The sequence below is a fragment of the Providencia sp. PROV_01 genome, assembly GCF_053098325.1.
Genome location: NZ_JBRFKD010000002.1, coordinates 4,112,439 through 4,170,109, shown reverse-complemented (window position 1 = coordinate 4,170,109; position 57,671 = coordinate 4,112,439). Strand labels below are relative to the sequence as shown.

The following is a 57,671-nucleotide window of genomic DNA, read 5'->3' as shown; positions in this document are numbered from 1 at the left end:
ATCTATTTTTTAGCGTAGTAATTGAGTGAGGGTAATAACCTAATTGTTATTAAGGTTAATAATCTTGATAAATTAACAAAGTGCATTTGTAGATTACGAAAAACCAGTCGCTGTGATTACTTTGAGTATTATAGCTAAATAATTAGAGACTTTGGTTTCCACTACTGTGCAGCAAATGATTAAGATGCTGCAAGATAGAAATCAATTATTAAGAATATATTATAAAATAGTTTTTTTGGATGAATGAAAGAATTAAGAATAATAAAAAAATACATAATTATTCATTGAGTTAATAATAAAATGATTTATTAACCATTTTGTTTCAGGGTGTATATCATTAAATTATTTTACATTATTAGTCGATACACACCTAAATAGCATCAATTACGAGTGATATATTCATTTCCTGTAGGAATTTGTGCAAAAAAATCAGCATAATCTTCGGAACGAACCTGTTGAAGAATGATGGAAAGCGCTGATAGCGGTGCTTCTGACCAGTCACTGCGAATATCGATATCTGGATATTGTCGGTTATTCCATACTTTTAATGCAGCGGAACGGATCCCTCTGTAGTCACCACCTTTATCTGCACCTGCTTGCATGGCGATGAGTAATCGATCAGCCAGAGCTTGATGTGAGTTGTTATGGTAGCTCTGATAAATGGCATTCAGGACTTGCTCTCCAACTAACATATTTCCAGCAATGGCTAAGTTAGGCTCCGATAAACTTCCGCACCAAGGTAAGCAATTTTGGCCGGTCCAATCAGCTGTACCTCCATGATTATCAAGAACAATCAGCTGTCGTTGCTTCCGCTCAATATCTTGCGTTACAAGGTAGTCTAAGCTGTTATTTGCATTATGGCCTTGCTGCAAATATTCAATACCGGTTAAGCCTGCAATTGGGTTTGTCATTGCTTGAGTGGCGATGGCTCCCGTTTGGCTTTTACCGTGTAAGACTAATGCTCCAACCGCAGGACCACCTGTTGCCGTCGCTGCACCTATTTTTCCTGTCAATGGGCAGCGCGCCACAATTGAAAATGTCATTTTGCACCTCATAAATTAGACCTTGATCAAATTTATCATTATAAATTCTTGCTTGAAATATAATTTATCATCATAAATAAAGAAAAAGATAAAATTATTAACAAAATTGACACAAATCACACTTCACAATCATATGGCAATGTCAGTACTCGGGGAGGAGCGAATGAATATGCGTTTATGTAGGTGGATAGCCAGTTTTTGGCTTTTATGCTTTATTTCGCTACCGACATTGGCGGTGAACCACCCGAATGTTTTGTTATTAGGGCAAGTTGCAGAGCCGCAGTCATTAGACCCGCAAGTTGCAACCGCTGCGAATGATTCCCGAATTTTGGTTAACTTGTACGAAGGGTTAGTTCGTAATGCTGATGGCACATTAACGCTTGAACCTGCTTTAGCCCAATCATGGTCTATTAGTGATGATGGCCTCACATACACTTTCCACTTGCGTGAGAATATAAAGTTCCATGATGGCAGCCCCTTCAACGCGGATGCAGTCAAATTCACGTTTGAACGAATGTTGGATAACCAGCACCCGTATTACCATACTGGGCCATTCCCATTATCGTTTTTTTTCTCTGCGATAGACAAGATTACAACCCCGAATGACAAGACTGTGGTTTTTACCTTAAAAGAACCGTTTGCCCCGTTTTTATCAAACTTAGCCACACCCGCAGGGCTGATTGTTTCACCCGCAGCAGTAAAGCAATATGACAAAGACTTTAGTCGCCATCCCAGCGGAACAGGCCCCTTTAAATTTGATGAATGGACGGCAAACCAAAGTGTTGTCATATCCGCTAATGAAGACTATTGGGATGGTAAACCCAGCTTACAACATGTTGTTTTTCGGCCTATTACTGACGCCAATACCCGGGTAGCCGAAATGTTATCAGGGGGGATTGATGCCATGGTTGAAGTCCCTGCTGATAATGTCCCGTTATTTGTTAATGACAACCGCTTCCATGTTTATGAAGCTGTAGGACCTCATGTTTGGTATGCCATGCTTAATGCGTCTCAGCCACCGTTTGATGATGTGCGTGTAAGGCAAGCAGTTAACTACGCGGTAAATAAAGAAAATATTGTGAAATATATTCTTCAGGACTCCGCAGGCGTCGCACAAGGTCCGATTTCATCAGCTTTCGATTGGGCATTTGATGAAGAAACCAACGCTTACCCTTATGACCCTGAAAAAGCTCGCCAATTGATAGCAGAAGCGGGGGCACAAGGGCAAAAAATTATTTTTTATGTCACCGAAGGGGGCTCAGGAATGTTAGACCCGATTCCTATGGCTACTGCTATTCAAGCTGACCTAAAAGCGGTTGGTTTAGCTGTCGAAATTCAAACCTTTGAGTGGAATACCTACTTATCCAAGGTCAATGCAGGTCTCAAACAAGCGCATATGGCCGAAATGGCGTGGATGACGAATGACCCAGATACCTTACCTTTTTTAACCTTGCATAGCGCTTCTTGGCCGGATAAAGGCGGATTTAACTCCGGTTATTACAGTAACAAGCAACTGGATGAATTGTTAGATAAAGCGCGGGTCACAAATAACCTTGAGGAGCGCGCTCAGTTATATCGACAAGTTCAAAAAATTGTTCATCAAGATGCACCTTGGTTGTTTGTGGCGAACTGGAAGCAAAATGCGGTCGCTAATGAGCATGTTAAGCATTTCAAATTGCAGCCTAATTTTAACTTATTACTTAAAGACGTTCGTAAAGATTGATTAATTAATGTGAGTTAGCTATTCAATTAATTATTTGATTTTATGGGGAAAAACTATGTGGTTATACTGTTTGAAACGCATTTTAGCGACCATACCCATACTGATTGGTTTGACGTTAATTGTCTTTTTTATCATGGCAATGATCCCTGGAGAGCCAGCTCAAGCACTGCTTGGCCCTTGGGCGACTCCTGAAAATGTGGCTAGAGTAAAAACAGAGCTTGGGTTGGATAAGCCGTTATATCAGCAATATTTTATTTGGATGAATAATTTGATTTCGGGAGATTTTGGCCGCTCATTTGTCCTTAACCGACCTGTTGTTGATGAGGTTTTAGAGCGATTTTCTGCCACATTAATTTTGGGCGGAAGTGCGCTGTTACTCAGCTCAATTTTAGGGCTATTGGCCGGGGTTCTTTCTGCCATTCGTCAATTTAGTTGGAGTGACCGATTTATTACACTCGCCGTTTTATTGGGTATCTCAATGCCATCTTTTTGGATTGGTTTATTGATGATTATGCTTTTTTCTGTTCAATTACAATGGTTTCCGGCATCTGGAATGTACGATATTTGGCAAGGCGGTGGCCTGAGCGATTTATTGCATCACCTTGTTTTACCTGCTGTGACGCTTTCATTGGTTGCGACAGGGGTGATAGCACGTTTGACGCGCACAGCAATGTTAGAAGTACTGCGACTTGATTTTATTCGCACCGCAAGGGCAAAAGGCTTAAGTGAGCGCAAAGTGATTTTCCGCCATGCATTTCGTATGGCATTAGTTTCCGTCATTCCCGTCATTGGTATCCAAGCGGGCTTTGTTTTTGGTGGGGCGGTATATATTGAAACCGTTTTTCAATGGCCGGGGCTAGGCGCCATGTTGGTGAAGGCTGTGGCAACTCGTGATTTGTTTTTAGTCCAAGGGGGCGTATTGATTGCCGCGGCGTCCTATGTCTTTATCAATTTACTTGCGGATGTTGCGCAAGCCATATTAGACCCGAGGTTGAAATCATGAGCCAATCTGTGACCCCTGTTATTCAGCATCGTCATCGCCAATCGGTCGGCTCGTTACTGCTAGCGAACCGCCTAGCAACTTTGGGGCTATTTACTTTATCTATCATTATGCTCTTGGCATTCTTAGCGCCTTGGCTCCCCCTTGCTAATCCTGATGAAACTGATTTAGTTAATCGGCTACTTCCCGCTTTTTCGTCTGGTCATTTATTAGGTACTGACCATTTAGGGCGAGATATTTTATCTCGATTGCTGTGGGGAACGCGAGTGTCTCTATTAGTCGGTATTTCAGCAACACTAATCGCTGCAATATTCGGCACCCTGATTGGTTTAGTGGCTGGGTATGTCGGCCATCGCACCGATACATTATTGATGCGTTGTATTGATATGCTAATGGCATTTCCATACATTCTATTGGCATTAGCCATTGTCGCGGTACTTGGGCCAGGGTTACTCAATGCGTTATATGCGATCGCATTAGTGAATATTCCCTTTTTTGCTAGGAATATTCGTGGGTTAACAGTGGGTTTACGCGATAGGGATTTTATTCAAGCAGCTAGGTTGTCAGGTAAAAACCATTTACAAGTCCTATTAACGGAAGTGTTACCGAATGTCTTGCCAATCATTGTGGTTACTATGTCAACGACCATCGGTTGGATGATTTTAGAGACGGCAGGTTTGTCATTTTTAGGGCTAGGTACTCAGCCACCTAATGCAGACTTAGGTTCAATGCTAGGACAAGGGCGCGCACAGATGTTTGTCGCTCCTCATGTGGCATTGGTACCAGGTATTATGATCTTTCTTATTGTGATTAGTTTTAACCTGCTAGGGGATGGCGTGCGTGACATTCTTGATCCCCGGTTAAAATCGGGAGCCTTACAGCGATCACAACCAATGACACAAACCGATAGAGTTAATATTCCTGCGAAAACGGGAGGTGAACAAGCGGTATTAGAAGTCAAAGATTTGTCGGTTGCTTTTCGCCAAGGAAATCAATTACGTTCAACTGTAAAAGGGATCAGTTTTACTGTTGGGGCGGGGGAGTGTCTAGGGTTAATTGGGGAAAGCGGCTCGGGTAAGAGTGTCACCGCTTTATCTGTGATGGGGCTGCTCGCATCACCTCCGGCATTGATTACGGCGGGGGGAATTTATGTGGAACACGAAGAAATGCTGTCATTGCCGCTATCTGTTATGCAGCGCCGTCGCGGTGCGAAGGTTTCATATATTTTCCAAGACCCACTGACGACGCTCCATCCCCAGTTTACCATCGGTGTGCAATTACGTGAGGCCATCACCGCTCACCAATCTTTGTCACTCTATGAGGCGAAAAACAAAGCCATTGAATTGTTGGACAGCGTCGGGATCCCAGATGCGCGAGAACGTTTCGATGCCTATCCCCATGAGCTTTCGGGCGGACAGCGCCAGCGGGTAGGGATCGCAATGGCTCTGGCTAATGACCCCGTGTTGATTATTGCTGATGAGCCGACCACCGCATTAGATGTCACAGTACAAGCGCGAATTCTAGAATTACTTGACCAGCTACGCCGTGATCGCGGTGTTGCGCTCTTATTTATTACCCATGATTTTGCGGTCATTAACCAAATTTGCGACCGTGTTGCGGTGATGCAGCAAGGTGAGATAGTCGAAACCGGTGATACGCAAACGGTATTACGGCAGCCTCAGCATCCTTATACACAACGTCTGATCGCCAGTGTACCTAAGTTAGGGGAAGGACGTGGGTTTTTAAAACAAGTCCAACAACTCTATGGTCATCAGCCCGATAGTAATGATTTGACATCGGCACAGGAGGTTTAATGAAAAAAGTGATTGAGGTTAATCAGTTAGTGAAAACCTTCGGGCAGCCAAGAAGCCTATTTCACCCTCGAGGGCGCCAAGTTCATGCATTAAAAAATATTTCTTTATCACTTTATGAAGGTGAAACTCTGGCGGTGGTTGGGGAGAGTGGCTCAGGAAAAAGTACGTTAGCACGTATTTTAGTTGGCTTGGACCGCGAGACCTCAGGAGATATTACTGTCTTAGGACAAACTCGTGCAGAGTGGCAGCAGCAAGGTGCGCGAGCTTTTGGGCAAGCCATTCAGTATGTTTTTCAAGACCCTGTCGCATCTTTGAACCCGCGAAAAACCGTTGGAGAAACTTTGTCTGTTCCGTTGAAATATTTAAAACACATGAACTCATCACAAAGAGCGGCTCGGCTGGCGGAATTACTTGAGGCCGTCAATATGCCAATCGATGCTTTAGCTTGTTATCCCCATGAGTTTTCGGGAGGGCAAGCACAGCGGTTAGCCATTGCGAGAGCTTTAGCCGCAGATGCACGAATATTAGTACTAGATGAGCCGGTTAGTGCGTTGGATGTTTCGGTACAAGCGCAAGTTTTGTTGTTACTAGAACAACTTAAACAACAGTTTTCGTTATCCTATTTATTTATTAGTCACGATTTAGCGGTAGTGGAATCAATAGCAGATCGAGTCGCCGTACTCTATTTAGGGGATTTGCTAGAATGTCGAGATACCCGCAGCTTATTTGCCGCACCGGAGCATGAATATACGCGAAATTTATTGGCTAGTGCCCCTCGTATTCGTGTTGATTCAGTCGCTTAGAAACTTATTTAAACCAGTTGAGAACCTAATATGAGCACCAATAAGCCGACAACGATAGAACCAGTACGTATTAAGCGGACTGATGAAATCGTCAATGCAATAAAAGAAACTATCATGGCCGATAACCTCATACCCGGTGACCGTTTGCCACAAGAAAAAGAACTTATTGAACATTACAACGCCAGCAAAAGTACTGTGCGAGAAGCACTGAAATCACTGGAAGTTCAAGGGTTAATTAAAACGAAAACCGGGCCGGGTGGTGGTGCGTTTATTGATTCCATGACTGAATCGCGAGCAATGAGTTTGTTATCGAACTATTTGTTTACGCGGGATATATCAATCAAAGATATTTATACGTTACGTAAATTACTAGAACCGGTGGTTGCGGTTAGTGCGATTGACAACATCGATAATGACGGTATCCAGAAGCTATACGATACCATCGCCATTTATGACCATGAACCCGCAGATGAAAACGAACGCTGGCAGCAACGGATGGCAGAACTGGATTTTCATGCGGTGGTTGCCAGCTATTCCGATAACGTTTTATTAGTGTTTATTTGCCACTTTTTACAGCGTTTACTCAAAGATTTAGCTGTTTGTAAGGACATTTATTTAAAACCTGAGCCCGTCGACAGGCGCCAAGGTATTGAATACCAATATCAATTAATCGAGGCTTTACGCCGTAAAGACGCCGAGAAGGTTCAATCGGTGATGGAAGCACACATGGCCTACGCAGAAAAAGCTATGTTAGCGCTACAAGCCACATTGCAAGAACGTTTTTTAAGTGAAGATAGGTAACGTAATGATAGATAAAGCATATCTGACCTCTGTATTAACAACATTGTTATGTACGCCTAGCCCGGTTGGGATGACTGAACAAGCCGTTGCGCGGACACATCAATGGTTGACTGAGTTGGGATTCACGCCGAAATATACACGCCGTGGAGTGCTATATATTACGCTTGGCTCTGAAGAACCTAAACGTGCATTAGCCGCACACCTTGATACGCTTGGGGCGATGGTGACACAACTCAAACCAAATGGGCGCTTGGCACTGCGTAATACAGGCACATGGGCAGCACGCTTTGCGGAAGGTGCAAGAGTGACGGTATTTAGTGACAATCACCAATATCGCGGCACTATTTTGCCATTAAAAGCGTCTGGGCATCGCTTTAATACTGAAGTTGATACTCAAATTGCGGATTGGGATAATTTAGAAATTCGCCTTGATGCCCCTTGTTATAATTTCGCTGATTTACAATCCCATGGCTTAAATGTCGGTGATATTGTTGCGGTTGATGCACAACCCGAATTTATTGATAACGGCTTTATTGTATCGCGTCATTTGGATGATAAGGCTGGATGTGCGGTGATGTTAGCCGCATTAAAATCACTGGTGGATGATGGCGTTGTGCCCGCGGTACCTTGCCAAATGATATTCACAATTTCAGAAGAGGTCGGAATTGGCGGAACACACGGTTTTGGTCCGCAAGTTCAAGAATTGCTAGCGATTGATAACTCAGTTTCTGCCCCAGATCAAACCACACGAGATGACGCATTGACTTTAGCCTTTCGTGACAGAACCGGCCCGTTTGATTTGGCAATTACACGACATTTGCTGCAATTATGCCAGCAGTATGATATTCCTCACGTCCGCGATACGTTTAAACATTATCGTTCTGATAGTGCTGCGGCCATTGATGCCGGATGGGATATTCGTGCGGCTTTAGCGTGTTTCGCACTAGACAGCTCCCACGGCTGGGAAAGGACACATTTGGACTCGTTAGTGGCGCTCGCGACCTTAGTGAGACGTTATATTGAAAGTGATTTAGTGCCATTACCGGGGCAATTATTACAAAGCTAATAAGGTGTGGTTGATACTAAAAAGCCCTCTTCTCATTGAACGCGAAGAGGGCGTTGAATACATTAATTGTTAACTTAGGTTGGCTTGTGATAAATATTTTTGCATCTCATTCACAGGCACCATACCGCCCCCCGTTGCCCATACAAGATGTGTTGCGTTGGCCAGTTTCGTCGGCGTGAGGGATTTGGATTGCAAATAACCCGTGTTTTGCGTGACATGTACGCAGCCAGTCATACCTGCCAAGGCTGACGGTTCTAATTTAATCGACTCAGTTTGGTTGAGTAAACCTAACAGGTTATACATTTCGCTATCGTCAATGGTGTAATAACCATCAATAAGCCGCTCCATTGCACGCCCCACAAAACCGGATGCACGGCCAACTGCCAGCCCGTCTGCGGCGGTGATATTATCAATACCAATTTCTTGGACTGACACACCATCATGTAGGCCAGTATGCACTCCTAGCAGCATACAAGGCGAGTGCGTTGGTTCGGCAAATAAGCAATGGACGGCATCACCAAAGGCCAGTTTTAACCCGAAAGCGACACCACCGGGGCCACCGCCGACACCACAAGGTAAATAGACAAATAGCGGGTGGTCGTTATCCACAGTAATCCCTTGCTCTAAAAATTGTCTTTTTAGACGAAGGCCTGCGACAGCATAGCCGAGAAACAGGGTGGTTGAGTTTTCATCATCAATAAAAAAGCAGTTAGGATCTTTTTCGGCTTCTTTACGGCCTTGCTCAACTGCGATGCTGTAATCTTGCTCATATTCCACCACATTCACACCATGTGAACGCAATTTGTCTTTTTTCCACTGTCTGGCATCAGCGGACATATGCACGCTGACGCTAAAGCCGAGTTTAGCGCTCATAATGCCGATGGACATACCAAGGTTACCGGTTGAACCGACTGCAATACGGTATTGGCTAAAAAACTGGCGAAATTGTTCAGAGAATAAAATTTCGTAATTATCATCTGTCGATAATATACCGGCGGCTAAGGCAAGTTTTTCCGCATGAGTGAGTACTTCATAGATCCCCCCTCGGGCTTTAATTGACCCCGAAATTGGCAGGTGACTATCTTTTTTCAGTAACATTTTTCCCGTGATTGGCGTTTGATAACGTTTTTCCAGCGCGGCTTGCATGTTTGGAATATCGATAACTTCAGATTCGATAATTCCTTGTGTTGCTTGAGTTTCTGGAAACGCTTTCATCAAATAAGGCGCAAAGCGATTTAAGCGCGCTTCTGCATCTTGCACATCTTCAATGGTTAGCCCGACATAAGGCAAACCCGCTTGTGTCGTCGTGACATTTGGGTTGAACCACGCAATTTGCTTTAAATCGATTAAGTCCTGAACTAAAGGGTAGTCAGCAATTAACTTATCAACATTTATCTGAGTCATAATTACTCTCTTTTAAATCACAAATGAAAGTGCAAAAGTCCCTGCCAGCGCGACGAAAGATGCAATCAACGTGGCGACACTGTAAAAACGGAATGTTTCGGCTAAAGTGGCATTACAGTACTGTTTGACTAACCAGAACAGCGAGTCAGTGACGATAGTGCAACCAATTGCGCCTGAACCAATGGCTAATGTCATGATTTCTGGGCTAATATGCGGGTACATTGGCATTAGCGGAGCCACAATCGCAGTTGCGCCCATCATCGCAACAGTGGCAGAACCGACTGCGGCATGCAGGATGATTGCCACTAGCCAGGCCAGTAAGATTGGGTGCATATCAATACCCGATAGCACCATCGCTAAGGAGTCACTCAGCCCACTGCCTTTTAAGATACCGTTAAATGCCCCTCCCGCACCGATAATCAATAAAATATTAGCGATTGAGCTAAAACTCTCTTCGGTTTTGCTGAGTAATACGCTCATTCCCATATTACGTCGGATCCCTAACATGTAATAAGCGACAAAAGCGGCAATAAACATAGCGGTTATTGGGTTACCAATAAACTGTAAAAAGGTAAATAACTGGTTATCTTTGCTCATGTTTAAATCAGCGGCTGTTTTGATCAACATGAGGATAATTGGCAGTAAAACGGTAAACAGTGTGGCACCGAGAGACGGTAAATCTTTCTCTTCTCGTACTTCGAGGTCAGAGAAGGCTTCTGGCACCGTTTTAAATGGTAAGCGGTCACCTAAGAACTTAAGGAACAGCGGCCCACCCACTAATGACGCGACTAAGCCTACTGCGAGCCCTGCCACAATCACTGTACCAATGTCAGCACCTAATTCATTTGTGACAAAGAGAGCCGCAGGGTGTGGTGGTACAATACAGTGTACCGCCATCAGTGCGGTACATAATGGGATAGCCAGTTTTAATAACGAGGTATTGGTTTTTTTCGCAATAGAAAAAGCTAATGGGATTAGCAGGACAACGCCCACCTCAACAAACAGCGTAATACCGCAGATTAAGCCAATCAGCACCATGGTAACGTCAGGCGTTAACCAACGGCTCTTTTGTAATGTCACCCCAATGCGCTCTGCTGCACCGGAGATTTCCATCATTTTACCGAGTATAGTCCCCAAACCGATAATAGCGGCTAAAAACCCAAGTGTACCCCCAATGCCATTTTCGATGGCGCTGACCATCTCTAATGGGTTCATTTGCATGGAGATACCGACAAAGAAGCTGGCGAGTAAAAGTGCTAAAAAAGGGTGAAACTTAAACTTAATAATTGAAACGATGATTAGTAAAATACTGATAACTAAAGTACCAATCATCCACATTGTAGAGTCCATATCCTACCTCTGATCATCTTGTTGTTGTTCTTCTATTGGATAATAAATATTCAGAGGTGACAAACGATGAAACATGCAGTTTAGATGAACTAAATTAACCCAAGGCTGTGATATTAGTCATGTAAATTGGATTTTAGAGTCTTTGGGACACCTAAATTCATCTTAAAATGGGTATTGTAGGGATTATTAGGCATCATGGTTTTTATTGGGGGCATTGTGTCGGAAAATTTCAATCAATTTGAGCAATCTGGATTTATTCAATGGAATAAACGGCTATCAAGTTATCAACTATCGCGCTTGCATACCTTTGAAGCAGCAGCACGGCATCTTTCTTTTGCCTTAGCGGCGCAGGAACTTTCGTTAACACCAAGTGCAGTTAGTCACCGAATTAACATGTTAGAAGGGGAATTGGGGTTTAAATTATTTGAGCGTTTTCATCGGCGTATTGAGCTAACCTCTGACGGGGAACGAATTTACTGGGCTCTACGTAAAAATTTGGATGATATTAACCAAGAAATCATTGATATCAAAAACCAAGAAATCTCGGGTGAACTGACGGTGTATTCACGGCCATCTATCGCTCAGTGCTGGTTAATCCCCAAAATTGCAGATTTTGCTAATCAATACCCCTCAATTCAGTTGAATCTCTTAACGGGAAACGATGATGTTAATTTTCGTGGGTATGGTATTGATATTGCTATTTATTATGATGATATGACAAGATCTAATCTGTATTGTGAGGATTTGATGACTGAATCTATTGTGCCTGTTTGTAGCCCGCAATACGCGCAGCAATATGATTTACTTAATAATATTCATCAACTAAAAAATTGCACTTTATTACATGACCGTCAGGCATGGAGTAGCAACTCCGATTATGATGAATGGAAAGCGTGGAGTGAGCATTACCAGTTGGCACTGTTTCCACATCGTCGCAACCTGTGCTTTGATCGTTCCGATTTAGCGATTGTTGCCGCAATGAACCATGCCGGTGTGGCAATGGGGCGTAAACAATTGGTTGAAAAACGGCTGAAGCGACAAGAACTGGTGATGCCATTTGGCGATATTTCGCTGAAGTGCCAACAACGCTATTATTTTGCCATGTTGAATGAAAAACGAAACCCAAAGGCAGATATATTTATTCAATGGCTAAAACAGCAAGTTAACGCAATACCGCAAGTAAAATGACACTTATTCGAGTAAGATAACCACTTGGTGATGTTTTTAGAGAATGGAAAAACCGAAAGCTATGGCCCCGAAAACGCAAAAAGTTGCCACGATCAAAGATGTCGCTGCCAAAGCTCAGGCAGGGAAAACCAGTATCTCACGTTATTTGAATGGTGAATTTCATTTGCTTTCAGATAATTTGCGTCAACGTATTGAAAGCGCTATTCGTGAATTAAACTATCGGCCAAACCAAATGGCGCGTAGCTTGAAACATGGGCGGACAGGCTTGATCGGTTTGATTATTGCCGATATCGGTAATCCATTCTCTGTTGAAGTGCTAAAAGGGGTGGAAGCCGAGTCAATCAAACAAGGTTTTATGACCGTCGTTTGCAATGCGGATAACAGCATTGAACGTGAATGCCAATTTATTCAACTGTTAAAAGGTTACCGCGTGGATGGGCTTATCATAAATTCAGCGGGTGTTAACGAACAATTTATTGACGTACTGAAAGAAACCACCCTGCCTTTTGTCTTATTAGATAGAAAAATCGACAATTTTCCCAGCGATATGGTTGGATTAGATAACCCCGCATCCGCACAAATGGCCTTTAATCATCTGGTTGAACAAGGGTTCGAAGCGATTTGCTTCGTTACTGAGCCTATTGTGTATAACAGTGCACGCCAAGAGCGCTTACAGACATTCCAAGCGTTATCGCAGAATCATCAACATATTCAAAGCGAATTTCATGAAGTCACCTTGCCTGATCCGGCAAAATTAGAAGCCATCGTTGCTGATTTTTGTACTGCACATCGTGGTATGCGTAAAGTGATTGTCGCCGCCAATGGCGTACTGACCTTGCAGCTGGCGTATGTCATGAATAAACAAGGGTTACGCTGGGGGACAGATATTGGCTTTTTAAGTTTCGATAACCTCGAATGGGCTGCATTAGCTGGGCAAGGGGTGACCTCGGTGTCTCAACCGACAGCGGAAATGGGGCACAAGGCGGTGGAGTGCTTATTAGAAAAACTGGAAAACCCGGATAAACCTCCAATGCAATACTTATTTAATGGGGAATTGCTGATCCGTAAATCGACGACATTGTAGCTTTTGAACGCTAAATTGTTCGGCTCTTAAGATTTGGTTACCATTTTTCAATTTAGCTTAAGGTGTATTGCAGGTATATTGGCATGTAGATTACGTTATAACCATTTTGAGAGTGTAGGGAACATATGAAAAAGATAGGGATATTATTGCTAGCTAGCCTTATTTTAGCGGGGTGTAGCACCAGAAGTCAGGTTAAAGAATATACCTGCCAAGTTGACCAAAGTTATAATCACATCACGATAGAGCGTAATGGTAAGTTTTTCTTCCCCACCGGTGCCAGTAAAGTTCAAATCTTTTTCAATAATAATCAAATTAATGTTGTTGATTTTGTTGGCTATGAGTATATGAGTTATCCGCTAGTGAAAAGCACAGAGCAGCAACGTGTTGAGAAAATAAAAGATTTTAATGTTGTGATCAACAAAGGTGATTTTTATTCTGATGTCAATGGCATGTTGGAGATTTACTCACCCAGCCAAAAAACCATCGGATTATATTATTTAGCGCCGTCAACCAGTAAACTTAATTCTATCCAGTTTCTGACGGAGTGCGAGCGAACAAATTTTGCTCGTCAGGGCAGTACCCATAGCCACTAACTCTTTATTTAAAAGCCCTAATTTATATGATTAGGGCTCGATAGTATTTCTGCTATTTCCTAATTTCAGGATTTACACAGTTCTTGCTCAGATCGCCATTTAAGGCTGCAATCAAGTTATCGACGGCACATTTTACCATCGCATAGCGGGTCTCATGGGTCGCAGAACCGATATGCGGCAGTGCGACCACATTAGGTAGCGTGAGTAGTTTAGAGTTGCAGGGAAGGGGTTCAACTTCAAACACATCTAAACCTGCACCTTGAATTGTGCCTCTTTCTAATGCGTCGATCAGCGCGGCTTCATCAACGATCTGGCCTCTTGAACCGTTGATCAAAAATGCACTGGGTTTCATTTTTGCCAACTCATTTTTACCGATCAACTTTTCGGTTGATGCTGATAATGGCAGCACGACACAGACAAAATCAGATTCTGCCAGCAACGTATCGAGGTCACAACGGCGTGCGTTAAGTTGGTTTTCTGCATCAGGATGGGTATGGTTATTGTAATAGAGAACCGGCATTCCGAAGCCTAAATGAGCGCGTTTGGCAACGGCATAGCCAATGCGTCCCATACCTAAAATGCCGATAGTTTTACCATTCACATTACTGCCGTATGCATCTTCACCAATGCTTTTTGTCCATTGGCCATTTTTTACCATTTCAGCCATTTCGATAATGCGGCGTGCACTGCAAAGCACTAACGTAAAAATGGTATCCGCAGTTGTTTCGGTTAATACATTAGGCGTATGCATCAAGGCGATCTTTCTGGTATTCATTGCATCAATATCAAATTGGTCGATACCAACGGAAATGGTCGATGCCGCTTTCAAATTTGGGGCATTGGCAATGTCACCCGCGGTAATAGGATAACTGGCCCCGATAATGCCGTCAGCGCTGGATAACGCTTGTTTAAAGTTAGCGAGATTCTCAGGTGTAATGCTGTCAAATGCAGTGACATTAAAGTGCTGTTGTAGCCGCTCAAGTTGATCCGCGGGAATGGATTTATATAAAATAATGTTCTGTTTCATAGTATCCCTTTTAAGCATGTTTCGTGATGACCGCATCACTATTTTGTTCTTGGCTTGGTTTGACAATTAAGGTAAAGAAGACCGAGGCTAATAGTGCGAGCCCCATAAACATATACGAAGCACTTGGGCTACCGGTCGCCCCATTTAAATAGCCAACAAACCATGAACCAAAGAATGAACCTAATGCGCCCATACTATTGATTAATGCCATTGCACCACCTGCAACGTTCTTTGGCAACATTTCAGGAATGATAGCGAAGAAGGGCCCATACGGAGCGTACATTGCAGCGCCTGCAATCACCAATAAGGTATAAGAGAACCAGAAATTCGTGCTACCGAGCAGATATGAGCCGAGGAAACAAACCGCCCCAAGCAAAAGCATTGGCCAAACGAATAGTTTACGGTTATGCATACGGTCAGATGCCCATGACACGAGGATCATGGCTAAGGTTGCAGCAAGGTAAGGCACGGCAGAAAGCCAGCCTGTTTCTACCATTCCAAGGTTGGATGCCCCACGAATAATAGATGGCAACCACAGTACAAAACCATACACCCCAATGCTCCAACAAAAATATTGAGCGCATAGTAAAATCACATTACGAGACTTAAAAGCTTCGCGGTAATTGCGAACAGGCTTGATATTTTTTTGTTCGTCACTAAGAATTTTATCTAATGTCTCTTTTTCAGTCTGGCTGAGCCAGCTCACTTGGCTGGGTTTATCACGTGCAGTTCTCCACCAGAAAAAAGCCCACAAAATCGCAGGAACCCCTTCAATGATAAACATTTCCCGCCAACCGAATGCCTGAATGAGGTAACCGGATAGCACAGACATCCACAGCACTGTAACTGGGTTGCCTAAAATTAAAAAGGTGTTGGCGCGTGACCGTTCTGACTGAGTAAACCAGTTACTGATATAGATAAGCATCGCAGGCATGACTGCGGCCTCAACGACTCCAAGGCTAAAGCGAATAATTACCAACATCGGAATATTGCTGACCATCCCTGTTAGGCTAGCAAAAATTCCCCAGAGAAAAATACAGGCAAAAATCAGTTTGCGGACACTGCGCTTTTCCGCGTAAATAGCGCCAGGTATTTGGAAAAAGAAATAGCCAAGGAAAAATAATGAGCCGAGTAGCGACGACATCCCTTTGGTAATACCTAAGTCGGCATTGATACCTGCGGCGGCGGCAAAGCTGTAGTTTGCTCTATCTAAATAGGCAAGGCTATAGGTGATAAACACGATTGGCATGATGCGCCACCAACGTGACATTGCTGGAGTATTCATTGTCATAATCGATTTCCTTTTAACATACCGCTTTAGTGGTGGCTGCGTAGAGTAATGCCATTTCATGCTGCAGTTGCGCTTGGGTTGGTAAACCTTCACTATCACCTATAACTTGAATGGCTCTTGCTCCAACAAAATTACCTCTTGCAACAGCTTGCGGTAATGTTAAGCCTTCAAGTAAGGCGCTAATGACGCCAACGGCAAAGCCATCGCCAGCTCCAACGGTATCAATGACGTGTTTAACATGAACGGCAGGAGATATGCCCTGCTGGTTATCCGCTGTTTTATAATATGCGCCGTGTTCTCCGGTTTTAATCACAACGGCTTCAACACCGTGAGCGAGATAAAAATCAGCAATAGACTCGGGTTGGTCGAAGCCTGTCAGAATTTTGCCTTCTTTTAAGCCAGGTAAAACCCAATTAGCTTGAAACGCGAGTTGGTTGAGCTGTTTCACCATTTCTGTTTCACTCTTCCATAGAGAAGGGCGCAAGTTTGGGTCAAATGATAGTGTTTTACCTGCATTTCGCATCCATTTCGCGGCATACAGTGACAGTTGGTAGCTGGTGGGTGAAAGCGCGGCTGCCACACCACTTAAATGCAAATGGCGTGCGGATAAGAAATAATTTTCATTAAAATCGGTTAAATCTAAATGGCTTGCCGCAGAGCCTTGACGGAAATACTCCACGATGGGATCGGTTCCATTTTCAGCTTTAGATTTAAGTTGAAAGCCTGTTGGGTAATGAGAGTCTACCGTAACACATTGAGTATCCACATGTTCATTATCTAATGTGGCTTGGATAAAACGCCCGAAAGAGTCATTACCTAAGCGGCTTATCCATCCTGTTCTTAACCCAAGGCGTGAAAGGCCAACAGCAACGTTGAGCTCTGCTCCTGCAGCACGGCGAACAAAGTTTTCGACCTCATGCAATTTTCCTGTTTGCGTGGCGACGAACATCATCATGGCTTCGCCAAGAGTAACTACATCTAATTGATTTTTCATTAAATTAATTTCCCCTTTCACTGAGAGAGCTTTTAACAGAGAAGTTCTTTAATAGAGAAACATAGTATTCAGTGACTGCGCGTAAATCATGCCCTTCGAGCGGAAACTCGATACCACAAGGAGCGTCATTTGGTAGAAGGTTGAGTACTTCTTTCCATGTGCCGTCGCTGTCATCAAGTGCTACAGCAACGCGTTTATTGCTACGCAATTGGCAGGCTTTAACGTGAATGTAAGCGACTTGGGAAGCAAAAATATGTGCAGCTTTTAACGGATCTTCCCGATGCCAGTACCAGTTCGCCATATCAAACGCCATTTTTATAGGCATATTTTGGTGTTTTACATCAGCAAAAAAACGTTCAAGAGGCGCAATATGGCCACCGACTTCGGTTTGGTCATTCTCGATCACTAACTGCGTGTTGTATTGATTGAGAAGATTAATGACTTCCGATAAATCATAATTTTCTGGTAATTCACCGAGTGATAGTTTTAAAAAGCGAGCATTAAGTTGTTTGGCATCTTCAAAATAGCCTTGTAGTTTAGTGATAGCGATAGGGCTACGTTGCTGAAATAGCGTGTCAGGCACGGAATAAACGGCGGTGAGCTGCCTTGATTGTAACCCTTTGGCAATATCCGAAAGATTATCGCTTGGTAGTAAGAGTTCTTGGCGAATTTCTGCGCCATCCGCATGGCTGTTTTGAATAATATCTAATACAGCCTGTTGGCCACCTAATTGTTTTACGGTTTGTGCCCCATAGGCGGCGGTGATAACAATAATGTGTTTGCTCATGACTTTCCTCTCTCTGAATAGGGCATTAGCCTATTTGTCATTGCGAATAACTCATTATGGAACCGGTTCCATTGTGCTTTCTAGTGACAAAAGAGCAAAATCAGAGCTATATCACTAACCCAATAGCGACAAATGTTTAATTGCCGATCTTTATCACAACTCTAGATGTAATGGGTGTAACGCCTATTATTCTTTCTGATCAATACATTTATATTCCATAACTAATTGATTATTATTTTTTTATATACAGGCAATATGAAAATGTACCTAATAAATGCGTGATTCTTCATAATTAATTATTGTTATCGGTATCTCAATTTCGTCTTCTTCGCCTTTCAATGAAATAATATTTCAATATATTAATCAAGGTGTGAAATTTTAGTGCAATTACTGCATTAATTTCACAAACTCTACCCTGACTACACCACAGCAACTCATAAAAAATAATAAGTTACGAAGATGAGGTTCTGAATATGAAAGTAATGAAATTAACCGCACTTTGTAGTGCGCTTCTGTTAGCTAGCGTTACATGGGCTCAAGCAAATACTAATGAAAGTGCGGGAGTCTATAAAAAAGCCTGTACACCAGAGTTAATCCAAGCAGCAAAAAGCAATGCAGATCTTTGCTATGGGGTGAATACGGCTAGTGATATTCAAATTACTAAAAAAAATGATGATAAATATAAGATAAAAGTCGTCATTATTGGTGAAAGTACCAATAAAAATTATATGAATACTTATGGTTATCCATTAGAAAATACACCATTTCTTTCATCGGTAAATGGACGTTTTTTCAATAATTTTATTAGTGCAGCATCCAATACGGTACCGACCTTAACGCGTGCATTAGCGAAAAATGATTTAAATACAATCACACAGCACCATGAAAAGCCGTATTACAATAATAATTCGGTTGTTGATTTAGCCAATAAAGCGGGTTATGAGACCTATTACATCGGTAATAATGGCAGCTTTGGTGATGATGAAATTGGCTTTACAAATTATTTTCTAAAGGCGAATTATTTTTTACCGGTTAGAGACAGCAAGCCTGGTTTTGACAACCTTTTCGTGCAAGAAAAGGTTGTCGTTGATGACAGTGTGAATAAACTCACCAATGATTTTAAAATGTTACCTGCCTTTAAAGCCGCGTTAAATAACCCATCCGATAAAGAAAAAGTCATTTTTGTTCATATGTGGGGGCCTCACCATGATGGTTGGCCGAAAGGAGCTTGTGAACTCGTTAAAAATAATTACAACATTAACCCTGAGCAATTTGATACGGGCTGGGGAAGTATAGCGAACTGTTATGTTTCAGCGATTAAACTGAGTGATGATTTTATTAGCGATATTTATAGTATCTTGCAAGAAAATAATAAAAATGGGGATAACCCATTCTCCATTTTATATTTTTCTGACCATGGGCAAGGGCTAGTCAAAGCTAATAAACAGCACGTAAAAGCACTGGAAGCAGAGTATAAAGGGTATATCAAAGAAGGAAATCTATACTTACGTCATGGTCAACTCGTGAAAGGGGCATATCAAGTTCCATTAGTGGTCATCAATTCGGATGATACTAAACGTGAATTTCGCGATGAAACGTTAAGTGAGTGGAATTTATTTGATTATTTCGCGTCGTGGTTAGGCGTAGAAACTAACCTAACATCCCCAGCGAAAAGTATCGTAGCGGAGACTATCACACCTGAAAAAGATATTGATGTCTTTGTTTTCCCACGGGATGAGTTTGTGAAGTACGATAGCTTGCCGCAGGATACCGTATTATCACCAGCCACAGTTAATACCCAAGCCGTCGCTGACAATTAATTTGTCAAAAAATAAGGCAGAACCGAATTATCTGTTCTGCCTTTATTATCTTTATTCAATAGGTTATTGACTCAATGCATCGGCAACCGCTTTAAAACGGGCAAATTTATCACGTAACTGTTGATACCCAACGGTGTTTGGTTGGTAAGTGGTGATTTTAGGGGTACTTGCTGCAATGGCGACATCAAAACCTGAGTAGTAACCTGTTCCGACAGCGGCACAAAGTGCTGCAGCTTGGCAACCTGATTGCTGTACGTTGACGACATCTAACGGCAAGTTACTGGCATCACAGAACATTTGCATCCACAATGGTGACTGTGTTGGGCCACCCGTGAAGCGAATAGATTCAGTTGTATTATCAAGTCCAACGATACGGTCTTGGTGCAATAAATGTGAAAATACAATCCCTTGATAGATAGCATAAACAATATCGGCATCCGTATGGTGTGAACTTAATCCGAGTAGACCACCGTGCAAATTACTGTGGTAGTTAGAACCGTACAGCCAAGGGAAAAATAGAATATCGTTTGGCCGCGTTGCCCCTTCAGCCACACAGTGATTTAGTACATCATAATCTTGCAAACGTTGATTGAAGAAGTGACGAGTGAACCACGCGAGGTTACTGGCGGAAGTCGGGCTGCCTTCGTGGACAAAATAGGTACCTGGAATACAGTATTTACTCCATACGTATGGGTAATCTGAAGGCACGATTTCATCGAAGACACGTGTTGAAATGGTCCAAGTTCCGGCTACGGCGCTGAGTTTATCTTTTTGACTCACCCCTGACGCCAACGCTGCACCCACGACATCAAAGAAGCCACCAAATACAGGGGTTCCTTCCACAAGCCCAGATTCTACAGCAGCTTTGTGGGTTACCGTTCCTGCTAATTGCGCTGAGTTAATTACTGGGGCCAGCTTGTCATTTGCTTCATCAATACCAAATAGTTGGCATAATTTAGGATCATAGCTCGACAGGGTTTGGTTAAATAATTGGCTACCAGAAATATTGGTTTCTTCGCAGGCAATTTGGTCGGTTAGACGGTAGCGGATGTAATCGTGGACCATCAAAACATGCTGAGTATCACGATAATTATCAGGCTCGTATTGTTTTAACCAGCGTAGTAGGGCCACAGGATGAGAAGCCCATAATTGCTGTAAACTCAATGGATAAGCTTTATCCGCAGTGCCGTCTTGGTGCCATTCATCAACAATAGATTGAGCGCGTGAATCAGATGACACAATCCCATTTCTAACCGGTTTTCCTTGGCTATTGAGTAAATACAGCCCTTTGCCGTGAGAAGAAAAGCTGACACCGGAAATTTGGGCGGGACTGAGTTGGCTATTTTGAATCGCTTGGCGGATCACGCTGCAAGCCGCTTCCCACAGCATCTCCATATTACGTTCACTAAAACCTGCTTGTGGACTCTCAGTGGGAAAAGAATGTTCAGCAACGGTAATTTCTTGGCCTTCTGCGGTGTAGATACCCGCTTTAATGACGGTACCACCAAGGTCAACACCCATAAAAAATGCATTCATTATCGGCTCCTTTAGGCGTTGTACCAGCCTGCTTGTTGCATTTTGTCTTCCATCCAATGACGGGCTTTGATAATTTCAATCAGCGGCTCATCGGCTTTTTCTGTCCACATTTCAATCAGGAAGGAACCGCGGTAATTTAAACGTTTTAATAATTTGAATAAATTAACAAAATCTACGCAGCCTTCGCCGAAAGGCACATCACGAAATTGGCCTTTGCAGGTTTCGGTCACTGCATACGTATCTTTTAAGTGAATCGCTGCGACGTGTTCAATTCCTTGGGTGAATTCTTTTTCGACATCATTACCCCACGCGGTTAAGTTACCGACATCAGGATACACACTGAACCAAGGTGAGCGAATCTTATCGGAAAGCGTTTGCCATTTGCTAATGGAATTCATAAAAGGCGTATCCATGATTTCCACTGCACACATCACTTGAGAAGCGGCTGCAATTTCACTGACCCATTGCATGCCTTTTTCGAAATTAGCAATCGTTTCGGCATCTTGCTCTTCATAGTAAACGTCATAACCCGCAAGCTGTATAGTACGAATACCTAAGTCTTGAGCGAGCTTAATGGCTTTTTCCATTAAGGTATAGGCCATCATACGGGTGGCTTCATCATGGCTACCGAAAGGAAAGCGGCGATGGCCGGATAAACACATACTTGGAATGCGAATGCCTGTTTCTTGAATGGCGCTAACAACTTCCAGGCGTTCTGCGGTGCTCCAGTCTAACCGAGCTAAACGCTCGTCAGTTTCATCTACTGACATTTCCACAAAATCGTAACCCGCAGATTTTGCGATAACTAATTTTTCTAACCAACTGCTGTTTTTCGGTAATGCTTTTTCATAAATACCAATTGGATGCTTGCGCATGGTTTTCCCCTTGAAAAATTAACTTTGTGTCGATGCTTTATTAAGGCGTTGGTTGCGGTTCATCGCACGTTTAGCACTCCATTTTTCTTTGAAGAACTTGAATGCTAATGCCAAGATGAGCGTGATCCCCCAAACAGCGAGGTTAAAGTGTAGGCTCACGCCTAGCAGGCTTAAACCTGTCGCAATGACCTGTAAAACCAATAAGGCACAGAACACTCGGCTAACCTTACCAACCCCCCCAAATGGGTTAGTTCCACCTAATACGATGGCAAGAATGGTGAGCAGTAAATAGGAATCTCCGTAGCCCATACGTGCAGAGTTAAAGCGAGCCATCATGATTAGCCCAGCTAACACACATAACAGACTAGAAATGGTGTATATCGCAATCATGACACGGTCGGTACGAATACCGCTGAACCACGTTGCATTGATATTACTGCCACTCATATAGATATTTTTACCTAGCCGAGTACAGCCTAGAAAAAGCGCTAAGAGAATTGCGGTAACGATGAAAATAATCATCGCGATTGGCACCCCAAGCACGGTATCGGAACCAATGGCACGAACAATGGGCGGCATGCCACTCAGTGCCGCTCCTTTGGTGAGGTAAACACCAATACCGCTGATAATCGTCATGGTGCCGAGAGTGACTAGAATAGGGTGTGCCCCGATGTGGGAGATCATCAGTCCCGTTAAGCTACCAATAATGACCGCAATTACGGTTGCGCCAATTAATGCGAAGACTAACCACATCAGCTGTGTACCCGTTCCTGCATCCACCGGAAGGTAATTGATAAACACCCAAGCCATAAACAGGCCGGTTAAGTTAGCGGTACTAATAATTGCAAGGTTTAAGCCGCCACTTAACATAGGTACAAACATGGCAAAGGTAAGTAAGCCCAATTCAGGTAACTGAAAAGTGATACTTAAAAACGTGTTTTGGGTAAAAAAGTGACCTGGCATGGCAATACTAAATGCGGCGATAGCCAGAACAAAGATTGAAAGCAGTCCGATAACAGAGCCATCAATTTTAAAAAAAGCATTTTTTTTCATGGTGATATTCCTGTTAAACAAAACCTACGTCCGTCTCTTTACGTTTTTTGTAGTGAGTAATACAAATCGCAATGAGAATAACCAGCCCAATGACGATATTGACGAAGTAGTTTGAAACACCAATCAGGTTTAGGCCGTTTTTCAAGATACCAATCAGGAAAACGCCCATTAGTGTACCTATCACAGAGCCTCGTCCACCGGATAAACTGGCGCCACCTAATACAGCTGCAGCAAGCACATCCAGCTCTCCGCCCACAAGGGCACTCGGTACCACTTCGCTCATTCGGTAGGTTTGCAACATGCCGCCAATCGCCGCCATTGCACCAAGGTAGCTATAGGCAAACAAGTAAATCACTGAAACACGGATACCAATACGAGATGCAGATTCTTGACTTCCTCCTACAGCGTATAACTGACGGCCGATGTGGGTTTTATTCATCAAAATCCACGTTAAGAAGGCAATGCCAAGCATCACAATTAACGGCAAGCCAACTTGGTAATATTCGCCATCCACTTCAAAAGGCAAGATAGTCACAGGGTCAACCCACCAATCAGGCAAGTCATAAATACTGTGCCCATTGGTTAACCACATCAGCATCCCAAACAGCAGTGATTGCATACTAATGGTGATAATGATCGACACAACATTCAGCGAATAAATTAAAATGGCATTGATTAATCCAAAGGCGATACCGATGATAATCGCTAATGTGATACTGACCGCAGGGCTTGCAATAAAACCTTGTAATAACCAAGTCGCAATCACGTATTGCACTACGGAAGCCACAGCAGCAAACGAAATATCAATGCCCCCAGTGACAAGAACCACAAATAAGCCCAAGGCGAAAATACCCGTCACCGCATAGCTTTCACTGAGGTCGAGTAAATTTTGAATAGTCAGAAATTGCGGGCTCATCAATGTGAAGAACACCACCATGATAAGAATGACCCAAGTCAGCCAGCCTTCGACAGATTGTGGTCGTAATTTTTGCCAATTAGCCATTGATGATTTCCTCCAATTGTTGCTCATTGATGGAATCTGTCACAATTTCTTTGACGATAGAGCCTTGTTTCATATGTAAAATTCTGTCGCAATTGTAATAAGCTTCGGAGGCTTCATCGGTAATTAATAAAATAGAGATACCGACACCTGACAAACGGTGAATGAGTTTGTAAATACTGTCTTTTGCACCGATATCGACGCCAACGGTTGGCGAATCTAAAATCAGTACTTTAGGGCGTGTTAAAATCCATTTGGCAAGTACCACTTTTTGCTGGTTACCGCCTGAAAGTGTTGAAAGGGCGTTATTTGGGTCGGTGACTTTAATATCTAAGTCGGCTATCCACTCTTGTACGATGTCTTGGCACTGTTTTTCATCGATTAAATGCCATGGTGTTTTGAGTCGATCAAGAATCGAAATCACCATATTGTCTGCGATGGATTGCTGTAAGATAGCGCCTAAAGTCAGGCGGTCTTCAGATACATAACCAATACCACGCTTAATAGCGTCGGTGTTATTTTTTAACTTAACAGGCTTGCCTTCGATGAATAATTCGCCGCTGTCTGGATGGGTAATGCCAAACAACGATAGCGCTAATTCGGTGCGGCCTGAACCAAGCAAACCACATAAACCTAATACTTCGCCGCGTTTTAAATTTAAGTTGATATCACGATATTGCCCAGCTCGACTGAGGTTTTTTATCTCGAGTACAGTGCGTCGGTCTTCCGCGTTATTTGGTGGCTTACGTTCATGGACAATGTCTAAGCCAGTCATTAATTCAGTAATTTTGCGTGTAGTTAAGCCTTCAGCAGGCCATGTCCCAATTTTTTGACCATCACGGATCACTGTGATGCGGTCAGAGATCTCTTTGACTTCTTCTAGTCGATGACTCACAAAAACAACGGTAATTCCCTTATCTTTTAGGTAATTAACTGTTGAGAGTAGTTGGTTGACTTCTGTACGGGTCAATGAAGCTGTTGGTTCATCCATAATCACCAGACGTGCATCGGCGACTAAAGCTCGGCAGATAGCAACTTGTTGGCGTTGAGCAATGGGTAAGAATTGTACCGGTGTGTCAGGGTCAATGGTGAAAGCCAACTCATTGAGGATTTCTAACGCTTTTTCGCGCAGTTGTTTTTTGCGAAACCAGCCAAAATAGCCTTTGAGATTCAGCTCAAAAGCGATATTTTCGGCAACGGTTAAATTTGGAAATAACGACAAATCTTGGTAGATAACTTGTACACCTAATTCACGGGCTTTATCTGGCGTCAGCCGATGATAGCTTTTTCCATCAATTTCAATTTTGCTACCGTCATCAGGGGCATAGACACCACTGATGGTTTTAATTAATGTGCTTTTCCCACACCCATTGGTGCCTGCTAAACAGTGCACTTCACCTTTGTTGAGCGTCAAATCGATATTGCGTAATGCACGGTGACCACCGAAGCTTTTGGAAAGGTCTCGCAAGGTAATGAGTGGATCGGATTTGTCAGCTTTTGAGGTGCTTGTCATAAGTACAATTCCTACTGCAAATAAATTGGTGTTGGCTTGTTCGTGATGAGTTCGAGCTGCTGTGTTAGTACAGGCAACTCGAACTCAAAGAACATAAAATTTAATATATTGATAAATATTGTATTTTTGTTGTGAATGTTATTTTAACAGGGTGAAATTACAGACCGACTTCGACTAATTTTTTAGTATTTTCAATATTCAAATTAACGGGGTTATCACTCAAAATGGTGTTACCACTGACTTTGATTTCACCCATATCACCAATAGACACGCCATCTTTAATTTCTTCACCATTCATCATGGCAGTCGCAACCTGTACAAATACTTGTCCTGCGACTTTTGGATTGGAAATATAGCCGCCATCAATTGCACCTTTTTCCAGTAATTTGATGCCTTGGCCTGGCGTAAATGTCCCGAATACACAGGTTTCATCATTTTTGCGGCGTTTATCAATGGCACGGCCTGCACCGATAGGGCCTTGTGAACCAAATGACATGATGCCTTTTAAGTCTTTGTGTTTAGATAATAAATCATTGGCTGTGCGCATTGAGTCATCAACGGATTCGGCAACACCAAAGCGGTCATCGACCATTTGCATTTTCGGGTAATTTGCTTTTTGGTAAGCAATTGCCGCGTCGGCCCATTCGTTCACTAATGGTACTGTCAGGCTTCCCACAAACATGGCATATTTGCCTTCTTCGCCCATGCATGCCGCCATATCTCTCATATGGTTAGCCCCCATACTTTGGGTATCAAGTAATTCAAAGTCCCAATCTGCATTTTTTTGGTTTGGTGATTCGTGGGTAATGACTTTAATTCCAGCGTCTTGAGCTCGCTTTAATACAGGTTCAAGAACTTTAGCGTCGTTAGGGACAACGCCAATGACATCTACTTTTTTGGCGATTAAATCTTCGATAGCACGAACTTGTTCTGCAGGGTCAGCGGTTGTTGGGCCAACTTGGAAGGCGTTTACTCCCAGTTTTTTGCCTTCTTCAGTAATACCTTGTTCCATAACATTAAACCAAGGAATACCACCGACTTTCACGACGACACCCATGGTAAAGGGCTTTTGTGCTTTTTGTGATTCAGCCATCGCGACATTTGAAAATAGTGCAACGCTCATTAAACAAGGTAAAACTAGCTTCTTCATGTTCATAGTTGTATTCCTTAGTGTAGATGGATACTAAATCAAGAATTTTCATTTTTAGAAATAATGAATTTCTCATATTTAGATATGCCTATAATTAAGTGCTAGGAATTATGAGTAAATAATATCCCTGCACTTATTTAATACAGAAAATAAAATGGAACTTATTATTTTTACTTACATTACAGCTATATAATTTTTATTTTTATAAATTATTTGTCACACTCGATAATTTTAAGATTAGAGAATTGTTTTTGAAAATTATTATCATTTAGTTTGTTTGTAATTAATACGTCAATATCATCAAATGTACAAACCTGACTAAATGCATACTTTCCTAATTTACTATTATCCGCGAGCAAAACTTTATTTTCAGAAACCTGTAACATAATATTTTTTAATTTTGAGTTTATTTCACTGCCATCGCGAATACCATTTTCGATATTGAATCCTTGGCATGAAAGAAATAAGGTTTTTATCTGAAAGCTACGAATAATACTTTCTGCAATTGGGCCATGAAAATCATCATGACGTTCTGAATATTCCCCACCAATACCAATAACACGAACTCGGTCACGGCAGGCCAACGCTTGGATAATTTTGACCGAGTTTGTCACCACGGTGATGTCGATATCGGGTATTTGCCGCGCTAGAAACCAGCAAGTACTGCTGTTATCTAGCATAATACAGTCACCAGGCTGGATTAATTTTAGTGCAGCCTTCGAAATTTTCATTTTGGCATCAGGATGCTCTTCAGTTCTTTTACGAAAAGACTCTGCGCCATCAACCATTTGACTGAGTTTGACCGAAGATGGCATAACATTCACCATCGGCATTTCTTCTTGGTCGATGGCCACCGCGCCTCCAAAGCTACGGATGATCCTATTTTCTCGCTCAAGAGTCGTTAAATCGCGACGAATAGTTTCTTGAGACACGAGACATAATTGGGCTAAATCACGTACCAACGCCGAACCATTCTGCGAAACATGAGAACATATTAATTTATGGCGTTCGGCTTGTAACATATTTAGCTCCTATTATTTCCATGGTATTCATTCTGCCCGTGTTGCTTTTTTTTTGTCGTGATTGGATTCAAGTAATCTCTTTTTGAAAAAAACAAAGCCGATTAAAGTGACTTTGATCTTCATTTTATGAATTTAATATAATTTTATTACATAATAATTAGACTCATATCACTATATTGGCGGTGTCTTTTTGTTTTTCTCACAATAAACAAAAAATATTGGGCTAACTCGGTCAATTAACCACATCTTGGTGGTGACTTTATTTGACTGATCGTGACCGATTATGCCCGAATTGGGCTGTTTTGTTGCGAATTTGTAAAGTGAGGTGCTTTTTAAATGGCCTAAATCTGTTTACCTTAATAGGTAGATATAGGTTATCAACACACAAAAAACATCACCATAATAAATTTTTGTTGTTGATATTAAGCATATTTTAGCAAGCTAGGGAGTTGTTATGTTAGAACAATTGAAACAACAGGTTTTTGAAGCGAATCTCGCCTTACCCAAACATAACCTAGTAACTTTTACTTGGGGTAATGTGAGTGGTATTGACCGTGAAGCTGGGTTAATGGTGATAAAACCTTCTGGCGTTGACTATGAAACCATGAAAGCAGAGGACATGGTGGTGGTCTCGTTGGAAAGTGGAGAGGTGGTAGAAGGGAAATATCGCCCTTCTTCAGATACTGACACGCATTTGGCGCTGTACCAAGCATTCCCTGAAATTGGCGGTATTGTTCATACTCACTCCCGTCATGCCACTATTTGGGCTCAAGCAGGGCAGCCATTGAGTGCCTTAGGGACAACCCACGCTGATTATTTCTATGGTGAAATTCCTTGTACCCGTAAAATGACAGAAAGTGAAATTGAAGGGGAATATGAAAGAGAAACAGGCCATGTGATCATCGAAACCTTCAAGGAAAAAGGGCTGTCAGCAAAAGATATTCCAGCGGTATTAGTGAATAGCCATGGCCCATTTGCTTGGGGAACAAGCCCCGATAATGCAGTGCATAATGCCGTGGTATTAGAAGAAATTGCCTATATGAATTTATTTACCCGTCAATTAAGTTCACAAATAGGTTCAATGCAACAAGTATTATTAGATAAACATTATTTACGTAAACACGGTAAAAATGCGTATTACGGGCAAAAATAAAGCAGTTAAAAATTTATTGAATAAAACTGGCGAATAAAAGTAATTATTGATTTTATAACCAATAACGGATTTTTTCGTCAATAAAATAGCCACAATAAATAGGCTATGTGGCTATTTTACTATTTATTAAATACAGCCATCACTCAGGTTTATTTTATTAAGCCTGTGGTTGTTTATATAACAAGTGAATTTATTTAAACTAAGTATATTTCTCTAAGTTGCTTAATATCATTATTTGTGAATTTAAGTTCATTTTTAATATAGTTTTCTACAGAGCCGGATATTTCTTCCATCGTATTAAATACCTCTATAATAAATGATTCTTGAGTATCAATCAGTGAAAGTAAATAATCCAGTACATTTTTGTCTTGAGTTATTTTCCGATATCCTGCCATTTTAATTTCGTTACGTTCAAGCCGGTTAAAATGGGTGAGCATATAGTCCTGCACAATGGTTTCTTTCGGAACACCTAACATGGAAAGTACCAGTAATGCGCCATAACCGGTTCGATCTTTTCCGCCGCGGCAATGCTGAATATTTGGGGCATTATGACTATCTAATAAGACTTCTATCATTTGCTTAAAGGCGGATTTTGACTTATCACTCACTACAAATTGGCGATATTGTTCTAATATTTGTAACCCATCGCCGTTAATCATCTCTTTCGGAATATGCTGGATAACACTTTCGATTAACGCTTTATCTTCATTATCTGGTGATGCGGCAAATTGTGCTGCTAATTCAGCAGTTTGAGCCGTTGCATCAAGATGGTAGGTTTTCTTTTCACCAACATGGCAATTGGGCGATTTATTAATTTCATTTTGAGTACGATAATCGATAATGCTGTTAATCCCTAGATGGGAAATATAATTTACCGCTTGTTCATTCAAATTAAATAGATGGTTGGAACGGTATAACATTCCCCATTTCACCTGTTTTCCGTCTGTTGTGGTATAACCCCCAAAATCACGGAAGTTATTTAATCCCTCAATAGGTAATGTTCTTTCAGCGAATAATTTACGTCCATTGGCATTTTGTAAAATAAAATAGATGCGTTGTTTAGCATTTAATGGGTCTTGAACTGTAATGGTATTCTCTAATTTATCTGTAATGAAATTCTCAGGATAAACCTGAGTATCAGGTTTATCCGTCCAATATAATGCCAGAGGAGAGGATGGAATTTCACTAAACTTTATTTCGAGTGTTGATTCATTCACTCTGTTGACTTCGATTTCCATATATTTCCCTTTATCATCCTAAAATTCCGAACACGGAACAAACAACACCTAAAACCATAATGGCAACAATGAGTGCAACGGTATGTTTTCCTTGAAATTTACGAACAAGGAAGAAAATACCGAGTGCAAAGAGAAGGGTGAGTAAGTTAGGTATTACCTTGTCAAACATCTCTTGTACTTTGATAGATTGTTCACCGACGGCGATGGTTAGCGGAGTGGAAAGCTTGACGGTCGTCGCTATCAAGGAACCTAGGACCATGACCCCGACAACGTTCGCTATATTAGTAATTCGCTGAATAATATTTGATTTTTTCGATTGCTCGATTAAATCAACGCCTTTGTTATAGCCATAATGAATAAAGAAATATTTGGTACCGATATTGACGATATTAAACAGAATAAACATTAATATAGGGCCGATAATATTACCTTGCAGCGCAAATGCGGCTCCGATGCTGCCGCAAATGGGCAGCCATGTAAATTTTAATAAGCTATCACCAAGACCTGCAAATGGCCCCATCAAACCAGCTTTTACAGAAATGACTGCCTCTTTTTCTTCTTCTGTTGTTTTTTCTTCTAATGCTGCGGTGACACCGAGAATTAATGCACCTGCGTTAATTTGTGTATTAAAAAACTCGAAGTGGCGTTGCATGGCTTTAATACGTGTTTCTTGATCTGCTTTTTCATAAAGTTTATCGAGAACGGGTACCATACAATGAGCAAAACCAATTGTTTGCAGTTTTTCGTAGTTGTATGAGAATGACATGGTTTGAATTCGCCAAAACATACCATTAAGCTCTTTTTTCGTGAGTTTTTTATTTTCAGAGGTGGTTATTTCACTCATAGGTCATACTCCTCTTCTTCATTTTTATGGGAAGTTGGTGCTGTTTTTTCTTCTGGTGTTTGGCGCAAGCTGTTGGCAAATGCCATGTCATAAAGCACAGCAAATGCCAGAGCGATAAAAGTAATTGGGATAATTGGTAGTTTTAAATAGGTTGTGAGCATAAAACCGAGCAGAAAGAAAAACCACATTCTGCCTTTAAGTAACATGAGTAACAGAATACAGATACCGACAGCAGGGATTAGTTTAGATGCGACACCCATACCGGTAAGAATACTTTCAGGTACGGCATTTAATATGCTATTGACTAAGTCACTACCAAAATAAACCGCAATAAAGCAGGGAATGGCACGAATAAAAAACCACAGTGGCGTCGAGAAATAATGCACTTTTGTTAGGCCACTGTAGTTGCCATCAAGAATGGATTTACTGGCCCAGACATTTAAAAAACTAGCAAAAGAACGCCAGATAATCAGTAATTGCTGACATAGAATAGAGACTGGTACGGCAAGGGCGATACCCGCTGCAATTCCGCCATTGGAAGCAATACCGAGCGCAACTCCAATAATTGAACCGGCGATAATATCGGGTGCAGAATAAGCACCAACATTACCAATTCCCATCCACATTAATTCTAATGTGGCGCTAATGGCTAACCCTTGCACCATATCGCCCATGATAATACCGGCCACAGTACCGGTGAGTAATGGGCGTCTTAGCATTTGCGGACCGACATCATCCAATGAGCAAATACCTGCCCAAATCGCAATTAAAATGGCCTCTACCAACATAATAGGCTCCTCACTTATTGAGTGAAAATAAGTATGATTAGATGAATTAATTGAGTAATGTTTTTAATTCAACAATGGGATCTTTAGGAACCATTTGAATTTCAACAGTAACGTTATTGTTGATGAGCGACCTAAAGGCTTGTTCTTCATCCGGTGTCACAGCAACCGCACGAGATAAATTACGACGGCCTTCTTGCATGCGCATTCCGCCGACATTCAGTTTTTCCAATTTTAAGCCACTTTCGACGAGCCTATTCACATCAATACTGTTAGTAAACAGCAACATAGTACGACGTTTAATTTCTGCTTTTTTTAAGACTTCAATGAATTTATCGACACCAAAAACGACGACTTTTAGATCTGGTGGCGCCGCCATAGTAAGAACGGATTGTTGAACGGTGTCATTGGCAACTTTGTCGTTGACGATAATCACCTGCTCAATATCAAAATTTTTAACCCAAGTAGTAATAACTTGGCCGTGGATAAGTCTGTCATCAATTCGGGCAACATTAATTGGCATGGGATTCTCCTAAAGTTCGCTATCGTTTTGTGCTAATGGTTTAAGTTGTTCACCGACATTAATGCAACTATCAGGGAATACATCATTAATGACTTGATGAAGTTCATGTAAAGGAAGGTCTCGGTTGCTGAGTATTTCGAGAAAAGTCGGAACGTTGATTCCGCAGTACAGCACGACATCATTTTGAGTAATAACGAGCTCACTGGCTAAATTGCAAGGAGAACCGCCTAATAAATCGACCAAAATTAAAACGCCATTGCCTTTATTAACATGCTGATATGTTTCAAATAAATGTTTTTTTACCTCATTAATATTGCTTTCTCTTTGAATCGAAATCACGCTGATATCTTCTTGCGAGCCGATCAGCATTTCAGCACATTCCAGTAATCCTTGTGCAAAAGGCCCATGGCTAGCCAGTATGATAGGTATTTGAGAGCTCATTTTTTCCCCTTGTATTTATCTTTTTTATTTTAGTAATAAAATTACTTTTATATATTTATTTTAAAGTAACAATATCACAAAAAATAGGAATGAAAAGAGGGAGCTCCCTAGAAAGGGTCATTTTTGTGAGCAAGATCGAAGTGGCTACTCAGAGCCACATAGGCGATATTAAGAAGGAGAAAGCTGATCAGTTATTGCTATTTAGACGAGTAAAGCGTTCCGCACGAGTGTTAATTTGTTTTTGAATTCTTTCATCATACTGTTTGATAAATAAGTTAGTAATCAACATATTAATTACAGTGAGTTGGGATATTTTTGAGCGAATGGGGATGATCCTTGAAATATTTTCAGTCGATATTGTATGCAAGATAGTCTCAGCTAAGGTTGATACTGAACTTTGTCCCATTTTTGTGATAGCAATGGTCGGAACTTTCAATTCTCTGGCAAGAGTGAGTAGCTTGATACATTCGTGGTTTTCACCGGAATGAGATATGACAATGACAAGATCGTTCTGATCTAACGTATTCACGATACTAAATTGAATGCTGTAATCAAGGTGACAATTAACATCTTTTTTTATTTTAATTAATTGATATTCAAATTCTTTTGCAACTAATCCACTACTACCAGCACCATAAATTACAATTTTTTTACTCTTGCTAATTAACTCATTTGCTTGCTTAAAGGCATTTAAATTAACCAAAGCACAAGTTTCTTCTATGGATGATTTTTCAATCAGTCCTACTTTGTGATTAACGGTTTCCATCGAGTCATTAATATCAATATCTTCTTGTAATAGGGTGCCGTAAGATTTGTGATTAATCGATGAAATTAAATCAATTTTTAGGTCACTAAAACCTTGGTAGCCTAACTTATGACACAGGCGCAAAATAGTGGTGGTACTGACCTTATTTTCTTGGGCAAGGGATTGAATGCTAATACTTTGCATGTTTTTCTTATTAGCAATAATGTACTCAGCGACTTGTTTTTCTTTGGTGGAAAGGCTGTCTCTGGCCTCTCTAAGTTTTAGGTCTATCATTATTTATCCTGCTAATAAATTAAAATTTGCCATCAAGAAACGGATCCTACCATATCCTAAAAATAGGGAAATGGTGACTTTTCTTTATTGGGTTCATGTCACGATAAATGAATTTATGGCTCAGGATAGAAAGTCAGGTCTGTAGGGAAAATTAATAAATATAAGTAGTTAGTTATATCCCTATTGCTTAACGATGGCCTAAGCAATAGGGAATAGTTTGTTTTTAAAGTGTGACGCCCATTTTGAAAATTGCTAATTCACGAAAGTCATTGATTTCATTTTTGGTGTGCTCACCATTAACGGTTTTCACAACAAGCTGAATGAAGTCATCTAATAAATGATCCATAGATTTTCCTGTTAATAGGGCGCCCGCATTGAAGTCAATCCAATGGGGTTTTTTGGCGGCTAACTCATTATTAGTCGCAATTTTCATGGTGGGAACAAAGCCACCGTATGGTGTACCGCGACCGGTTGTAAATAACACCATATGACAGCCTGCTGCACCTAAGGCACTGGTCGCAATGGCATCATTACCCGGTGCACTTAACAAGTTGAACCCTGGGGTTGTCAGGCGCTCTCCGTATTTTAAAACATCCATTACTTGGCTAGTGCCTGCTTTTTGTGTGCAGCCGAGGGATTTTTCTTCGAGTGTCGAAATACCGCCTGCTTTATTCCCTGGAGATGGGTTTTCATAAATCGGCTGGTCATGGGCAATAAAATATTGTTTGAAGTCATTGATCATATTGACCGTTTTCTCAAACGTCGGTTCATCATGGCAGTGGTTCATTAGAATTTGTTCTGCGCCAAACATTTCAGGGACTTCCGTTAACACCGTGGTTCCGTTATGGCTGACTAAAAAATCAGAAAAACAGCCCAACAGTGGGTTAGCGGTGATGCCTGAAAGCCCATCAGATCCACCACATTCAAGGCCAAATTTCACTTCACTCAGTTTGCCTGCTTCACGTTTGTCCTGCTGTACGAATTGATAAAGCGTATTAAGGTGCTCGACACCGGCTTCAATTTCATCATCTAATTGTTGGCATACCATGAATTTTACACGTTCATCATCATAGTCACCTAATGTTTCTTTAAAGGCGGCTACTTGATTGTTTTCACAGCCTAAACCAATGACTAGAACACCACCTGCGTTAGGGTGCTTAACCATATCTTGTAAAATAGTACGCGTTGTTAAATGGTCATCACCGAGCTGGGAACATCCTAAAGTATGGTTATACAGATAAACGCCATCAATATCAGAAGCACCATGATGTTGTTTATTAAAGCGCTCGATCATTTTTCTAGCGAGTGCATTCACGCAGCCAACGGTTGGGATCACCCAAATTTCATTGCGGATCGCGACATCACCGTTTGCTCGACGATAGATTTGCACATCTGGATCCGGCCGTGTAGCGGTAATTATGTTGTGTTCAGGGTGGTATTCATATTCATTTAAGGCACTTAAATTAGTCGCTGTATTATGTGTATGAATATGCTCGCCAACGGTTATTTTCGTTGTTGCGTGGCCGATAGGCGCACCATACTTCATGACATTTTCACCCGCTTCAATCGTATCTAGGGCAATTTTATGGCCGCGACCGATGTCCTGCTTTAATGTCACGGATTGGCCATCAACGCTGACAGTATCACCCGAGAGTCTATCGATTAAGGTAATGGCGACATTGTCATTCGGATGTATTTTTATTATATCTTTTATCATATTGCATTCTCTGGGTTGAAAATCGGATTCAGTGCGATCGGCCACTTAGTGTCGATTTTTGGGTTGTCTAAATTTCAAACATTATACGATCCGGTTTATAACTTTTAAAGATGTTATACCAATTTATTGTGATTTATTTATGGGAGCACTTCTATTTCACCCATCACCATAAAATTTCGTTATACTGTGAGGCATTAGTGGCCAATGAGTCGGGTTGTTATATGAAAGGAGAAAATAATGAGCTCACAAGAGAGTGAACCGCGCCTATACCAACAAGTTGCGGCTTTGGTCAAAGAACGCATCGAAAATGATGAATACCCAATTGGCACTAAATTGCCTGCAGAACGGTTACTTGCTGATGAAATGAAGGTGAGCCGTACGGTGATCCGCGAAGCTATCATTATGTTAGAAGTGGAAGGATATGTGGATGTACGCAAAGGATCTGGCATACACGTCATCAGTAATCGGTCTAATAACTCAGTCAATACAGAAACCGGATTAGAATTTAGTCGTTGTGGGCCATTTGAGCTATTACAAGCAAGGCAACTGATTGAAAGCCACATCGCCGAATTTGCCGCAAGCCAAGCCACGAAAGAAGATATTTTAAAATTGGTTGATATTCAAAAGCATGCTCGTAAAGAGGATGGTTTTCGCGACTCAACATGGGATCTTGCCTTTCACATGCAAATTGCCGCGTCGACCCATAACAGTGCGATGGTGGTAATTGTTGAGCAAATGTGGAGCCAACGCTTACGTAATCCTTACTGGCTCAAGCTTCATGAGCACATTGATAACCGTTCGATTGAGAGCTGGTGTGATGAGCACGACCAAATTTTACAGGCGTTAGCGCGTCGAGACCCGAAAGGGGCGCGGCAAGCCATGTGGCAACATTTGGAAAATACCAAAAAAATGTTGTTCAATGCGACCAGTGATGACTTTGAATTCACTATGGATCGCTACTTCTTCGCAGATAGCCCAACGATGGATGATAACAGCTAGTTATTCTTCATCATCCTCAGAGATCTGCTTCAGCGCGGGGAGATTAACTAAAATAATTTTCCCGTATTTTGCATCAATCCAACCGAGTTTTTCCCATGCAACTAAACGCTTATTGATAGTTTGCCGTGTGGTATTAATGATGGTCGCCAAGTCATCTTGTGTCAGGTATAGGCTCAATTGAATCCCCTTTTCATGAGGTTCACCATAACCTTCCGCTAAGCTCAATAAGCGCTTGGCCAGCCGGGCGGAAACAGACAATAAGGCGCTGTCATTGATAATAGTAAAGGCGTTACGAATCACTTTGCAGAGCAAAATATTCAGAAATTGGTAAAAAACGGGGTGCTTTTCCAAGATCATGGCTAAATCTTTCGGTGATATCGTCAGTAAAATGGTTGGGCTGATTGCTTTAGCATCATGGGTGCGCGCTGACTTATCTAGCATGGCAATTTCGCCAAACCAATTGCCAGGTGAAAGATAGCGAAATACACATTCACGGCCATCTGAGGATATCGAACTCACTTTTACTGAGCCTTGAATCACCGCATATAAACCACGTGCAGGGTCACCTTGATAGTGAACCATTTCACCATCAGGATAGAAGCGTAATGTGGCGCATGTCATTAAGATGGAAATTAAATAATCGGGTAAGTTACTAAACCAACTATTTGTTTTTAATATTTCAAGAATATTTTCATGCGTTAGAACTAATTGACTGTTTTGTACCGCAATGTTCATCTGAATGCTCCCTGCATGATTAGCTAACTTTATCATGACATTTGGTAGGGTTATGTTCAATCATGAACCGCCGTAATATTCGAGTAAACCTCACAAATAAGAAATAGAGTAATAGAAAACCCGAGCCATTTATTGCGGCTCGGGAGGGATTCAAAAGATCATTAATTAATCTTCAAATCGTTTTTCAATACCTAATCTTCTTAATGTCAGAATCAACAGACCACCGATAAAGGCGACTAAAGCGATAAAATAGAGCCCTGCACGGGCAGACTCAAAGGTGGTTTCTGCCCACACTCTTAAGTTTGGTGCCACAAAGCCACCTAAGTTACCCACAGAGTTAATCAGGGCGATTCCTGATGCCGCAGCGGTACCGCCTAAGTATGCAGATGGGAAGCTCCAATACAGAGGTTGCATGGCTAAGTGGCCTGCTGCTGCGACACATAACGCAATAATGGCAATAACTGGAATGCTATCGAATAAACCAGAAACAGCGATCCCAGCAGCCCCTAACATAAAGGTAATGGCAGCAACTTTACGGCGTTCTTTTAGACGTTCTGAAATACGAGGAACGTAGTAAACTGCAATGGCTGCACACAGTGGTGGTATGGCGGTGACAAAGCCTACTAGTATGCCGACTTTACTGCCTAATAATGTACCAATTTGGGTTGGTAAGAAGAAATAAATACCGTAACCACAGACTTGAACGGTAAACCAAATCAGACACAGGTAGAGAACACGCATATCTAATAATGCTCTCAGGGCACCTTTCGGGCTATGACCTGCTTTGGCGTCTTCTTCCAAAGCTAATTTAGCGGAAAGTGCATTTTTTTCCTCAGCCGTCAGCCATTTGGCTTTTTCTGGGCGGTCATCAAGGTAAAAGAATACCCAAATCCCGACAATAGATGCCAATAAGCCTTCTACGACAAACATTAACTGCCAGCCGTATAAACCGAAGGCAAATGAAGTTCCTTCTAGTGACAGGAGTGAGCCTGATAATGGGCCCCCAATGATAAATGCCAGTGGTGCACCAAATAAGAAGTAGCCTGTCACCCGTGCCCGGATATTTTGTGGGAACCAGAAGGTTAAATACAAAATAACCCCCGGAAAGAAGCCAGCTTCACTGACACCAAGCAAGAAGCGCAGCACAATAAAGGTGGTTTCATCATGGGCAAACATCATGGCGGCAGAGACTAGCCCCCATGTGACCATAATGCGCGATAGCCATACTCGAGCACCAATGCGGTACAGTAGAATATTACTTGGCACTTCAAACAGTGCGTAGCCGATAAAAAAGATCCCTGCGCCAAATGCGTATGCAGCGTCACTTAACCCAGTCGTTAACTGAAACTCTTGTTTTGCGAAACCAATATTAGAACGGTCTAAATAAGCCAATATGAACATTAATACCACCATTGGTATTATTTTTCGTATTGCTTTGCTGGTAGCCGATGATAAATGATCCGTATTGGTGGACATGGTTCACCCCAGTTTTTTGTAAGATAGTAATGTTATCTATTCATTTTTATTATGTGTTTAGCCCGCCGCTGAATAACCAGCAGAGTAGAGTATAGAGCTAAAATACTCGCCATACTTCAAGTTGCAGTGTTGTTGACCGCATCATGAATTATTTAGAGTGTAAATAAGTAATTTAAAATGAATAATTCTTGTTATTAATTTCCCTTTTTCATGTTGTTAGAAATGAAATATTGAAAAAGGGAATGATCATTATTTCACGTTAAATTTAGCTAATGCTTCAGGTTTTAACGTTGTACCTGCCCCAGGCGCGGTTGGTGTGGTATAAACACCATCAATAACTTCGACCGGGTCAACAAAGCAGTCCAGTGTCCAAGGAATGAATTCTAGTAAAGAGCAGGCTGGATGCGCCATGACCAGATGCAATTGTGCCTGCATCATATCGCCATGGTGTGGTGTCACCGGTAAATTAAAGGCCATACCTAAATCAGCAATTTCCCATACTGCTGTTAAACCACCACAGCGTGTGGCGTCAGGTTGTAAGTAATCAACGGCACCTGCCAAGACAAATTCCTTAAACGAATCATTGTGATAAAGTAATTCACCTAATGCGATAGGTGTGTCCATATAAGCGGCAAGTTGTTTATGGCTGGCGACATCATCATGCCACAACGGCTCTTCAAACCACTTAATATTAAAATCATTTAAACGGTGGCCATATTGCTTGGCTATACTGATATCCCACTTACCATTCGCATCTACCATTAAGTCGATATCATCGCCAATTGCGTGGCGAACCGCTTCAATACGTTGTAGATCTTCGCGTGGGTCTGGTTTGCCAATCTTCATTTTTATTGCTTTGAAGCCTTCTTCGAAGATCATTTTTTTACAATCATCGACTAAGTCTTCTTGGCTACGCACTAACCAACCGCAGTCGGTGTTATAGGCGTTAACTTTATTGTGTTTTGAACCGCCAAACAGTTGCCATAACGGCTGATCTGCGGCTTTAGCTTTGAGATCCCAAAGGGCGATGTCGATGGCAGAAATTGCCATTTGCATTAAACCACCGCGACCAACCCAAATATTGGTTGAGCTGCGAGTGAGTTTTCGATGCAAATAACGTACTTCTGTTGGGTCTTCACCGAGTAACATTGGACCGAAAACATCTTCAATAATGGTGGTGATTAACCGGTCGGTAGTGATATCGGCGTGTGTTCCGGTGTGGCCATAGCCGACTAACCCACATTCTGTTTTGATCATGACACCCGGCATTCCCCAATGGGTAATACTGTGAGTTGAGTCACCAATTAGGTCATTAGTGACAGGTACGTGCATGATAAAAGTACTAATTTCTTTTATTTTCATTGTTGTTCCCAGGTGTTGTAAGGTGGTTGAATGCCAATCTAGCAGTGGGAAATGGATTAAACTGTCAAATGATTTACAGATTGTGCCTTGATGGCGCCTTTTACTGATAAATATGAGCTAGATCTCTTTATTTTGTATGATAGATCACGATGGAATATCTAAATTGGTATAACAACTTAAGGGGTTAAGATAACAACCATACATTTTAAGTATTATTTTTCGTGATAATAATAAGAGTGGGACAATAAAAATTTTTATTGGGGTATGGGGTTCAATCTAGAGTAGGTTTAGAATAATTGCGGAAACCCAGCGTTATAGCGGATGAAAAATGTCTAAACGATTACTTTTATTACTGTGTATTTTATTTACGAATTATCTCTCTCAATCTATGGCTTCTGAAATCGTCAATGATACAGATGATTGGCAGTTGGCAGACATCCCCCCCAAGCTAATTCAAACAAAACAGCCTGAAATTATTTTTGCGATGATTGCTGGAGAAATGCGCGCTGTCGCAGAACTGAACGCAGAACACGGGTTTTACGCTTATTCTCCCTCAGGGGATTATTGTGCGATGCAGTTTGGCAATGACTACGCATTTGTGAAAACGATATCATTTTCTAACAAAAAGCCGCGCTATGTACCTGAAGTAGATAGGCTAAATGACTTACAAAATCCCATTTATGATTATTTAGTCACACACCAAAAAACAGCGGTATACAACTCAACTCAAAGTAATCGTAAGCAAATAGCCTCTTTATGGGAAAACCTGCGTTATCCTGTGTTAGCGCGAATGATTAAAACGGATAAAACAGGTGAAAAAACGGCATGGTTAACCATTCGTATTGGGGATAGGCTAGGCTATGTGCGTTTAGATGATGTTTCGTTGGATAAAGGCATTCCGATTTTAACTTATCACCATATTCTCAAAGACAATGAAAATAAGCATTTTCGTGAAACATCCACCACGACATCGGTGGAAGCATTTCGCGAACAAATGAATTATTTAAAACAAGCGGGCTACCAAACCCTTTCGCTTGCTGATGTGGAAGATTATTTAAATAAATCTGCAAATCTACCGGGTAAGGCTGTTGTGTTGACATTTGACGACGGTTTAAAGTCAGTTTATCGCTATGCATTACCGATTTTAAGGCATAACCGCCAGCAAGCAACGCTGTTTATTATTTCTTCCCGGATTAAAACGCAGCCACAAAAATGGTCAGCGGATGGCTTACAATTTATGAGTAAGCAAGAAATTAAAGATAGCCGAGACGTTTTTAACATCCAATCTCATACTCACTTTTTGCATCGTTTAGATAACCATAACTCACCAATTTTATTTAGCCGGAAAGAACATACCATTATGTTGGACTTTAAACGGTCGATGAAAATTTTGAGTCGCTTCGAACCGGAACAACGCTATTTAGCCTATCCTTTTGGTGGATATAACTCCGCAGCGATGGACGCGGGGGGAAAAGCTGGCTTACATTTAGCACTGACAACCATTCAAGGAAAAGTCAAATTAGGGGATAACCCATTTGCCCTCAAACGTTTGTATGCTTTTCGGACTGACCCATTAGAGAAATTTGCTCAGATGGTTGGAAATAGTGAAAAAAGCGTCATAAATCAAAATATTATTATCGATAGATAATCAATATAGCGAAGTAAGCACTGGGGTGTTTGGCTCAGTGCTCATCCGCTTGCTTACCCTTTCCCATTTCTTTTAAAAACTTCTGTTGGTAAATAAACAATTCTTTCGCGCTAATACAATGATAATCCATCGAAAACTGCTTGGCAGTTTGCTCAATGATTTTAGCAAGGGCAGGGTAATGGCGGTGGTTCCAATTGGGAAATAAATGGTGTGTAAGATGTAAGTTTAATCCACCTAACCAATAAGTTAACCAACGAGGTGTAGTTTGCCAATCATAAGTGGTTGAAAAAGTGTGAGTATAAAAACCATGCGGCATATTGCCTTCTTTGGGGGGCGTATAAAAAGTCGCTTTCGCCCAATGGGTGCCAAGTATCAATACAACAAATATAAGAGAGGCTAACATTTGGCTAAATAAGTAAGTGAGTAGCAAGATCGCTAAACTGATATCAGTGATAACAAAAGCGGGTATGACTATCGCCACAATCAAATGCAGTAACTTAGCCAATAAAAATGCTCCAATACCACGACGGCCTTGATGGCGCATATGAGGGGCGACGCGCGTCAAATGAAATCTATCCATCCAATCAAAGAACCAAATGAGTGCAGGGAAAGTCATTGCGGCAATTAATGGCCAATACAGATGCTGAGCTCGCATAAACGGGTACCAGCGCTGATAAGGCGTTTGCCGTAAGACAAAATTTTCTTCGATATCTAAATCATAATGGCGAATATTGGTGTGAGCGTGGTGAAAAATAATATGCCTGACGCGCCAGCATTCAGGATCTAAGCCCAACGGAATAGTGACCCAAAAATTGAGCCAATAGTTGGCTTTGGCCTGCTTGAAAATTGCATTATGGGAAGCATCGTGAACGAGATTAATGGCTAATAATAATGCGAAACAAATAAACAGAGGGTAAAAAATAAAAAATGCCCAAGACGTGTTAGCGCATAATGCTATGCCGTAACTGCCTAGGCAGCACAAAATTAAAACTAGACTTTTTAAATAAAAACGTAAGTCAGCGAACCGATGATCAGCACGCTGTTGTAAATAGTGTTTAGCGGCCATGTTCAATGCTTTTTGGAACGCTTGGTCACGGCGGTGTTGGTAGCCTAGTGGCCTTAGCGGCTCAGGGAACATCTCGCACCTGTATGGGTTTTCGGCCTATACCAAGTAACATTAACAAACTATGCAGCCATAGTGCACTGGTAAAAATAACCCAAAACGGGGTTGTCCATTGCCAAATAAATAAAATACAAATTAGTAGCAAGCAAGCGATGAAAAACCAGCTCATCAGGCCAATTTTACGTCCATCTGAAATACCCGATAGAGCTACGGTACCTAAGGCTAATAAGATAAATAAAACCACTTGCTGTTGGGTTGTACCTTGATAACCATAACCATAAATATAGACGTAACCAATAACCAAGCTAAATAGGAGAAGTGTTCCCATTACTAATGCGATTTGGTTTACGCGAAATAATGGTGCGGGTTTTGCTTTGGGTTGGCTACGGCGTTTAATGATACGCCAAAAAGGTAAGTTGCTGTCAATAAACGGGTTTTCAGAAGCGGGAGCGCCTTTGATACCAAAATGGTGTTCAGTTTCAGGTAACTTGGAAAATGTGCCAAACAGTTTGTCCCAAAAAATAAAACTGCCCCCGAAATTACGATTGGAATAATGCCCTTCTTTCACATGGTGAACTCTATGGTGCTGTGGCGTTACCATAAATTTCTCCAACCAACCCAAACGCGGGATCAGCGCACTGTGGTTAAAGAATTGAATAGTATAGTGCAATATTGAAACGGTGATAAACACCTCTAAGGGAATCCCCATTAGTGCCAGTAGCATAAAGAATGGGATTGATGTCAGTGATGAATACCACGAATTACGCACTCCTAATGATAGGTTATAGTGCTCCCCTTGGTGATGAACCACATGAACGGCCCATAGAACACGGTAGGTATGGTGCAAGCGGTGTAGCCAGTAAAAACCAAAGTCCCAAGCAAAAATCGCAAACACCCACACCAGTGCGGTTGGCCAGTTTTCAACGAGGTTGAATGAGTAGTGGGTCACGACAAAGCCGTAACAAAAAATTTCTAACCCTCTAAATAACCACAACATAATATGGCCAGAGTTCAGGTTGAACACCAATTCTTGCCAGCTAACGGTTCCTTTTTGCGTTTTGGCGATCACTAAACCTTCTGCGACCACGACCGCTAACATGAAAACAATCGGAAAGGTTAATTCATTCATCAGTGTTTCTCTTTAAGACAAATTTCGCTGTGTGAACAATCAGTAATGCACCACAAGCGGTGAGTGCACCAGTAACCACATCAATAACTAAATGGCGCTTTAGCACCAATACCGAGGTACAAATAGCAATCGCCCAAATAACGGCTAAAACCGTGCGAAATTTTTGTTGTATTGACCATAATGCATTGAGCACGATGAGAGTCAATGAGACATGTAGAGAAGGTAATAAATTTTGTGGGCTATCAATATTAATCAAAGCAGACAAAGCCTGCCCAGATAAGGCCAATAAATCGTAGTCGTGGTACAGCATAGTCGTGGGGTACCACAAATAGACCGCCCCAGAAACCAGCGCACAGAGCTGCATGGCATACATGAGTGAGTAAGCTTTTTTTAGAGGGCTGAGAAAATACCCAAGTGGGATAAACAGAAAAAAGGAGAGATAAAGCCAGATGGCATCGGGTGAAAATGGGACGGCATTATCCAGCTCACTGGGTGATAAAACATGAGCTTGCCCAGTCACTTGCCCGGTATATTGATAAACAATGCCAACGGTTCCCCAACCGAGTAGGCAATAGATAAAGCGAGTGAATAATTCTCTGCTATTCATTTCGCTTCCTTACGGGTTATACGTCGCTTTTTAACGGAGAGTGTTTGTGTAATAGTGGCAGTGGATAATTGCCAATCTAATTGAGAAATATCAACATGTTGGTTTGTAAAATAGCGTGTTAGCTGTTGCTGGCAGAGAGATAGCTCTGTAGGAGAACATTCAGCCTGTAAATATAATGCGTTGCCTTGCTGGGTTAAGCGAAAGTCAGCAGTAACAGGCAAGTGATTCACAATCACCCGCGCACAGGGATCTGCAAAAATAGTCACCATTTTGCCGTTATAGCCCGGAAGTTGAAGCAAATCATCACAGCGACCCTCAATACGTTCAATCGCCATTTCAGGAGAGCCACAAGGGCAAGGTGTATTTTTCACCACTAAAACATCATCGAGTTGATAACGTATGATAGGCTGTGTTTTGCGCGTAAAGTCCGTGATAATGGGTGAAAAACGGTCATTATCAAGCCAATTAGGCTCAATATGCACAAAAGCTTCATTTAAATGCATAGTACCATGAGAACAAGTGCAGCCTAAAAACCCTTCCGTTGCTTGGTAGACTTCCCCTACATGGGAAAAACAACCCTGTAATTTTTGTTTGTCATGGGGTTCTAGTACTTCAGCGACGGAAATTACTTTTTGTACATTTAATTGAATTTTCTGCTGGTTGATGGCGTCAGCAATCGTACATAACACTTGGGCTGGCGCAACGATAATCGAAGGCTGATATTGTTCAAGAGCGCTAAGTTGCAGATCAAAATCCGCGAAAAGGTCATAAAACCGCAGTGAAATCCAACGGTTATTGACACTTTCATACAGGTTATTATTGGCGCGTAAAAACAGAGCAACACGCTCACCATTAAACAGGCCTTGGGGTAACATTTTAGCTAACATACTGCCAGACCAGACATTTTGTTCTTCTGGGCTGACAACGAAAAGGCCTCGACAGCCCGAAGTTCCAGAGGATAGCCCGACACTGTAGCGCCCCACTTTAGGGGCAAAATCCCGAGATTGTTCACTTTTTTGCGCACATTCTAGAAGTGTTTGGCTTAACAGCCCGGCGGTATTCATCTCATCAAAATTATCCATCATGATTTGTTTATTCATTATGGGGAAATTAGATAATGGCTGATTGATATACCGCTGAAAATAGGGGCTTTTCGCTAATACTTTGCGTTTAAAATGCGCTAAACGTTTTTGTTGATAAGCTTCCAGTTCACCACGGTTACGAAACGTCAAATGACGAGCTCGCCAGTAATGCCAAAGCATCGAGAGGATCACAATAAATCCCCTTCGTGGCACAGTTGGATAACCACATTGCGCTTATCAATTTCATGTAATTTATTCAGTGTTTCATAATAAGCCTGCTTATCATCCATAATAATATTGGCAATTGCCATGGGGCCACGCAATTCGCGGTAATTAGTGGGTGACCAAGCAGCATCACCTGCGAGCAATATCCAGCCTGAGTCAGTTAGTACACACAAACCAATATGCCCTGCGGCATGCCCAGGGAGCGGCACAATCAATAACGTCTTCTGCTGATTAACTGCATAGCCTTCGCCTAAAATTTGCAATTCATTTGGTAGCGCCACCTTGGGGAAACCTTCATAAAATACAGTGCGTTGTTCGAAGTCATCTGGTAATAGTCCACTGACAAAGGCATTTTTCAATGCAGCAAACCCAGTCAAAGGGCGTGTTTTAGCCCAGCCATCTCCTGAACAAATAATGGGGATATTAGGGAAGTCACGTAGCCCCGCGATATGGTCACCATGGAAATGAGATAAAATCACACCATTGATATCATTAGGTTTTAGGCCATCATTAGCCAATTGATTGACAAGGGCATCTTTGCTTTCGAAATACACTGGAGTGACTGCTCGATATAGCCGCATAATGCCATGGCGCGTATGATCATAAAAATGAGTGGCATACCCGGTATCAAACAGCCAACGCTGGTGTTCATCCTCTATCAGCCATGCCCTTGCTGGAAATTTACAAGATTTAAAACTGGCGCCTTTTAACGCGACACAGCCCGGATGTGTGCAATAACCCACTTCATATTGATGAATAGTTAGCATGGGTTCTCCTGTTTTTTCAGCCATTTTGCGGTCAAATGAACACCTTGTTGCATACTATATAAAGGATAGTAGCCCAGCTCTTGCTGTGCCTTTTGGTTATCTAATGTCATGGTGAAATAGGCTGCACCGAGGCTATAGCGTGTGAGTAATGGCTCTTTTCCCGTTAAACGGCCAATGACTTCTAATAGACTGGCAATAGCATACAGCAAAGGGTAAGGGGCTGAACGAATTTCGCACTCTAAATTAAGTTCATTAAACAATTGATTTAATGTCTTTTTTAGTGCTTGCGGCTGTTGGTTGGTAATATTGTAAATGGCTCCGTTAGGGAGTGTTTCTTTGAACGTCGCCAGCTGCATGCTGTGAACCACATTTCCCACATAGGTGAGGTCAAAATGGTTATTTCCCCCATTAGGTAACACCAGTTTTCCCTTGCGTGATTTTATTTGGGTGAGCAAACGCGGTAGCAAAACACGATCATGAGGACCAAATAAGCCACGAGGGCGCAAAATAGTATAACGAGTTGCCGGAAATTGACTAACGCATTGCTCGATCATGGTTTCGGCTAAATACTTTGTTCTGGCATATTGGTTAGCGAAATGTTTATTAACCGTGGACTCATGAATATTTTGCTGGTGGGTGAAATTAAAATAAATGGCAGGGGTGGAAATATGGATAAAGCGTGAGATTTTTGCTTCCCCTGCTGCGATAGCCAATATTTGAGTGGCGTGAACATTTGTTTTTTCAAAATCTTGGCGTTTTCCCCAAGGCGAAGAAAGGGCGGCGCAATGCCAAATAGCATCACAACCCGCCATGAGCATTTTCGCTTCTTCAACGGTGAGTTCAGCTAATTCAACAGCAATAAATGTTGCACCTAATTGACTTAGTTGTTCTCCTGCTTGTTGGTTTCGCCCACAAGCGACCACATCAATGCCTCTTTCAAGTAAGTACTCACTAGCATTGCGTCCCAGGCCACTTGTTGCGCCTGTTACCAATATTTTCATGGCACTAATACCATGGCGCACAGCGCTAACCCAGCAGCAGTACCGATTAACATGGCACTGGGTTTTTCATAGAAACGTTCTGTAATAATGGCTTCATGTAATGCAGAAGGGATGGAGGCCGCAACCTGATTCCCTCGATGTTTATAGATATCGACTAATTGCTCCGTTGTTACCCCGACACGTTGGCGCATATGCTCTAAAGAAAGGTGACTCGCTTGGTGTGGGATCACGGTACCAATTTGCTTAAGCTGTAAACCCGATTCACTGAAAACCTGTTGCATAAAATCTTCAATCAAAGAAGACGCGAGGCGAAACAATTTTTTCCCTTGCATGTGGAACAGGAAGTCATCATCGGTCATACCCGAGCGCGGATTGCATCTTGTACCACCTGCGCGAATTTCACAAAAATCAATGCCTGCAGTATGTGTGGTGTGGGTATAAGAAATAATTCCGCTATTTCCATCTCCTTTTTCCACGACAACACAAGCAGCACCGTCCCCAAAAATCAGTGATGACTCTTTATCCCGCCAGTCAATACCGCGCGAGGCGATATCCGCAGAAACAATCACAATGCGTTGATAAGCGCTGGTGGCTAATAGCCCCGCTGCAATCTGTAACGCAGTGATAAAGCTGATACAACTTGAATTGACATCAAAGCAGGCAATTCCTTGGTTTAAATTCGATTGCTCAAGGATATGCGCTGCTGAACACGGTAGCGCTTGCACTGGGATAGCAGAGGCATTAATCAACATATCAATACTGTTTGGTGGGATATGGTTCGCCTGCAATGCATTTTGAATCGCCTGGGCGGCTAAAAGGGCTTGTGAATCGGTATGACTTGCATGGAAGCGATATTCGATACCTGAATGCTTTTCGACAAACCCTTTTGATTTATTTAACTTTTCATCCAACATGGACGAGAGAATTTTATGCTCAGGAAGTGCCACACCAGAAGCGATAATTTTAAGGGGAGTTATTGACTGGTTACCAGACATATCAATATGTGCCTATCTTACGATGATAATGATAATAAATATCAGAGTTCAAATGTTTAATATATAGGAATTACGGAGTTATTCTGATTCACTCTCTCTTGAGAATGCTCCATAAACTTCATCAATTAATTCATGGATGGTGTTTTGCCATAATTTAGGTAATGAAGCCTGCCATACCACATCAATCCGCCATTGGGCATGTTCACAATGTTGAATCGGAATAAAACGTATGTCTTTTGAGCTGATATTTTTTGCACTATAGGGTAAGAGGCTCACACCAACCTCAGCGGCGACGAGTGCAATTAATGTTTGAATATCATTTGCTTCCTGAGAAGGCGTAATTAATAAGCTTTCATATTTTAGGTAGCGCTGAATTTGTTGATGAAGCTTTGAGCCACGTTCTGCGCGTAACAATAATAAAGGAAAATGAGTTAGATATTCCTTAACTGATAATCGAGACGCCGATTTTTGTGCGACGGCTAAAGCAAGTACTTCAAATTTTAATGCTTTGCTCACTAAGCTATCTGTGTTTTTAAATGCAAATTGGCGAGTAAAAGCAATATGCAATTCATGAGTTTGTAGCTGTTTCTCCATTTCGTGAGAAGGCATGTCATCCAGCTGAATTGGAATATCAGGGAGTTTTTCACGCAGCCGTGCAACAAATAAGGACGCTTCGTGAAATGTTGATATGCCAAATCCGACAGTTAGTTTTACAGGAGGTTGTTCTCGAAGTATTGCGGATTGACGTAAAAGCTCAGTAGTGTGAGCAAGCACTTGCTGTGCATAGGGAAATAGTATTTTACCGTGTGGAGTCAATACAGCGCCATGACGTCCACGCTCAAACAGAGTCATCTCTAATTGTTTTTCAAGTAATTGAATTTGTTTCGTTAAGGCTGGCTGGCTAATATATAAACGTGATGAAGCTTCGCGATAATTTTTTGTTTCTGCAAGAACGATAAATGCGCGGAGTAGTCGAGTATCCATGATGGTTAGCCAGTTCCTAATAGTAGAAGACGCCATAGTATTTGTATTATGAATGCTATGGCGTGTCATTGACTTTAGCTATTATGGCTTTTCTTTATGATAAGGGGAATTCTGCTCCGCAAAGCGAACACTACGAATATCGGTTTCATAGCCTAGAGTTTCAGTCATAATGCGGTATAATTCAGGTCTTCTACCTGTAAGCCAACGCCGCCCATTCGAGGTAGGAAGCAAACTAAGGTCAAGATCTGCAATGACCACATCATCCTCAACCAATAAACTCTCTTTGACAATTCGGCCATAGGGGTCTATCACCATTGCATTACCTGTGCGAATTTCATCATCATCTAGGCCAACGCCATTACTAAACAGATAAAAAACGCCATTATCGTGAGCTCTTGAAGGTAACCAGCGCATTAGCCATCCTCGCCCATTTTCACCTTGGCATGCCTCCAATAGTGCTTGGGGGTTCTGTTTTCTATTTTCCCAGAGACTAAGGTTGAGTGGTTTCATTCCATAAGGGCTACTCGAATGAGTTCCACCGGTTTGGTGGGGAGCAAGAATAATATCTGCGCCAAGTAGTGCGTTTATGCGTGGGTTTTCAATTAAGTTATTATCCCAACAAATTAAAATACCAACTTTTACCCCCCATGGTGTATCGAATACCGTGTAACTATCTCCACTATGAATGGTTGGGTGCTCAAACGCATGCAATTTACGGTGAGCATGGTATTGTCCATTTGGCATGCAAGCGACCCAAGTATTGTAGCATTTGCCATCTAACCCTTTTTCAATCAATCCAACACCAATAATCATGTCTAATTCAATCGCACGCTGGCGGATCAATGCTAATGATGGGCTATCGTGCAAGGTTTCACTCAATGCATAAACGGCGTCATCTGGTAGCTTCGGCACGTGCCAATAACCAGTGATACACATTTCAGGTAACACCAGTATTTTCACTTTTTGTTGTGCAGCTTGAGTAATAAAGTCATGGATACGTTCTAAATTATAGGGTTTGTCGCTAGGGCGGTGTTGGAACTGTACAGTTGCAACACGAAGCTGTGATTGTGTTGGCATCATTTTGATCTCCTTGGTTTAAGGAGATCAAACCATGTTGTTCAAACAAAAAATAATGAGTTATTTTCTTATTCAATAACGGTTAGTTATTGAATAAAGCTTTAAGAACACTTAAAAATAGTTTTTTTATACGTAAATTAACGTAAAAAGATAGATTTGCATTATATTATACGAAATAAAACCTCACATTAAGCGTGATATTCTTATATTATCTACTTTATTTAAAGAGTGATTGGTTAATTATTCCTCAATAAATACTCTTATTTAGTGAATTAGGTATGCAAGTAGTCCTTATTCTCCGAATTAAAAGCATAAATTTAACCTAAGCTATATGAGCAAAATACAATATTCATATGCCTCCTTCTTGTCGTTTTGACTATTTTCTTGGGAAAAGACGAGGTAAAACACTTGTTTTACTCGTTTTATTATGCCTGAAGCTATAATTATTATGTTTTATTTTTGTTATATTTCATTTTTATCCTATAAGTTTGCAATATACTTTTGTGATTTGTTACAATTGGAAATAAATGTAACGCATTGTTATTTAAGAGTTATTTTTGTTGTAGACTGTTGGTTTTTACTCAATATGTGGGTTATTGAAGGTTATCAATATTGATATTACTCTTATTACGGATAATTTGTTTTACTTATGAGTAGATCGTGGCCATTAAAAAAAAATCACCATTTTTTATATTCTAAACTCTTATTGCGAGTAAGCAAAAACCTCTGTTAATTTAATTAAAATAAATAATAAAAATAAAAAAACCATTGGCAGTTGTTTTTTTGAAGCAAACATTAAAAATGTAAAAAATAAATTAATATATAAAAAATAAGTATATAAAAATACTTAGTAATCAATGAATACCATAATAAATTTATGATAAATGTCTTAGTTATATTATAAATTAAATCCTCGCCATATTTTTGTTTATTACCACTGTTAATGGTAATGAATTATTTTTCTTTAAAATCAATTTGTTATGTTATAATTAATCATTTTCATTAAAATAGTAACTAATAAGAATAATGTGTTTTTTATCCTATAAGATAATTAAAACTAAAATAATGAAATATTGATAGGTTTCAATGGCTTTAATTTATTCGATTGATCGTTATAAACAGTTTTACTTTTATATATTGAAAACTATAATTAACTCAAATTTCGTGTTTTAATTGGTTTGTTCTACTTTGATTTGGTTATATAAGCAGTGCTGTTCATTATGTTAAAGGTTTTGATCTGTAATATAATTTAGCCATTTAATATTTTAGGTTATTTTGGGCTATTGTTGATGATAAATGTAAATCGGATAGTAGGTAGAGAGATTAGAAAAAGAAGAAAGCACTTAGGGCTTTCTGGTATTGAATTAGCGAATCTTGTTGGTGTAAGTCAGCAACAAATATCACGCTATGAAAGAGGTGAGTGCAATATCAATATTGAAAATTTGCACGTGCTTGCTAATGCGTTAGAAACTGAAATGATTTGTTTTTTTATCGATGATGTTTTTATCAATAAAGAAAATAATTAATTTAAAATATTAAGAATAATCTAATTATAAATCGAAATTAATAAGATAATTATAAATAATATGTTTTAAAATTAATAAAACATCTAATCTAATAAAGATATAGCGTTTTTATTTTTCTTAATAAAAACCTAATCTTTATGTTTTTTATCATTAAATTCTCAGCAAATAGATATCAACTTAATAATTTATTGATTATTAGGTGATTGGTACGTATGTCGTCTTTTTATAGGAAAATATAAATGAAATTAACTAAAATTGCATTAGCTACAATTATCGCTTCTTCATTCGGTATTGCAAACGCAGCACCTGTAGATCAAGGAAGTGGTATCATCAATTTTACTGGTAAAGTTATTAATGCACCTTGCTCAATCCCAGGTGACGGTACAATTAACGTTGACCTTGGCCAAGTTGCAAATAAAGTATTAGAAACTGGTAACAAATATAGCCAAAGCGTTCAATACAATATCCAGTTAGAAAACTGTGATTTAGGTGAAGTTAAAGATTCTAGCGATGTAGTTGTCTTCCCTGCAGTTAGCAAAGTTAAAGTAACTTTCACGGGTACTCCAGATACTACAGCTAAAGAATTACTGGCAAACACTGGTACTTCTAAAGGTGTTGGTGTTCGTTTAATCAACGCTGATGGTGCAACAATGAAAGTTGGTGACACCAGTGTTGAGCTGCCATTAGCGGATGGTCCAAATAAATTAGTATTCAGTGCACGTGTTGAAGCAAATGGTAGTAAAGTTGAAACTGGTAGCATCATTTCTCAAGCAACTTATGCTTTAAACTACCTGTAATTTTTTATTTAAAATAACAGGCATATATTTGCCTGTTATTTTCCTTTCTTAGCTTTTATTTTTTGACAGGGAACATCATGTCTCTATTGCCTCAGTTTAAAATAAATAAAATATTATTTTCGATTGCGTTGGCATTTTCCGTTTCGGGAATATCAAATGCAGTGGAATTTAATATGAATATTATTGATGCTAAGGACAGAGATAATATTGATTTGAGTCAATTTTCAAACCCTGACTTTATTCCTGCCGGCGAATATCTAACGGATATTACATTAAATGGTAGAAAACTATCAGGGCAGTATTTAATTAAGTTCATTGAAGAGAGTAAAGATACTTCAACACTCTGTGTTACACCAGAGATGGTAAATATTTTTGCATTAAAAAAGAAGATAAAGGAAGAGCTTCTGCAAAATAATAATGGCCAGTGTGTTGAACTATCTAAAAATTTAGATATTAGTTATCGCTTTGATAAAGCGAATCAAAATATCTTATTTTCTATTCCTCAAGCTTGGCTTGAATACGATGATCCGTATTGGGTTCCACCTTCCCAATGGGAAAATGGGATTATGGGAGCATTTCTCGACTATAACCTGTTTGCTAATTATTCTGCGCCTAAAAATAACAGTGAAACATTCAGTGGTAGTAGTAACGGTACCGCTGGCGTTAACTTAGGTGCTTGGCGTTTCCGTGCGGACTATCAATATCAATATAATCGTTCTCAAGGTAAAACGAATGAACGGTTTGATTGGACTCAGTTATATGCCTTTCGTGCCTTACCTCAAATGGGGGCAAAGGTTTTACTTGGTGAGTCTTATTTGAAGACTGATTTATTTGATAGTTTTCGCTTTATAGGGGCGTCTATTTTTAGTGATAATCGGATGCTTCCGCCTTCACTACGTGGTTATGCGCCTCAGGTTACGGGTATCGCTAAAACAAATGCGATGGTGATTATTTCACAGAATGGGCGTGTGATTAAGCAAGTTAAAGTCGCTCCCGGGCCATTTAATGTTCAAGATATTACTGAAGCAGTACAAGGTACTTTAGATGTAACTATTGAGGAAGAAGACGGTTCAAAAACCACTTATCAAGTAACAGCAGCATCGTTGCCGTTTTTAACCCGTCAGGGGCAGCTGCTTTATAAATTTACCATGGGGCAATCTGACCCATTTGGCCGCTCACAGAAAATTGACCCTAAATTTATTGTCGGGGAAGTCTCCTATGGTTTATTTGGTAACACATCAATTTTCGGCGGGTTAATTGCCACGGTCGATAATAACAATTATCAAGCGATGAACTTGGGAATAGGGCAAAACATGAATATGTTTGGTGCTATTTCCCTTGATATTACTCGTACCCATGCAAATTTAGATAATTTTGGCTCTTATTCAGGTAACAGCTACCGTTTAAATTATTCTAAACGTTTTGAATCTACCAATTCGCAGGTGACATTTGCAGGCTATAAGTTTTCTGAAAAAGAATTCTTAACAATGCCTCAATACATTGATGCAGCTAATGGTGTGCTTGATTTTAGGCGTGACAAAAACGTCTATACCGCGTCTTTTAATCAATACATTAGCCCATTGGATTTAACGGTTTATTTTAATGCCTCTCATCGTCAATTTTGGAATAGCGAATCGACAACAAACTTTGGGATGAGCTTTAGTAAGTTATTCAGTATTGGGCAAATTAAAAATATTTCCGGCACATTATCTCTTAATAAAATTAAATATGAAGAGACGGATGATAACCAAATTTATCTGTCTTTCTCCGTGCCACTCGAAAACGGGGCTTCAGTGAGTTATGACGCCCAATATGCAGATAGTGACCATAGCTTTGGCCAGTCAGTGGGTTATTACAGTGCAAATGAGAATAACAACTACTGGAGTATGCGTGTGGGCGGTGACCAGCACAAACTTGGGCGTGCAGAGCCAAATATCAGTGGTAGTTATCAATATTCATCGCCTTATGGCGTGTTAAATGTTAATGCGACAGAAAATGTGAATTCATATCGCGCTGTCGGCGGTAGTTGGTATGGCTCCATGACTGCAACAAAATACGGTGCGGCCATGCACCGTAACGGGACTAACAACGAACCTCGGGTAATGATTGATAGTGATAATGTCGCAGGAATTTCTATTGATAATGGAGAATCTGTCACGAACCGATTTGGTATTGGTGTTGCGACAAGTTTAAATAGTTTTTCTAATTCAGATGTTTACATTGATATGAATACATTACCTGATGATGTGGATGTCAATGACAACATTATTGGTAAAACATTGACTGAGGGCTCAATTGGTTATCAGAGAATAAAAGCGAACCAAGGAAAACGTATTCTAGCAATTATCCGTTTGAATAATGGAAATTATCCACCGCTTGGTACCAGTGTGATTGAAGTAGGCACAGGAAGAGAAGTCGGAATTATTGCAGATAGTGGCGTTGCTTATTTAACGGGTGTGGTTCCAGAAGAAAGCTACATAGTGAAATGGGCCGCTGGCGCAAACCAATGTAGTTTGAATTTACCTAATATTGCCGAAAAAAATCAGGGTAAAGTCCTGATCCCTTGCCAATAAAGGAATGATGTATGAGTAAAAAGTATGTAGTAGCTTTAGGATTTTCATTAGTTTTTGTCGGCATGCAAGTTGCGTCTGCTGCGATTAATATCGACCGTACACGGATTATTTTTCCAGGCAAAGATAAATCAATGAGTTTGGTTATTAACAACCAAAGTAAAACAATGCCCTACTTAGCTCAATCTTGGATGGAAGACGAAAAAGGGAATAAGATTTCTGAACCTTTTACCGTTTTACCTCCAATGCAACGTGTCGAACCGAATGCTAAAAACCAGATAAAAATTATTAAAACGGAGGGAATTGACGCTCTTCCACAAGATAGAGAATCGCTGTTCTATTTAAATGTGCGCGAAATTCCCCCTATTGCAGATAAGGAAAATGTTGTCCAGATTGCGATTCAAAGTCGTCTAAAAATGTTTTATCGTCCACCTCAAATCGAAAATAATAGCGACAAAGTATGGGCTAAAGAGCTGAAATATACACATACAGGTGGGCAATTATTAATTGAAAATCCAACTAAATATTACGTGACTCTTGGTTACCTGAGTAATACCAACCAGAAAAACTTTCCTGGTTTTGAAAGTGTCATGATAGCCCCGTTTTCTAAAGAAAGTGTCCCCGTGCCATCAAGCAGTTTTAATCAGTTATATACCGGGTATATGGATGATTACGGTGGTATGAAAATGTTGACTTACCAATGCGCTGCATCAACCTGCCAGTTGTCAAAAGAGAGCCAATAGGATTTTAGATATGAGAAATTGCTACTTTTCAATATGTCTTTTTATGCTATCGCTATGCACCAGCCAAGCTTATGCAGATAGTAGCATGATGAGAGGTGATCTTAATTTTACGGGAAATGTGGTGGCATTGCCTTGTAAGATTTCATTTTACTCGATAGATCAAAATATTGAATTAGGGCCAATATCTCTGAATTACTTTAATGAAATTGGGGACAGAAGCCCTAAGCATGAAATCAAATTGAAATTTGATGACTGCATTTTTCCAAAACGTGATCGCGATGATAGAGATCCGGTTGTCCGGATCATGTTTATTTCAGAGCCAACTGAAAGTACAGACCGCAATTTATTTGGTGGTAAAACCATTCTAAATGGCTATGGCATTCGTTTGATGGATAAAGATGGCAATATTGTTCCTAATGGAGAATACCGCAGTTATCCCATCTATTTTGATGATAACCAGCAAATTACGATTTATTCCATGCTAGAGAGTTATCTGCCAAGAAATGAATTAACAGTGGGTAATATTAAAACGCAAATTACCTTAAATATTACTTACATATAAGGTGTATAAATCATGATACACACGTTTATTCAAAAATATGGTTTTTATATTTTATTTCTGTTCGTTTTTATTAGCCCAAAAACATTTGCTTTAGATTGTGTTGAAGCTGGGACTGGAGTCGTCATTAAACCTGCGGTACCGGTTGGGCAATTAGCGATTCCTTCAGATACACCTGCGGGAACGGTTATTTGGCAATCTGACCCATTAACAGTCACTGTTTATTGCGATAACGTACTCGGTAATATGGTTGACGTTGTTCATATGTATTTTAACCCGACATCACAAAAATTAGGGACAGGATTACTACTTGGAGCTAACTACCAAGGTGAACAACTTGAGCGTGATAAACAAAAAGTCAGCTTGGGAACACCGCCAATTAGTGGCAAGCAAAGCGTTACTGTGACTGTCACATTTAATTTATATATTAAGGTAACAGGTACGGTCCCGCCGTCTGGGAATTATGAAGGTGATAACCAATTTACGGTTTTCCAATTTGATGGGAGCGGGGGGATCAATACGACACCGGGAGCGAAAAACTTACGCTATTCGATATCTGGGTTACGAGGGATTCGTTTCTTAAAATGTG

Annotated in this window: 51 protein-coding genes and 1 pseudogene; 19 read left to right on the top strand and 33 right to left on the bottom strand. The window is 40.9% G+C overall.

Features of this window, described 5'->3' with window-relative positions; genetic code table 11:
* Positions 1-380: 380 nt before the first annotated feature.
* Positions 381-1,043 (bottom strand): DUF1028 domain-containing protein, encoded by a 663-nt coding sequence (locus ACU696_RS20175; RefSeq protein ID WP_109912682.1) that lies wholly within the window; start codon positions 1,041-1,043, stop codon positions 381-383.
* Positions 1,044-1,206: 163 nt separating this feature from the next.
* Between ACU696_RS20175 and ACU696_RS20170 the strand changes: the two genes are divergently transcribed.
* The 6 genes from ACU696_RS20170 to ACU696_RS20145 are packed head-to-tail and all read left to right on the top strand — an operon-like array spanning position 1,207 to position 8,250.
* On the top strand, positions 1,207-2,766 hold the full coding sequence (locus ACU696_RS20170) for an ABC transporter substrate-binding protein (RefSeq protein ID WP_209101772.1): 1,560 nt from the start codon (positions 1,207-1,209) through the stop codon (positions 2,764-2,766).
* A 55-nt stretch (positions 2,767-2,821) separates the two neighbouring features.
* Positions 2,822-3,769: an ABC transporter permease gene (locus ACU696_RS20165; protein WP_004907851.1), complete on the top strand. Its 948-nt coding sequence runs from the start codon at positions 2,822-2,824 to the stop codon at positions 3,767-3,769.
* A complete protein-coding gene (locus ACU696_RS20160) occupies positions 3,766-5,580 on the top strand; it encodes a dipeptide/oligopeptide/nickel ABC transporter permease/ATP-binding protein (RefSeq protein ID WP_110731636.1) in 1,815 nt (604 codons plus the stop codon). Before ACU696_RS20165 ends, ACU696_RS20160 begins: the two co-directional genes overlap by 4 nt.
* On the top strand, positions 5,580-6,383 hold the full coding sequence (locus tag ACU696_RS20155; protein ID WP_196718262.1) for an ABC transporter ATP-binding protein: 804 nt from the start codon (positions 5,580-5,582) through the stop codon (positions 6,381-6,383). The genes ACU696_RS20160 and ACU696_RS20155 overlap by 1 nt, the downstream gene beginning before the upstream one ends.
* 30 nt (positions 6,384-6,413) lie before the next feature.
* Positions 6,414-7,184, top strand: a complete 771-nt coding sequence (locus ACU696_RS20150) for a FadR/GntR family transcriptional regulator (RefSeq protein WP_109912678.1) — start codon at positions 6,414-6,416, stop codon at positions 7,182-7,184.
* A gap of 4 nt (positions 7,185-7,188) precedes the next feature.
* Positions 7,189-8,250 (top strand): osmoprotectant NAGGN system M42 family peptidase, encoded by a 1,062-nt coding sequence (locus ACU696_RS20145; RefSeq protein WP_209101778.1) that lies wholly within the window; start codon positions 7,189-7,191, stop codon positions 8,248-8,250.
* 69 nt (positions 8,251-8,319) lie between these two features.
* Here the strand turns inward: ACU696_RS20145 and dsdA are convergent, their stop codons facing one another.
* Both dsdA and dsdX read right to left on the bottom strand, forming a co-directional pair.
* Entirely contained in the window at positions 8,320-9,654 is a 1,335-nt protein-coding gene (gene dsdA, locus ACU696_RS20140) for a D-serine ammonia-lyase (protein ID WP_209101783.1), read from the bottom strand.
* A 12-nt stretch (positions 9,655-9,666) separates the two neighbouring features.
* A complete protein-coding gene (gene dsdX / locus ACU696_RS20135; protein ID WP_109912675.1) occupies positions 9,667-11,004 on the bottom strand; it encodes a D-serine transporter DsdX in 1,338 nt (445 codons plus the stop codon).
* Positions 11,005-11,220: 216 nt separating this feature from the next.
* Here dsdX and dsdC point away from each other — a divergent pair, with 216 nt between their 5' ends.
* The 3 genes from dsdC (at position 11,221) to ACU696_RS20120 (ending at position 13,869) form a co-directional block, all read left to right on the top strand.
* A complete protein-coding gene (gene dsdC, locus ACU696_RS20130) occupies positions 11,221-12,192 on the top strand; it encodes a DNA-binding transcriptional regulator DsdC (protein WP_209101787.1) in 972 nt (323 codons plus the stop codon).
* A 61-nt stretch (positions 12,193-12,253) separates the two neighbouring features.
* A complete protein-coding gene (locus ACU696_RS20125) occupies positions 12,254-13,276 on the top strand; it encodes a LacI family DNA-binding transcriptional regulator (RefSeq protein WP_226537983.1) in 1,023 nt (340 codons plus the stop codon).
* 125 nt (positions 13,277-13,401) lie between these two features.
* Positions 13,402-13,869 carry a hypothetical protein gene (locus tag ACU696_RS20120; protein WP_109912673.1) on the top strand — a complete coding sequence of 156 codons (468 nt, stop codon included), beginning with the start codon at positions 13,402-13,404 and terminating at the stop codon, positions 13,867-13,869.
* 52 nt (positions 13,870-13,921) lie between these two features.
* Here ACU696_RS20120 and ghrB read toward each other — a convergent pair whose 3' ends face one another.
* The 4 genes from ghrB to ACU696_RS20100 are packed head-to-tail and all read right to left on the bottom strand — an operon-like array spanning position 13,922 to position 17,968.
* The gene (gene ghrB, locus ACU696_RS20115; RefSeq protein ID WP_209101791.1) at positions 13,922-14,896 is read right to left on the bottom strand and encodes a glyoxylate/hydroxypyruvate reductase GhrB; all 975 of its coding nucleotides are present in this window, start codon (positions 14,894-14,896) and stop codon (positions 13,922-13,924) included.
* A gap of 10 nt (positions 14,897-14,906) precedes the next feature.
* Entirely contained in the window at positions 14,907-16,187 is a 1,281-nt protein-coding gene (locus ACU696_RS20110) for an MFS transporter (protein WP_109912671.1), read from the bottom strand.
* Between the two features lie 13 nt (positions 16,188-16,200).
* Positions 16,201-17,181, bottom strand: coding sequence for a sugar kinase (locus tag ACU696_RS20105; RefSeq protein ID WP_109912670.1), 981 nt, complete (start codon positions 17,179-17,181; stop codon positions 16,201-16,203).
* Between the two features lie 4 nt (positions 17,182-17,185).
* Positions 17,186-17,968: a sugar phosphate isomerase/epimerase family protein gene (locus ACU696_RS20100; protein WP_110731641.1), complete on the bottom strand. Its 783-nt coding sequence runs from the start codon at positions 17,966-17,968 to the stop codon at positions 17,186-17,188.
* Between the two features lie 473 nt (positions 17,969-18,441).
* On the opposite strand from ACU696_RS20100, the gene ACU696_RS20095 reads away from it, so the two are divergent.
* Positions 18,442-19,788 (top strand): phosphoethanolamine transferase, encoded by a 1,347-nt coding sequence (locus ACU696_RS20095; protein ID WP_209101794.1) that lies wholly within the window; start codon positions 18,442-18,444, stop codon positions 19,786-19,788.
* Between the two features lie 63 nt (positions 19,789-19,851).
* On the opposite strand, the gene ACU696_RS20090 is transcribed toward ACU696_RS20095, so the two are convergent.
* The 7 genes from ACU696_RS20090 to ACU696_RS20060 all read right to left on the bottom strand — a co-directional run bounded on the left by ACU696_RS20090 (position 19,852) and on the right by ACU696_RS20060 (position 27,937).
* Entirely contained in the window at positions 19,852-21,324 is a 1,473-nt protein-coding gene (locus ACU696_RS20090) for an FGGY-family carbohydrate kinase (RefSeq protein ID WP_110731643.1), read from the bottom strand.
* Positions 21,325-21,335: 11 nt separating this feature from the next.
* A complete protein-coding gene (locus ACU696_RS20085; protein ID WP_109912666.1) occupies positions 21,336-22,199 on the bottom strand; it encodes an L-ribulose-5-phosphate 3-epimerase in 864 nt (287 codons plus the stop codon).
* Positions 22,200-22,217: 18 nt separating this feature from the next.
* Entirely contained in the window at positions 22,218-23,252 is a 1,035-nt protein-coding gene (locus ACU696_RS20080) for an ABC transporter permease (RefSeq protein ID WP_004259206.1), read from the bottom strand.
* 13 nt (positions 23,253-23,265) lie between these two features.
* Positions 23,266-24,255 carry an ABC transporter permease gene (locus ACU696_RS20075; protein WP_209101798.1) on the bottom strand — a complete coding sequence of 330 codons (990 nt, stop codon included), beginning with the start codon at positions 24,253-24,255 and terminating at the stop codon, positions 23,266-23,268.
* The gene (locus ACU696_RS20070) at positions 24,248-25,765 is read right to left on the bottom strand and encodes a sugar ABC transporter ATP-binding protein (RefSeq protein ID WP_004907876.1); all 1,518 of its coding nucleotides are present in this window, start codon (positions 25,763-25,765) and stop codon (positions 24,248-24,250) included. Before ACU696_RS20070 ends, ACU696_RS20075 begins: the two co-directional genes overlap by 8 nt.
* A gap of 157 nt (positions 25,766-25,922) precedes the next feature.
* Positions 25,923-26,915, bottom strand: a complete 993-nt coding sequence (locus tag ACU696_RS20065) for a substrate-binding domain-containing protein (RefSeq protein WP_036958239.1) — start codon at positions 26,913-26,915, stop codon at positions 25,923-25,925.
* Positions 26,916-27,124: 209 nt separating this feature from the next.
* Positions 27,125-27,937 (bottom strand): DeoR/GlpR family DNA-binding transcription regulator, encoded by an 813-nt coding sequence (locus tag ACU696_RS20060; protein ID WP_004907878.1) that lies wholly within the window; start codon positions 27,935-27,937, stop codon positions 27,125-27,127.
* A 454-nt stretch (positions 27,938-28,391) separates the two neighbouring features.
* On the opposite strand from ACU696_RS20060, the gene araD reads away from it, so the two are divergent.
* On the top strand, positions 28,392-29,090 hold the full coding sequence (araD, locus tag ACU696_RS20055) for an L-ribulose-5-phosphate 4-epimerase (protein ID WP_004907879.1): 699 nt from the start codon (positions 28,392-28,394) through the stop codon (positions 29,088-29,090).
* Between the two features lie 194 nt (positions 29,091-29,284).
* Here araD and ACU696_RS20050 read toward each other — a convergent pair whose 3' ends face one another.
* The 7 genes from ACU696_RS20050 to ACU696_RS20020 form a co-directional block, all read right to left on the bottom strand.
* Positions 29,285-30,328, bottom strand: coding sequence for a tyrosine-protein phosphatase (locus ACU696_RS20050; protein WP_109912665.1), 1,044 nt, complete (start codon positions 30,326-30,328; stop codon positions 29,285-29,287).
* A 13-nt stretch (positions 30,329-30,341) separates the two neighbouring features.
* Positions 30,342-31,172, bottom strand: a complete 831-nt coding sequence (locus ACU696_RS20045) for a PTS system mannose/fructose/sorbose family transporter subunit IID (protein WP_004907883.1) — start codon at positions 31,170-31,172, stop codon at positions 30,342-30,344.
* The gene (locus ACU696_RS20040; protein ID WP_004907885.1) at positions 31,169-31,960 is read right to left on the bottom strand and encodes a PTS mannose/fructose/sorbose/N-acetylgalactosamine transporter subunit IIC; all 792 of its coding nucleotides are present in this window, start codon (positions 31,958-31,960) and stop codon (positions 31,169-31,171) included. Before ACU696_RS20040 ends, ACU696_RS20045 begins: the two co-directional genes overlap by 4 nt.
* 46 nt (positions 31,961-32,006) lie before the next feature.
* A complete protein-coding gene (locus ACU696_RS20035) occupies positions 32,007-32,480 on the bottom strand; it encodes a PTS system mannose/fructose/N-acetylgalactosamine-transporter subunit IIB (protein WP_109912664.1) in 474 nt (157 codons plus the stop codon).
* 9 nt (positions 32,481-32,489) lie between these two features.
* Complete coding sequence (locus ACU696_RS20030) at positions 32,490-32,921, bottom strand: PTS sugar transporter subunit IIA (RefSeq protein ID WP_109912663.1); 432 nt, start codon at positions 32,919-32,921, stop codon at positions 32,490-32,492.
* Positions 32,922-33,108: 187 nt separating this feature from the next.
* A complete protein-coding gene (locus ACU696_RS20025) occupies positions 33,109-33,960 on the bottom strand; it encodes a MurR/RpiR family transcriptional regulator (RefSeq protein WP_109912662.1) in 852 nt (283 codons plus the stop codon).
* A 223-nt stretch (positions 33,961-34,183) separates the two neighbouring features.
* Positions 34,184-35,677 (bottom strand): UxaA family hydrolase, encoded by a 1,494-nt coding sequence (locus ACU696_RS20020; RefSeq protein ID WP_164529193.1) that lies wholly within the window; start codon positions 35,675-35,677, stop codon positions 34,184-34,186.
* A gap of 237 nt (positions 35,678-35,914) precedes the next feature.
* On the opposite strand from ACU696_RS20020, the gene exuR reads away from it, so the two are divergent.
* Positions 35,915-36,676: a transcriptional regulator ExuR gene (exuR, locus tag ACU696_RS20015; protein ID WP_447343216.1), complete on the top strand. Its 762-nt coding sequence runs from the start codon at positions 35,915-35,917 to the stop codon at positions 36,674-36,676.
* Here exuR and ACU696_RS20010 read toward each other — a convergent pair whose 3' ends face one another.
* The 3 genes from ACU696_RS20010 to ACU696_RS20000 form a co-directional block, all read right to left on the bottom strand.
* Positions 36,677-37,411: a Crp/Fnr family transcriptional regulator gene (locus ACU696_RS20010; protein WP_227024198.1), complete on the bottom strand. Its 735-nt coding sequence runs from the start codon at positions 37,409-37,411 to the stop codon at positions 36,677-36,679.
* A gap of 165 nt (positions 37,412-37,576) precedes the next feature.
* Positions 37,577-38,887 carry an MFS transporter gene (locus tag ACU696_RS20005; protein ID WP_042851501.1) on the bottom strand — a complete coding sequence of 437 codons (1,311 nt, stop codon included), beginning with the start codon at positions 38,885-38,887 and terminating at the stop codon, positions 37,577-37,579.
* Positions 38,888-39,136: 249 nt separating this feature from the next.
* Positions 39,137-40,249 carry a mandelate racemase/muconate lactonizing enzyme family protein gene (locus ACU696_RS20000; protein ID WP_004907900.1) on the bottom strand — a complete coding sequence of 371 codons (1,113 nt, stop codon included), beginning with the start codon at positions 40,247-40,249 and terminating at the stop codon, positions 39,137-39,139.
* 328 nt (positions 40,250-40,577) lie between these two features.
* Here ACU696_RS20000 and ACU696_RS19995 point away from each other — a divergent pair, with 328 nt between their 5' ends.
* Positions 40,578-41,897, top strand: a complete 1,320-nt coding sequence (locus ACU696_RS19995) for a polysaccharide deacetylase family protein (RefSeq protein WP_004907902.1) — start codon at positions 40,578-40,580, stop codon at positions 41,895-41,897.
* A gap of 34 nt (positions 41,898-41,931) precedes the next feature.
* On the opposite strand, the gene ACU696_RS19990 is transcribed toward ACU696_RS19995, so the two are convergent.
* The 9 genes from ACU696_RS19990 to ACU696_RS19950 all read right to left on the bottom strand — a co-directional run bounded on the left by ACU696_RS19990 (position 41,932) and on the right by ACU696_RS19950 (position 50,887).
* Positions 41,932-43,035, bottom strand: coding sequence for a fatty acid desaturase family protein (locus tag ACU696_RS19990; protein ID WP_164529190.1), 1,104 nt, complete (start codon positions 43,033-43,035; stop codon positions 41,932-41,934).
* Positions 43,025-44,149 (bottom strand): sterol desaturase family protein, encoded by a 1,125-nt coding sequence (locus tag ACU696_RS19985; RefSeq protein ID WP_109912659.1) that lies wholly within the window; start codon positions 44,147-44,149, stop codon positions 43,025-43,027. The genes ACU696_RS19990 and ACU696_RS19985 overlap by 11 nt, the downstream gene beginning before the upstream one ends.
* A complete protein-coding gene (locus ACU696_RS19980; RefSeq protein ID WP_164529189.1) occupies positions 44,142-44,756 on the bottom strand; it encodes a phosphatase PAP2 family protein in 615 nt (204 codons plus the stop codon). Before ACU696_RS19980 ends, ACU696_RS19985 begins: the two co-directional genes overlap by 8 nt.
* Entirely contained in the window at positions 44,753-46,033 is a 1,281-nt protein-coding gene (locus ACU696_RS19975) for a F390 synthetase-related protein (protein WP_447343232.1), read from the bottom strand. Before ACU696_RS19975 ends, ACU696_RS19980 begins: the two co-directional genes overlap by 4 nt.
* Positions 46,027-46,830, bottom strand: a complete 804-nt coding sequence (locus tag ACU696_RS19970; RefSeq protein ID WP_004907913.1) for an MBL fold metallo-hydrolase — start codon at positions 46,828-46,830, stop codon at positions 46,027-46,029. Before ACU696_RS19970 ends, ACU696_RS19975 begins: the two co-directional genes overlap by 7 nt.
* The gene (locus tag ACU696_RS19965) at positions 46,824-47,831 is read right to left on the bottom strand and encodes an NAD-dependent epimerase/dehydratase family protein (RefSeq protein WP_115168003.1); all 1,008 of its coding nucleotides are present in this window, start codon (positions 47,829-47,831) and stop codon (positions 46,824-46,826) included. The genes ACU696_RS19970 and ACU696_RS19965 overlap by 7 nt, the downstream gene beginning before the upstream one ends.
* The gene (locus ACU696_RS19960; RefSeq protein WP_004907922.1) at positions 47,828-48,826 is read right to left on the bottom strand and encodes a 3-oxoacyl-[acyl-carrier-protein] synthase III C-terminal domain-containing protein; all 999 of its coding nucleotides are present in this window, start codon (positions 48,824-48,826) and stop codon (positions 47,828-47,830) included. Before ACU696_RS19960 ends, ACU696_RS19965 begins: the two co-directional genes overlap by 4 nt.
* Before the next feature lie 78 nt (positions 48,827-48,904).
* The gene (locus ACU696_RS19955; protein ID WP_109912654.1) at positions 48,905-49,810 is read right to left on the bottom strand and encodes a LysR family transcriptional regulator; all 906 of its coding nucleotides are present in this window, start codon (positions 49,808-49,810) and stop codon (positions 48,905-48,907) included.
* 81 nt (positions 49,811-49,891) lie between these two features.
* The gene (locus tag ACU696_RS19950) at positions 49,892-50,887 is read right to left on the bottom strand and encodes a nitrilase family protein (protein ID WP_042851748.1); all 996 of its coding nucleotides are present in this window, start codon (positions 50,885-50,887) and stop codon (positions 49,892-49,894) included.
* A 1,289-nt stretch (positions 50,888-52,176) separates the two neighbouring features.
* Between ACU696_RS19950 and ACU696_RS19945 the strand changes: the two genes are divergently transcribed.
* The 6 genes and pseudogenes from ACU696_RS19945 to ACU696_RS19920 all read left to right on the top strand — a co-directional run.
* A complete protein-coding gene (locus tag ACU696_RS19945; RefSeq protein ID WP_004907928.1) occupies positions 52,177-52,413 on the top strand; it encodes a helix-turn-helix domain-containing protein in 237 nt (78 codons plus the stop codon).
* Positions 52,414-52,652: 239 nt separating this feature from the next.
* On the top strand, positions 52,653-53,210 hold the full coding sequence (locus ACU696_RS19940) for a fimbrial protein (RefSeq protein ID WP_109912653.1): 558 nt from the start codon (positions 52,653-52,655) through the stop codon (positions 53,208-53,210).
* A gap of 77 nt (positions 53,211-53,287) precedes the next feature.
* Entirely contained in the window at positions 53,288-55,783 is a 2,496-nt protein-coding gene (locus ACU696_RS19935; protein ID WP_004907932.1) for a fimbria/pilus outer membrane usher protein, read from the top strand.
* A gap of 11 nt (positions 55,784-55,794) precedes the next feature.
* A complete protein-coding gene (locus ACU696_RS19930; protein ID WP_209101801.1) occupies positions 55,795-56,523 on the top strand; it encodes a fimbrial biogenesis chaperone in 729 nt (242 codons plus the stop codon).
* Between the two features lie 85 nt (positions 56,524-56,608).
* On the top strand, positions 56,609-57,085 hold the full coding sequence (locus ACU696_RS19925; RefSeq protein ID WP_004907936.1) for a fimbrial protein: 477 nt from the start codon (positions 56,609-56,611) through the stop codon (positions 57,083-57,085).
* A gap of 12 nt (positions 57,086-57,097) precedes the next feature.
* Positions 57,098-57,671: pseudogene (locus ACU696_RS19920) on the top strand (fimbrial protein); the annotation flags it as partial.

Coding starts and splice junctions, on each gene's coding strand:
- ACU696_RS20040 (WP_004907885.1), bottom strand. CDS start 31,960: ATGTTGGTAGAGGCCATTTTAATTGCGATTTGGGCAGGTATTTGCTCA.
- ACU696_RS20000 (WP_004907900.1), bottom strand. CDS start 40,249: ATGAAAATAAAAGAAATTAGTACTTTTATCATGCACGTACCTGTCACT.
- ACU696_RS19960 (WP_004907922.1), bottom strand. CDS start 48,826: ATGTCTGGTAACCAGTCAATAACTCCCCTTAAAATTATCGCTTCTGGT.
- ACU696_RS20070 (WP_004907876.1), bottom strand. CDS start 25,765: ATGACAAGCACCTCAAAAGCTGACAAATCCGATCCACTCATTACCTTG.
- ACU696_RS20090 (WP_110731643.1), bottom strand. CDS start 21,324: ATGAATGCATTTTTTATGGGTGTTGACCTTGGTGGTACCGTCATTAAA.
- ACU696_RS20170 (WP_209101772.1), top strand. CDS start 1,207: ATGAATATGCGTTTATGTAGGTGGATAGCCAGTTTTTGGCTTTTATGC.
- ACU696_RS20085 (WP_109912666.1), bottom strand. CDS start 22,199: ATGCGCAAGCATCCAATTGGTATTTATGAAAAAGCATTACCGAAAAAC.
- ACU696_RS20100 (WP_110731641.1), bottom strand. CDS start 17,968: ATGAGCAAACACATTATTGTTATCACCGCCGCCTATGGGGCACAAACC.
- ACU696_RS19940 (WP_109912653.1), top strand. CDS start 52,653: ATGAAATTAACTAAAATTGCATTAGCTACAATTATCGCTTCTTCATTC.
- ACU696_RS19950 (WP_042851748.1), bottom strand. CDS start 50,887: ATGCCAACACAATCACAGCTTCGTGTTGCAACTGTACAGTTCCAACAC.
- ACU696_RS20160 (WP_110731636.1), top strand. CDS start 3,766: ATGAGCCAATCTGTGACCCCTGTTATTCAGCATCGTCATCGCCAATCG.
- ACU696_RS19990 (WP_164529190.1), bottom strand. CDS start 43,035: ATGTTCCCTGAGCCGCTAAGGCCACTAGGCTACCAACACCGCCGTGAC.
- araD (WP_004907879.1), top strand. CDS start 28,392: ATGTTAGAACAATTGAAACAACAGGTTTTTGAAGCGAATCTCGCCTTA.
- ACU696_RS20010 (WP_227024198.1), bottom strand. CDS start 37,411: ATGAACATTGCGGTACAAAACAGTCAATTAGTTCTAACGCATGAAAAT.
- ACU696_RS20155 (WP_196718262.1), top strand. CDS start 5,580: ATGAAAAAAGTGATTGAGGTTAATCAGTTAGTGAAAACCTTCGGGCAG.
- ACU696_RS20025 (WP_109912662.1), bottom strand. CDS start 33,960: ATGATAGACCTAAAACTTAGAGAGGCCAGAGACAGCCTTTCCACCAAA.
- ACU696_RS20035 (WP_109912664.1), bottom strand. CDS start 32,480: ATGCCAATTAATGTTGCCCGAATTGATGACAGACTTATCCACGGCCAA.
- ACU696_RS19995 (WP_004907902.1), top strand. CDS start 40,578: ATGTCTAAACGATTACTTTTATTACTGTGTATTTTATTTACGAATTAT.
- ACU696_RS20150 (WP_109912678.1), top strand. CDS start 6,414: ATGAGCACCAATAAGCCGACAACGATAGAACCAGTACGTATTAAGCGG.
- ACU696_RS19930 (WP_209101801.1), top strand. CDS start 55,795: ATGAGTAAAAAGTATGTAGTAGCTTTAGGATTTTCATTAGTTTTTGTC.
- ACU696_RS20105 (WP_109912670.1), bottom strand. CDS start 17,181: ATGAAAAATCAATTAGATGTAGTTACTCTTGGCGAAGCCATGATGATG.
- ACU696_RS20020 (WP_164529193.1), bottom strand. CDS start 35,677: ATGATAAAAGATATAATAAAAATACATCCGAATGACAATGTCGCCATT.
- ACU696_RS19985 (WP_109912659.1), bottom strand. CDS start 44,149: ATGAATGAATTAACCTTTCCGATTGTTTTCATGTTAGCGGTCGTGGTC.
- ACU696_RS19945 (WP_004907928.1), top strand. CDS start 52,177: ATGATAAATGTAAATCGGATAGTAGGTAGAGAGATTAGAAAAAGAAGA.
- ACU696_RS19955 (WP_109912654.1), bottom strand. CDS start 49,810: ATGGATACTCGACTACTCCGCGCATTTATCGTTCTTGCAGAAACAAAA.
- ACU696_RS20120 (WP_109912673.1), top strand. CDS start 13,402: ATGAAAAAGATAGGGATATTATTGCTAGCTAGCCTTATTTTAGCGGGG.
- ACU696_RS20165 (WP_004907851.1), top strand. CDS start 2,822: ATGTGGTTATACTGTTTGAAACGCATTTTAGCGACCATACCCATACTG.
- ACU696_RS20065 (WP_036958239.1), bottom strand. CDS start 26,915: ATGAAGAAGCTAGTTTTACCTTGTTTAATGAGCGTTGCACTATTTTCA.
- exuR (WP_447343216.1), top strand. CDS start 35,915: ATGAGCTCACAAGAGAGTGAACCGCGCCTATACCAACAAGTTGCGGCT.
- ACU696_RS19970 (WP_004907913.1), bottom strand. CDS start 46,830: ATGCTAACTATTCATCAATATGAAGTGGGTTATTGCACACATCCGGGC.
- ACU696_RS20080 (WP_004259206.1), bottom strand. CDS start 23,252: ATGAAAAAAAATGCTTTTTTTAAAATTGATGGCTCTGTTATCGGACTG.
- ACU696_RS20125 (WP_226537983.1), top strand. CDS start 12,254: ATGGCCCCGAAAACGCAAAAAGTTGCCACGATCAAAGATGTCGCTGCC.
- ACU696_RS20060 (WP_004907878.1), bottom strand. CDS start 27,937: ATGTTACAAGCCGAACGCCATAAATTAATATGTTCTCATGTTTCGCAG.
- dsdA (WP_209101783.1), bottom strand. CDS start 9,654: ATGACTCAGATAAATGTTGATAAGTTAATTGCTGACTACCCTTTAGTT.
- ACU696_RS19965 (WP_115168003.1), bottom strand. CDS start 47,831: ATGAAAATATTGGTAACAGGCGCAACAAGTGGCCTGGGACGCAATGCT.
- ACU696_RS19935 (WP_004907932.1), top strand. CDS start 53,288: ATGTCTCTATTGCCTCAGTTTAAAATAAATAAAATATTATTTTCGATT.
- ACU696_RS20175 (WP_109912682.1), bottom strand. CDS start 1,043: ATGACATTTTCAATTGTGGCGCGCTGCCCATTGACAGGAAAAATAGGT.
- ACU696_RS20030 (WP_109912663.1), bottom strand. CDS start 32,921: ATGAGCTCTCAAATACCTATCATACTGGCTAGCCATGGGCCTTTTGCA.
- ACU696_RS19980 (WP_164529189.1), bottom strand. CDS start 44,756: ATGAATAGCAGAGAATTATTCACTCGCTTTATCTATTGCCTACTCGGT.
- ACU696_RS19925 (WP_004907936.1), top strand. CDS start 56,609: ATGATGAGAGGTGATCTTAATTTTACGGGAAATGTGGTGGCATTGCCT.
- ACU696_RS20110 (WP_109912671.1), bottom strand. CDS start 16,187: ATGACAATGAATACTCCAGCAATGTCACGTTGGTGGCGCATCATGCCA.
- ACU696_RS20075 (WP_209101798.1), bottom strand. CDS start 24,255: ATGGCTAATTGGCAAAAATTACGACCACAATCTGTCGAAGGCTGGCTG.
- ACU696_RS20050 (WP_109912665.1), bottom strand. CDS start 30,328: ATGGAAATCGAAGTCAACAGAGTGAATGAATCAACACTCGAAATAAAG.
- ghrB (WP_209101791.1), bottom strand. CDS start 14,896: ATGAAACAGAACATTATTTTATATAAATCCATTCCCGCGGATCAACTT.
- ACU696_RS20145 (WP_209101778.1), top strand. CDS start 7,189: ATGATAGATAAAGCATATCTGACCTCTGTATTAACAACATTGTTATGT.
- dsdX (WP_109912675.1), bottom strand. CDS start 11,004: ATGGACTCTACAATGTGGATGATTGGTACTTTAGTTATCAGTATTTTA.
- ACU696_RS20095 (WP_209101794.1), top strand. CDS start 18,442: ATGAAAGTAATGAAATTAACCGCACTTTGTAGTGCGCTTCTGTTAGCT.
- ACU696_RS20005 (WP_042851501.1), bottom strand. CDS start 38,887: ATGTCCACCAATACGGATCATTTATCATCGGCTACCAGCAAAGCAATA.
- ACU696_RS20045 (WP_004907883.1), bottom strand. CDS start 31,172: ATGAGTGAAATAACCACCTCTGAAAATAAAAAACTCACGAAAAAAGAG.